This window comes from Aquisalibacillus elongatus, from assembly GCF_003843875.1.
In the GTDB taxonomy this organism is placed as follows: Bacteria; Bacillota; Bacilli; order Bacillales; family Alkalibacillaceae; genus Aquisalibacillus; species Aquisalibacillus elongatus.
The window spans coordinates 1-56,922 of record NZ_RKRF01000010.1 but is presented as its reverse complement, the minus strand read 5'-3'; the positions used below and the strand labels follow the sequence as shown (position 1 = coordinate 56,922).

The window sequence follows — 56,922 nt, the reverse complement described above, 5'->3', positions numbered from 1 at the left end:
GAAGTGTCATTCCAAGGCCGATAGCATTTGTGACATCCTTAAATGACCAAGATGTTTTAAATGCCGCTCCATTCAGCTTTTTTAACATGGTTGGATCAGAGCCTCCTCTGATCGTATTATCAATCGGAAGATCAGAAGGAAAAGTCAGCAAACATACAGCAATAAACATTTTGAACCGAAAAGAATTCGTCGTACATGTATTAGATTTGAGTTTATTAGAATCATTGAACCAAACGTCAGCACCTTATGCAGAGGATATAAGTGAAGTAGAACGAGCGGGATTCAGTACGGTTGACAGTACGGAGATTAAAACGCCTGGCGTTCAAGAAGCTAAAATCAGATTAGAGTGTGAATTATTTGAGCATCTACCATTAGGCGAACAAGGTATATACCATCACGATTTAATCATTGGTAAAGTCGTACAATACCATATTGATGAACAGGTTTATGATGATGGCAAAATCTTAGCAGAACAGCTTAATCCAATTGCTAGATTAGCAGGCCCGAATTACGCACATTTAAGTGAACAAATTTATTTAGAACGCCCGACAAAGGGTGAATGATTATATCAACGTAAAAAAAGACTCCAGAAATATTATTTCCGGAGTCTTTTTGCATATTGTTATAAGTCTTGTACAATTTTTGAAAACTTGCCGCCATAAAAACCTAATGGCTCACCTTCTAGATAATCAAAGTCATGCACTTTACCTAGGAACAATACATGATCCCCACCATCATATTCTGCCCAAGGCTCACATTCAATATATGCTAGCGAATCTTTAATGCGATAACCGAACTCTGATTGCGCCCATTCAAACGGTTGTTTATCAAATGTTTTTCCAGCAAAATGCAACGCTGTATTCTGCTGTTCCGCTGATAGTATATTAATAATAAAACGGTTGTTTTTAAGCTTATGATAGGCCTTTGTATTACGATCAATCGATACTAATACAAGCGGAGGGTCAAGTGATACAGACGTAAAAGCATTCGCCGTTAGTCCATGACATTCATCCTGATTATCACATGTTACAACAGTTACCCCTGTAGCAAAACGTCCAAGACAATTTCTAAATTCTTTATGATCCATGAAGCTCCCCCTTTTTACTTCTTACCACATTCTATCGATAAAATCTCTATAACATTACTAGAAATATCTTTCTCTCAAAAGAAAACCCGCCATATAGGCGAGTTTCTTATAAATGTTTAACAAAAAAATCTCTTAAAGCAAATTTAGCTTCTCGACTAACTTTATGATCTCGATTCGGCTCTGATATAAAGCTGTAACGGTCTTCAGGATAACCGTTCGACTTCAACATTTCAGCAAAAGAAACAGAGTGTTCGTACGGAACAACACGGTCATTCTCTCCATGCCAAATCATGAGTGGACGATGTTGTAATTTATCAATCTGAGTTGATAAATCTATGGTTTCAAGAGATTTTAATTGGTAGTCAATTTCTTCATCTGTCATCGGAAGGTCAATGCCTTGTTGCTTAATATTCTCAATTAAGTAATGACCCATATCATTAATTTTAGCTGAACCCATCATAATTCCAGCGGCTTTAATCCATTGGAATCTCGTCAATGCGGCAGCAACTGTTATGCCCCCCATGCTCGTCCCGGCAACACCAATCCGATCATCTTGAGCTAAGTCACGCTCTTTTAAGTAAAGATAAATTTGATTTAGATCTTCTAAATTTCGTAAAACAATTTTCCAAAAGTCAATTTGTATTTTTTGTTCATCCTGAGTGATCAATCTCTCTCCATGATGCATACTATCTGGTAAAAGGACGCGATATCCTTGTTCAGCTAATAAATAGGCTTGTGATAAATCCATTTCCTTAGAGCTTGTAAAACCATGGAAGTAAATCACAACCGGTAAGGATTGGTTTAATGTTGTGTCGTCTTCTACTATTAAAACTGGTATATCTTTTATAGTTGTATGATCTATGACAATCATGCCGTTTCCCCTCTCCAACACTTTATTACTATAATAAATGAAGACATAATTGGATTCAAATAATGAGAATATGACATACAACTTTACATATGGTAAAATATTTTAATTAGATATTTAACGAGAGGATAAATGAGGTGAAACTATGGAGAAACATCTAATTGCCTTAGATTTAGATGGAACATTATTAAATGATGATAAAATCATTTCAAAAAGAACTCTTCAAACACTCAAAATTGCAAAAGAAAAAGGTCACGTGGTTGTCATTGCAACCGGTCGTCCTTTTCGTGTAAGTAAGCAGTTTTATTCACAATTAGAATTAGATACACCTATCGTAAATATGAATGGGGCATTGATTCATCATCCAAGAAATAAAAATTGGGACCATTTACATTCTCCATTACCAAAAAGTGCCGCGCTTGAGATCGTCGACACATCTCAGCAGGTCGGCGTTCAAAATATTATGGCAGAAATTAGGGACCAAGTGTTCATTAACGAACATACAGAGCATATTTTTAATCAATTTTTCTTAGATGGAATAGAACAACCTGCAAAAATTGGCGATTTAAGACAAACATTATATGGTGATCCATCTTCTTTACTAATTCATCCATTTGAAGAGGGTATTGGCCAAATTCGCGGAGCTCTAGATGAGAACCACGCTAACATTGTCGATCACCGTAAATGGGGCGCACCATTTCATGTCATTGAAATCATTAGATCTGGTTTGCACAAAGCCATTGGTCTACAAAAAATTGCAAAAGATTACGGTATTCCAAAAGAACGTATTGTTGCTTTTGGAGATGAAGATAATGACTTCGAAATGATTGATTATGCCGGCGTTGGTGTTGCCATGGGTAACGGCATTCAAGAACTCAAAACGTTAGCTAATGAAATAACACTAACAAACCATGACGAAGGTGTCGCAGCATTTATTGAAGAATATTTAAATATCCCAACACCAATATTAACTAATGATTAATTAATTATATTTTTGATCATTTGGCGCAAAATATACCTGAACACGTTTTTAATGTGTTCAGGTTTTTTCTTTGATGTTAGATAGGGGGATACTGATGAAGTCACAACCGATCTACAAAAGAAAAAGACACAACAAAACAGCTTCAATCCAGCAGGAAAAATTTACAGATAAGAAACGTAAGAAGGCAGAAGCCGATCGTCATACACGAGGAGGGTTTTAACCATGGAGAATAACTTTCTCAAACAAGCAAAACAAACGATGCAAAAAATGACTCACCGTAATAATCAACAGCAAAACCAACAAAAACAACAAGTTGATGATGAATCCATCCGCAGTGTACAACAAAGCATCCAGTCAGCCTATGCGCAAGGTACACCTGAAGAACAGCAAGAGCTTAAAGAGCTCGAACAGAAAATTAACAAAAATAAGATGAAATAACATTTAATTTGCGACACAGGTAGAACTGTGTCGCATTTTTATGTAAAGATTTCGTAAAAATGAGTTATTTTCTTAATATTATGTTGTACTAAATGGACTGCTCATTTATAATAAAATTGTTTAAAAATATTAAGGGGGAATAATTTTGAAAAAATTTCTTATGCTAATGATGGCTGTGACTCTTATGATTCTTGCAGCTTGTGGATCTGGCGATGACTCGGCAAACCCTGATGAATTAGTCATGGGATTTGTTCCATCTCAGGATTCTGACACAATCGCTGAAACAGCTGAACCTTTAGCTGAACGATTAGGTGAAGAAATAGGTAAAGAAGTAACAGCAGAAACGATGACTAGCTACTCTGCACTAGTTGAGGCTTTAGGTGCTGAAACTGTACAAATTGGTTTTATTCCAGCATTCGGTTTCGTATTAGCAGATAGCATGTATGACGTTGACCCAATCCTAAAATCTGAGCGTCATGGTAGTGCTACATATGTTGCACAATATCTAGTACGTGCAGATTCACCAGTTGATAGTTTAGATGATTTAGGTGAACATGCTAGTGATATGACTTGGGCTTATGGTGATGCATCTTCTACATCAGGGTACCTTTTCCCTGCATCACAATTAATGGAGATGTACGATCTTGAATCAACGACTGAACTTCAAGAAGAATTTTTCGGAGCTACAGTAAGTTCTGGTGGCCACGATGCTTCAGCCATTGCTGTATTAGAAGGTCAAGCTGACATCGCAACAACCTTTGATGATGTACGTGACACAATGGAAGAGGACTATCCTAACATTAAAGATGATCTAAAGAGAATCGGTGAAACTGCTGAAATTCCTAACGATACCATCACCGTATACAGTGCTCTAGATGATGAGTTAACTGAAGAAATAAAACAAGCATTCCTAAGCTTCAATGATGATAAAGAAATGATTGAGATCATGAATGAAGTTTATAACTGGGATGCCATCATCGAAGCTGAGCGTTCTGACTTCGATGTTGTAAAAGAAACTTATGAAAAATTAGAACTAGACGAAAGTGTCTTAGACGACGAATAAAGAGAAAATTCTTAGTAGGGAGAGACTAACCGCTCTCCCTATTTTTTAAACAAGAAAGGAAGTCCGCGATGATTACATTTAAAAATCTATCATTAGTATACCCGAATGGTACACCAGGATTAAAAGATGTCAACGTTACGATTAATGAAGGGGAGTTTGTCGTAATTGTTGGTTTGTCCGGTGCAGGTAAGTCAACGTTTATTAGAAGTATTAATCGAATGGTTTCACCAACTGAAGGCGAACTTTACTTAGATGACGAAAATGTTTTAGAGTTAGGCTCTAAAAGTTTAAGAAAACTTCGTACAAAAGTAGGTATGATCTTCCAAAACTATAACCTAGTTAATCGTTCAAGTGTATTTAAAAATACCATTAGCGGTCGCCTAGGACATACAGGTACTTTAAGAAGTATCTTTAACTTATACCCTAAAGAAGACAAAGTTAAAGCTTATGAAAATCTAAAGCGTGTCAATATTGAAAATTACATATACCAACGTGCTGATCAATTAAGTGGTGGTCAGCAACAACGTGTTAGCATTGCTCGAGTTTTAACTCAAGACCCTAAATTAATCCTCGCAGATGAGCCTGTAGCGAGTTTAGACCCTCCTACGTCTCATCAAGTGATGCAATATTTAAAAAGAATTAACCGCGAAGACAATATTACGACTATTGTGAACCTTCACTTTATTGACATGGCTATGGAATATGCTGATCGTATTATCGGTATGCGAGATGGCGAGGTTGTGTTTGACGGCCCCGTAAGCGAAGTTTCTGAAAGCACGTTTGAACAAATTTATAACCGTCCTATTCGCGAGGACGACTTAAGAGGAAGTGAGTCTAATGACGGAGAAGAATAATAACAAAAATTCAAGTGTCTACTCGCTTTACCCTCGTAAATTAAAAATGCAAATATCTATTGTGTTTTTCATCATTATTGCATTTTATTTCTATAGCTTGAGTGAGACAGGGTCAGACTTTTTTAAACTATTCATTGATTTTCCTGATATTGTTAAGAAAATGTTGACGATGTTCCCGCCAAACTGGGATTACATCCCTGCAGCCATTGACCCACTAGTTGAAACGATTCAAATAGCTGTTGTGGCGACTACATTTTCAGTACTTATTTGTATTCCTGCTAGTTTACTAGCTGCTAACACCATTTCAACGAATAAATATATCTACCAAACGACTCGTACAGTTTTAAATATATTACGTACGATTCCTGATATTCTATTAGCAACGATTTTTGTTAGTTTATTTGGAATAGGTATTATCCCTGGTATTTTTGCCTTAACCATATTTTCATTAGGGTTATTAGCAAAATTACTTAGTGAAACAATCGAAACAATTGATACTAGACAACTAGATGCCATTAAAGCAACAGGTGGCAATATTGTTCAGGTTATTTGGTACGGTGTTGTACCTCAAGTGTTACCGCAATTTATTTCATACGGTTTATACGTATTCGAATTAAACGTTCGAGCTTCCCTAGTTCTAGGTTTCGTAGGTGCTGGTGGTATTGGAACTATTATTGATACCCAATTAAACTTCTTAAGATATCAAAACGTCATGGCAATACTAATTGTTTTATTAGTGGCTGTTATTGTGATTGAAACAATTAGTAACATGCTTAGAAGGAGAGTTGTATAATGAACGAAATTTTACCACCGAAACCAAACCAGAAGAAAAAGAGACTACGAAATTGGTTAATTTTTATTGTGATAGGGATTATATATGTTTGGGCGTTTAAAGGCGTTTACGAACGCGCTGATTGGTCAATTTTTAACAATCTAGCAGAGAAATTCGACCGTGTTATACCAAGGCTCTTTAGTCCTGACTGGGCTGAGACTGAAAAGGTTTGGGGATATATTATTGAGACAATCTTCATCGCTTATGCTGGAACTTTAATTGCTGCCATATTAGCAGTTCCATTTGGTTTCTGGGCGGCTAAAAATATGGTGAAGTCACCTATTTGGAATACATTAGGTAAATGGATTCTAATTTTAGACCGTACATTCCCAGAACTGATCTTAGCGATATTATTCGTTATTACCGTCGGACCTGGTCCATTTGCCGGTGTCTTAACGATTGGCTTAACAGCTTTCGGTATGTTAGGTAAGCTTTATGCTGAAATTATCGAAAGTATTGATATGAAAGTTGTTGAAGCTATGGAGGCGAATGGTGCTAATAAACTACAAATTTTATTTTACGCCATATTCCCTCAAGTTTTACCAGAATTTTTATCATTTGCACTGTATCGTTTCGAAATCGATATACGTGCCTCGACTATCCTTGGACTAGTTGGTGCGGGTGGTATCGGTACTTTAATCGTCATCGCCGCTGCCAACCGAAATTGGGAACAGCTAGGATTGATCTTATTTGGTATTATCATTGTTGTTTCCATTATCGACTTTGCTTCCACTAAGATTAGAAAACGTTTAGTTTAATAAGCCATACCTAACACGTGAATTCAATTGAATTCACGTGTTTTTTTGCTTAATATTCGGAATTTAATTAATAGTAATTTTTTGTTATTATAGTCTTTAGATTGATTAAGGGGGAAATTTATAATGTATCTATGCCCAGAATGTAAAAGTGATCATGTTGAAAAGACATATTCCATAGGTTTACGCGTCATTGTTTGTATCATATTATTGTTCATTCCATATGGCATTTTGATCTGTTGGGTCCCTTTCGTGTTCCCTTATAAATATATTTGCTATTTATGTGGGACTGAAACTGTTAATGATCAAATGCTACAAATAGACTGGCGTGAACGCGAAGAATTAGCTAAGGAATTTTTCCGTTTTGAAGAGAAGATTGATCCATTATTAGGAGAATGGATTGAAGACCAAGATGGGAGAATTTTTAAAGTAGCAAAAGGTAAAGGGCAGTTTTTTCTTGTTGAGGTAAAAGATATAGAAAATGTTACAACACACCGTATCGTTGATTACATAGAGGAACCTAATACATCAGAGATAAAAGCTTCCTCAAAAGTAGGAGTAAACTACAGACGTGTCTTACAAAACGATCCTGTGGATTTTTCCACAGACATATCTACCACCAAGCCCGATCTTACTGATTTAGGTAAAGAACTCCTTACAGAAGATGAGCATAAACACATTATAGACCGTGACCTTGATCTCAATAACTGGTTAAAGAATCTACCTAAAAATCAACAAGAAATTAATGTGGAATTTTTGTTAGATCAAGAGAAGACTGCATCATAGACCCTATTTATGCAGTCAAGGAGCTTAGTTTTCTAAGCTCTTTTTTATATTTCGGGTTTAGCCCTTATTCATTATTTACATATTCCATTTTTCCATATACTATTTGTATATACACCTTTAGAAAGGATGACTGCTGTGATTGTACTAATGCAAAATGAGTTCGTCGAACGAGATCAATGCTTAATTGACATAGAAGATCGGGCCAATCAATTTGGTGATGGTGTTTATGAAGTAATCCGAATCTATGATGGTGAATGTTTCTTACTCGATGATCACATGAAACGTTTAGAATACAGCCTTAGAGAAGCTCAGATTGACTACAATTTAGACCAACATCACCTAAAGGATTTATTGTTAGAATTAGCAAAGAAAAACGGTGTTCACGATGGTGGGATTTATTTACAAATTTCGCGTGGATCAGCTACACGCTCTCACCCATTCCCTAAGGAAGCAACTCCAACAGTGATAGCTTATCCACTAAATATATCGCGACCATTAGAAGCTCAAAAGAACGGTGTAAAAGCAACGTTGTATCAAGATATAAGATGGCTTCGTTGTGATATTAAAAGCCTGAATTTATTAGGAAATATTATGGCCAAACAGCATGCCTTAGATGTCGGAGCTTTTGAAGCTATTTTCTACCGTGATTATAATCATGTTACAGAAGGAAGCTCAACCAATGTATTTATTGTAAAAGATGGTGTGATCAAAACGCACCCTGCAAACAATTATATTTTAAATGGTATTACACGTTTATATATTCAATACTTAGCAGAACAATTAAATATACCGTTTGAAGAGACGGTTTTGACAGTTGAAGAAGTTAAACACGCTGATGAGGTATTTATCTCCTCTACAACATCCGAAGTGATATCCGTTGTTGAAGTGGATGAACAACCCATTGGCAATGGGCAACCGGGGCCGATTGTTACTCAACTTTTAGATGAATTCTTCAACTACCATCGAATTACCAGTCTTACTTAATACGACACAATTCTTTTTTATATTTGAATTTCATGCTACTATAATAAAGAGAATATTAGGGAGGGATCTTAAATGGGCGTAATTGCAGAAGCAACTCCTAACCCAAACGCAATGAAATTTACAGTCGATTTTGTACTATTCGAAGGTGACGACAGTATTTCGGTTATGCAAGGTGAAACAAGTGAACATGACATTTTGAATGATTTAATGAAACTTGAAGGCGTTGATAATGTATTTGGCTATCATAACTTTGTTACTGTAAACAAAACCTTTGATGCAGAATGGGATCAACTTGTCCCAAAAGTCGAAAAAGTATTTGAAGATTTCGGTTACTAAACTCTTCAAAAAAGCTATCCCCAAAAATAATTTTGGAGGATAGCTTTTTTATAATTTATAAGCGTTTTAATTTTCAATTAAAATATTTCTTATTTATATTTAAGTACTCCCTATAATCACTAAAGGAGCTTCTTACTGTCAATTAAGCGCTCCCTTCTTTCACTTATCCGATTCTTATTTATCATTAACTAATTTCTTTTTATACTTATGCGTTTTAAAAAAACACTCGACTTATAGCCGAGTGCTTTATAACCTCTAATTGTCTTTATCAGCTTGTTCATCTGAGTTAGCCACTTCAACTGTTAATTCTTCTACAAATGGACTTTTGTCAATCTCTTCTCGATTTATGGACATTGGTATTAACTGAACCGTTGCCTGATAGTCTTTTGCCTCAACCTTTTCTCCGTTTTGAGTATAGTCCCAAGCTTGTTCCCAAGTTAACGACTCGTTAGGCTCAATCGTCTTATTCTCAATTGCTTCAGTAAACATCTGTCCATCTGAATATCGATAGACTTCTTGTTTTGTGTCCGGGTCTTGTATCGTAATTTCATACTTTTGACCGGAACTGAAGGATAAATCAACTGCAGAGCCTGAGTTATTCGTTAACTCCATCTTGAATCTCAATAAATCTGCCTCTTCTTCTATCGCGACATTGAACTCTAATTGATCGATGATTTGATCAGTATCGTTACCTGATGTTTGATCCTCACTCATATCAGTATCCTCCTCTATCGGTTCACCAGTACCTTGATTTCCTTGAGAAGTTTCTTCTTCATCGTTACCACCAGAGGTTCCGCAAGCTGTTAATAGCAATATAACAAACAATAAATAAATAATTTTTTTCATTGTTCAACCCCTTTTGATCCTTTTTAAATATAGTCGCCACTTAAAGGACAAAAGTTACACCTTTTCATCATCTTTTCTGAAGAATCCAAAAATACCTGTTGTTTGAACAATATTCGTAAAGGCGTTCGGGTCAACTTCTTTCACTATGTTTTGTAAATCATATAACTCATAACGCGTAATGACCATCATCAGCATTTCACGCGGCTCATTGGTAAAAGCACCTTTTGCAGGAACACTCGTAATCCCGCGTACCATATTTGAATGAATAGCTTTTGTCACAGCGTTGCCTTTAGTTGTGATAATCATGGCCGTAAGCTTTTCATGACGTGTGTGAATAGCATCAATGACACGTGTTGTGACATATAACGTTACTAGTGTATATAACGCTTTTTCAGGCTCGTACAACCAACCTGCTAAGAAAATAATGATACTGTTTAATACTAGAAAATAAATTCCAATCGGGCGATCCCTCAGACGGCTTAATACCATAGCTACGATATCCATACCGCCAGTAGAAGCACCCCACTTCAACGTTATTCCAACTCCAAAACCAGCCAATATACCACCAAAAACTGCATTTAATAAAATATCATCAGCTAAGTTCTGTAGTGGTATCGTCTCAAGGAAAAAGGTCGTCACAACAACTGATATGGCACTATAGACTGTAAATCCTTTTCCTACTTTTAACCAACCTAAAATGGCTACAGGAATATTTAATAAAAACAGTAATATACCTGTACTAATATCAATATCTAAAAAGTCCTGAAAGATACTAGACATCATTTGGGCAACGCCGGTAAAGCCACTAGCATAGACATTGGCTTCAATTAAAAATAGATTTAAGGATACCGCGTTAAAGAAAGCCCCAACGATTACAATTAAAAATCTTTTAATTTCAAAAATAAACATAAATAACCCCCTAGACAAATACGTCATTGACGTTTTTCACATTCGCATTTAAACTTATATAAAGAATAGCCTTAAAATTGTCACATTTCACGAACCGTTTCCTATATACATCTTACTATATTTTTAAATTTTAGGAGGAAATCCATGAATGTTCAAATTGTAATTGATTCAGCCTCTGATTTACCAAAAGACATCCAAGAACAATATCAATTAGAAGCTGTACCTTTAATTGTACATCTTGACGACGAAGACTATCTAGATGGTGAAACGATTCAACCTAAGAAAGTATACGACTCAATGCGTGAAGGTAAGAGCCCGAAAACGGCTCAAGCGACACCTGATTCTTTTTATCAAGTATTTAAAAAGCATGTTGAACAAGGTAAACCTATTATTTATCTCGCATTTTCTTCCGAATTATCAGGGACTTACCAAAGTGCCACCATCGCAAGAGAACAAATCCTAGAAGAACATCCAGAAGCTGATATCTATTGTATTGATACAAGAGCTGCTTCATTAGGATGCGGCCTAATCGCCTATCATGCTGCAGAGCTAGCAAGTCAAGGTGGAGAAGTCCAGGACATACTAGATGCGACTAATCATGCCGTTAACAATATGGAACATATTTTTACCGTTGATGACCTAGAGTACTTATATCGCGGTGGCCGCGTCAGTCGGACACAGGCCTTTGTCGGTAGCCTACTTAAAATCAAGCCACTATTACACGTTGATGACGGTAAATTAATCCCACTAGAGAAAATTCGCGGTTCTAAAAAAGTTTTACGTCGAATGGTCGACCTTATGAAAGAACGTGGTGAGGACTTTCAAGAACAAACACTTGCCATTACTCATGGGGATGACGAAGAGAATGCTCAAAAATTAAAAGAAATGATTCAAGAAGAAGTTCAACCAAAAGAAATTATCGTTCATTCAATTGGTTCCGCCATTGGTGCCCATGCTGGCCCTGGAACAATTGCATTATTCTTCTTAAATCAAGTCAAAAAATAGCTGTATAGAAGGGTTATTCCCTTTTATACAGCTTTTTAATACTTAATTTTTATTTTTTCGATACATTAGAATCGAAAAGACAACAAAAATCGTCATGATTCCAACGAAAATGAAAATTAAGGGCCAATAAACACCTGTGTCATCCTGTACCATAAATATATTGGAAGATTCACGTTCTGCCGCGACTGAGTATGTCCCATCATCATTCTCACGAATCAAATCGTCTACTAATAACCCTCGTAACTCTAAGTTTGATTCAAGGTCTACATTTACCCGCTGCTGAGTTGAACTATTATTAATCGCTACAATTGTTGTTTCATCTTCATATGTTTTCTTAAACACTAAAAAGCTATCATCAGCATGTAATATGTCCATTTGTCCTTTTGATAAGGACGGTAAATCGTCATAAGCATTAGCAATCTTCTCGATATGTCGAATAAGTTGGTCTTCCCCAGCTAAAAAGTTCATCATTTGATGGTGTGAACCATCTTCAACAACTCCATCTAAAGGAATCTCAGAACCTTGATAAATCAGAGGTTCACTAGAAGTCGTCATAAGATAAGTTAAGGCTAATTTCCAATGCGTGATCTGATGACTATTAGTTTGTGAAAAAATATGCGTAAATCGATTTGAATCATAGAAATCCATTGAATAAATGATTTGCTCATTCTTCCAATCTGTTGCATCCATTAACGGTTCGAGCGGTTGGTCCATGTCTTTAAAAAATTCAACCGCTTCATCTTGCGCTGAACGATCAAAGACACGATCAAAGCCAGTTTCTAATAGTGTTTCTAATTGACCATCCCGTCTTTCCCCAATGGTGAAACCATTTACAGCTGACGTCACTTGTTCCCAGAAATCTAAAGCGTAATCATCCGTATTTGAGAAGTAATAGCCACTGATCGGCAATTCTTCTTCCCAATGCGTCATATAATCAATTAAGACGTCCTCTTCTACCTGTTGATCTATTGGGAAGTGTAATATAACTTCAATGTCATGGTCATTTAATGAATTAATGAGTTTTTCCAAATCTTTTTGACTGCCAAACGTTGGCTGTATTCCTTCATAAGTTGATACTTCAAACCCTGTATAATCATTAGATTCAAAAATCGGGGACAAAATAACATGTGATACACCTAATGTTTCTAAGTGTTCAACCCTATTTTCGATTCCAGCAAAATCTCCGCCATTAAAAGCATACGGATCATCAACATTTACCCCTTCTCCATTTTGTTCGCCACTTTCAAATCGGTCGATTAAAATATAATAATAAACATTCTGATCTTCTTCAGCTTGAGCCACTAACGGTATAAACAAAAGAAGAAACAATATCCCAACAGTCTTTAATCTCATAGCTGCTCACCTTCTTTCAATGCATATAAAAAGCCCCTGTGTTAGGGACTATTTATATTAGTATTCCTAATTGTAGTCGAGCAAATCCTAATGATAGTACTAGGATTAATGCTAGTATAAACTGTAGCCAACCAAGGAATGTTGACTTCCCTTTTTTCACCTTTACTAAAATCATTTCCATCGCAGCTACTAACCATACACCAGCCAGTGATTTAACGACGGATTCAGCAAACAAGCTTCCTCCAACATGGCTGTAATTACTAAACCATAACAGAGCACCAGTTAAAATAATAAAAATATAGAATAGGCGTAACACCATATGCGTAATTTTAGCTGGCTTCTCTTTCGACTTCTTCAATAAGCTCAACACAACAAAGAATAAGATAATTCCTACAACCCAAGTTGTAATATGTAAATGTGTATTATACAAAAATACGTCTGCCATTTTCCTACCTCCTTTACTTATATCCTACCATTTTTAGACAAGCTTGTGCGATAAAATTGTTGACAACTTTGAAACAAAACATACAAAAGGTTATAATAAATGTTAATGATTACATAGATGGAGGGATTTCATGACAAAGAATAGTCAAGCCATTATGGAACAAACGGACAAATATGGTGCTAAAAACTATGTTCCGTTACCGATTGTCGTATCAAAAGCAGAAGGTATTTGGGTTGAAGACCCAGAAGGTAACCGTTATCTCGATATGTTAAGCGCTTACTCAGCTGTTAACCAAGGTCACCGTCACCCGAAAATTATTCAAGCGTTAAATGAACAAGCTGGACGCGTGACCTTAACTTCACGTGCTTTTCATAATGACCAACTTGGTCCATGGTATGAAAAGATTTGTAAAATGACTAACAAAGAAATGGCATTACCGATGAATACAGGTGCAGAGGCTGTTGAAACAGCGATTAAAGCCGCTCGCCGTTGGGCATATGATGTAAAAGGTGTAGAAGAAAACAAGGCTGAGATCATTGCGTGTACAGGTAACTTCCATGGTCGTACAATGACCGCTGTATCACTATCCTCTGAGTCTGAATACCAACGAGGCTTTGGACCACTTTTACCTGGAATCAAAACGGTTCCATATGGTGATGTAAATGCGCTAAGAGAGGCCATTACAGAAAATACGGCTGGCTTTATTTTCGAACCGATTCAAGGTGAGGCAGGTATTGTCATGCCACCAGAAGGCTTCTTAAAAGAAGCATATGAAGTATGTAAAGAAAATAACGTCTTATACATTGCAGACGAAATTCAAGCAGGGCTCGCTCGTACAGGTAAGATGTTTGCGTGCGATTGGGAAAATGTTGAACCAGACGTACTTATTTTAGGTAAAGCTTTAGGTGGTGGCGTCTTCCCTATTTCTTGTGTCGTTGCAAACAAAGACATCTTAGGCGTTTTCAACCCTGGTTCACACGGCTCAACATTTGGTGGCAATCCACTTGCGAGCGCCGTTTCAGTAGCTGCATTAGAAGTTTTAGAAGACGAACAGTTAGCAAAACGTTCTCTTGAATTAGGCGATCACATGTTAAATGAATTAAAATCAATTGATAATCCGAAAATTAAAGAAGTACGAGGAAAGGGATTATTCATTGGTGTTGAATTAACAGAACCAGCTCGCCCATACTGCGAGCAATTAAAAGAAAAAGGATTATTATGTAAAGAAACCCATGAAAATGTCATCCGTTTCGCCCCACCACTTGTCATTGACAAGGAAGACTTAGATTGGGCAATCGAGAAGATTAAAGAAGTATTATAAAAACATAAATTTAAGCTCCGGTTATAAACTTATATTGCCGGAGCTTTTGTTTTGGAAATTATAGAATTGTTTTTTGAGCACTAACAAGAAAATATTATTCCATTTCTTCTACATCTAAAATTTTTTTCTGTCCCCATGGTGACACTGCGACTGTTACAATCATTTTGCTATTTATCTGCTCGTATTCTTCTCCTGTGCCTTCTTCAATATAATATCGATTCATGCCATAACTTACACGATGAACCTGCTCATAATCTTTGTGACGATAACGTCCACTAATAACCACCTCATCACCCTGCGCTTCGAGCTTTTTATCAGATGCAGCTTTCACTCTGTAGATATCACGTTCATCTGGTTTTAATAAAACGTAAATTACTTCATTAGGCTTTACATTTTCACTGCCAAACCAATAGGACGGGTGAATCTCATTGATTGTGTAGCTTAAGTTAATATAATCGCCATAAAAAACATCGCGCGGATCATAAGGTTCCGTTTCCAAATGTATAACATCACCAAACTCTTCAATGACATAATTTAAGCTTGCCATGACAACTAAAAATAATACTTGGAGCGTGACAATGACGATAAACAAGTGCTTTTTCAAAAACTTTAGACCAGATGTCAACTTCTTATTCATCGTCACACATCCTTTCCATGATTGCGTTCTAGAGCAAAGCCAATAACAAACAGAATGATACCACCAATTAAAAAGAATAATGACTTATCGAGAAAATCCCACGCAACTTGTATATAAACTAATAACGTACTGATCAGAAAAGCACTTGTACCAAGATGTACTTTCCGTTTGTCAATCTGTTGATAACCCTCTAAAAGCAGGCCAATTGCAAAAACATACAATACGATAAAAGAAACTAACTCTGCAAAATGTCCAGCCGCAAATACAGGTAAAAACAAAGCCAGTCGAGTTAGACTAATTCCTTTTGCATTTTGTAACGTAAATAATATAACTAGACTTGCAAGTACAATCCAAATGAAATAAAACATAAAATGTGCTTCGATTGATTCTCTGTACGGCGAGCTAAAAATAAATGATTGAACGATCGTAAAGCCAAACATAAATAATAACGGAGCCCATGTAAACGGACGACTAATCTGACGTACTTGAAAATGTGTACCAACAACATATAGCACCAGGCTAAATATAATCATCCAATAATATTGGTCTAACTGCTCAATCGAATAACCGATTAGTTGAATAATAAAGGCGATCGCGAAAAGCCAGGATAAAACTTCACTTTTCTTAATAAATACAATCGTCCCATACCCAATCATAAATAACGCAAACAGCCACCAGTCAAAAGCGTGCATATTAGCTAAACCATAAATTTCTCCAATGGTAACAATCGCAAGTCCACTAAGTAATATAAATAAGTACGGACGACTTAAATATAATAGAAATGCCGCTAATCCCCATATAATAAATGGAAAGACACTGTTCATACTGTAATGATACATCTGTCCGGTTAAGAAAATCCCAGCGCCAAACACGGCTAACGCTACAATATAACAAAAAACACTATAACCAGAGCGTCCCTTCTCTTCTAAATAGCTCCCAAAACCATAAAAACCAATCATAAAGAAAATTATTAAAAAAATTCGCCATAAATTCGGGATGACCTGCCAATTAGCCGCCACAAAAGATAAGCAAGCCAACCCAATTAAAATCGCAGAAAAAAAGAATATAAACGTTGCTTCACCTTTTTGTGAATAACGGTTTACGATTTTATCTCGCTGAGTTGAATCAATAATCCCTTCTTCAACCCATTTTTCAGACTCAGATTGTATCCACATACGTTTCATATCAGTCACCCTTTTTGGTTATCGGCTGTCTTTTTCCATAAGTTAACGTACGGTAAAACCACTCTAATGGACCGTAATGAAAGCGTTTAACATACCATGCACTAAAAATTAATTGGAATATATAAATGCCTAAGGCTATAAAGATTAATGTTGCGGCATGCAACTCCCCATATAAATTAAAACCGTAGCCGTAAAAAATCGTCATGGCAATGATCGTTTGCATTATATAGTTCGTTAGAGATAATTTACCAACATTTGATAATATTCGTGCCACGATTAAAAAATTCCTTCTTCTAAAAACAACTAATAATAACAAGAAATAGAAAATACTAGAAAAAGAACCACCAATCGCATCTTGTATTGTACTCAGCCAAACAGGCATCCCTACAAAATGCGGACTTATCTTAAATACGATAAATATAATCAATGACGACCAAAGCCAAGTCATAATGTCAGTTCGATGATGTTCTGGATGTTTTACCCACCCCCGCTGTTGAATCATCATGCCTATGAGAAACATCGGTAAAATTGTAAAGACAACACCTATCCATTGGAAAAAACCGTTCACGTACAACCAGTCTGATAGATTCTGGGTTAAATACATAATTCCTTCTCCTTTATAAGCGTTAAAGGAGTCCAGGATGCGCTGATCATTCGTAACAATTAATTCTTCACGTACGGGATAACTTAATAACGTTAAAAACACTGCTGGAATCCACAACAAGTTGATTGCCCATTTTCTCAAAGAGTTTGAATGATTATGTAAGAACCATAAACTAATAAAGCCTACAACAGCATAGGTTAATAGAATATCGCCATACCATAGCAAAACACCATGAATAAGTCCTATAAAAGCCAATACAAACATACGCCGTTTTAATACGCTCTTTGCAGAAATCCCTCTCTCATTTAGTCTCTCATACATCATGTAGATTCCTATACCAAACAATAAGGAAAATAGAGGATAAAAACTAGCTTGTACAAACAAATCTATACTTGTTATGACGACTGTGTTTAAGGTCCCCTCATAAAACTCATCCAAACCACCGTTAAGAAAATGAGGCGAATGAAAAGTTAATAGATTAACAATCAATATACCGAGTAAAGAAAAACCTCTAATAGCATCAAGTACCTCTATGCGTGATGTGGTCGGTTGGGATGGATTCATGTTTTCACCTCTTTTCTTAGTAGTATACCATCTTTATAACACATGCACACCTCCGCACATATAGTAAGATGAAAGGAGAAATCTCTATGGCTGCGTTTGTCGGAGCGGTTAAAGTTAACTCAGTATCATCATCAGCAGTTTTTCATATTGGAGATAGTTATTATATTCAACCTATAAGCTCAGCAAAAACGTATGCCGGTGGCGGCTCATTTAACACCGGTAACGGAATCAACGTATCTCTTGGACAGTCAAAAACCATTGTGTTTGACCAGGATTATATTGACTAATGAGGTGAAAGTAATGGCGTTAACGATTCACCAACAAATATATATACAGTTTTTAAAAGTGGAATCCATTTCAAATTCGTCTGTTTTACAAGTTGGGAGCTCTGGCTCCATTCAATCTGTTTCTAATATCCTTAATACAGGTGGTTATGAAGAGCCCGCTGAAGAAGCAGAACCCGCTGAAGAGCAAGATCAACCAACTTTTGAAATGCCTACAATACCCTTCACTAACTAGGCGTTAGATTCATATTTTAGACCAAAGGGGGATTTGAGGATGGAGAACAACTCAACGATATGGCAGCAACTCGCCTATCTCGAACAAAAAGTCAATCAAAATCACCAACAGTTACAAGAACTAAACCAAAAACTAGACCAACTTATAGAACACCAAAATGAATCTCCAAAGGCAGCAGTTGATACAATTGAATATAATTTTGAACAATTAAAAATTGAAACATTAGAAGGTACGTTGAATATTGGTTTGACTCCTCATCAAGATCTGCCTTTTGAACAACTAGATTTACCCGAAGAATCTGACGAAGAGGTTTTAACGCCTATGGAACAGCAGATCCATAATCAACTACTCCCCTACATTCGAAAAGACTTACCGAAACTATTTAATCAATATGTAGACGATCAAGAAATAGATATTGATTCCAAACAAAAAATCGTATTAATTCAAGAGATTCAAGACCAGCTACCTAAACGGATTAAAGAACATACCTCTAACCTGCAACAAAACGGACGAATGATCATAGATCGAGACCAAGTCCCTGCTTTGATTAACCATATCAAAAAAGAAATTAACCAAGGCGTTCAGATTTATTTAGAGAAACTTAAGGAGAATCATAATGAAAGTTAATATATATAATGATGAATTGAATGTGAATTATATTGAGGTTGATGGTGTCTCGACGTCATCACTTTTTGTGATTGGTGATGTGGAGCATTTACAGCTCGCTTCTCGATTTGATACACCACCTGAGGCTTACATTTTTGAAAATGTATTCCCATTTGGTCCTGTTTCCGGTGGTACGTAATGAGAAATTCAAACGTTCAGTCGGTGTATTGTAATTCAATAGAATTTAGTGGAACCCTTCAAATCGGTGATAGTGAAGGCGTCTACCCATTTTCGATTGCAAGAGCCGTACAAAAAGAAAATCCCGTTTTTACTGATGAATATATTACCGACGACGAGACCATTATGAGAGAACCATTGCCTAATTTTTTAGAGAAAAGTAATGTTCAATTGCATCACAAAAGTCAACACCCGATCCAAGTAGGGTCAATTAACATGATTGGTGTCACAGGAGCTTCGGTTTTCCATATTGGTTCATTTAAACACGGAAAAGCCGTAAGCATAACGAGACACAAACGAATTTTATCAAATAATGAGTAGGTGAGAACATGCCTTCGATTGTCGGACCATTAAAGATTAATAGCGTCGGTGGTGGCACTGTTAACTTTGGAGACGCTTTTTATATCGCACCCAAAAGCTCAAGCAAAACCAACTCCGGCGCTGGTTCACTTAATACCGGGGACTTTATATGTACCAATAATTTATTAAGCTCAACGAACCCTTTTGATCCCGATGTTAATGATCAAAATGTAGCAGGAAATGCATAAGCTAAAGCAGAACTTAGGTCATCTAGGTTCTGCTTTTATTTTAACCAATTTAAAATTAAAATCGACTTCTATTAATAGTAAGGAATTTCGAAATGGCGTTGCTACAACTTTACCTATCGGAACAAAATTTTATAAAGCTAGAGGAGAATTCTCAGAAAGTGTAAAATCATAATTGCAGATATTGATGGTGAAGAAATACCTTATTTATATAATATTGAAGGTTAAAAGCCAAAATAAAGACGATTAAGAAAGAACAAACACTAATTGATTGGCTCTTCAATTTCTCTAACGATCTTCCATTCTCCATTAGATCGTTGCCAATTTTCTATAGTAAATAAACGTGCTAATACTTTCTTATCTTTTTCTATCATCTGTTCATAAAATACTACAGCATGATAGTCACTCTTTAAACGAATCACTCTATTTTCAAAGTGCTTCTTAGCTCCTAGTAACTGCTTAACGGACTGTTGCATTCCACTTACTGCCTCTTCCCTATTGTATATAATAGGCTTTTCATTTGAACTTTTAAAAAAGGCAACATAGTAGTCTTCTGACATTCTTTCCAAAGCAGTTGTGTCACCTGAAATCAACGCATTGTCCCAATCCAAAATAAATTCGTCATGCATTTGAGTGAATTCTATTAATTGTTCATCGTTATTGTACAAGATCGCACTTCCCCCTTTAATAACCTCTTAGTTATTATATAGAACTATTTCTTCAGCTTTATAGTTATCTTTTGTTTTAATCTCTATGGAAGATGTTAACGTTACTTTTATATTTGAACCTTCTTGAATGTCATTTATAGTAATTTCGTTACCTTGATTATCAACTAGATTCGTATCATCTGTTACTTCAATTAAACATTCAACCCCAAAATCATTATTAGTTTTGTTTAATTCGTCTGAGCAATTAACAGCAATGACATCATCTTCTGAAACTCCATCGACTTCCCAAGTGAAAGTTTTGGTTCCCATACAACCTACCAATAACATACTAAAAATAATAACGATCCCTTTTTTCAAAGATGCAATCCTCCTCTATTGTACATTACTGTTCGATTAGCTGATTCTATATTATCATAATATTCCGAATAATTAATGATAAATAAAGACGATCAACTTATTGATCGTCTTTATATTGAGTGACTGGTTAAATTATTAAGGACAATTGAGTCTGATTGAGCAATACCTCCACTAAGCGTTCGCGCGTTTAAAACTTAATGTTGCAATGGCTATGACGAGTGCTGTGAAAGCTAAAATGAATAAAATTTCTTCAAAGACGGTCACTTGCCTACCGAAAACGGTTAAATTAAGTCCCATTGTTTCGCGCACGGTCATTGACAGTTGGTCAACGTCAATCATAATCTTCTTCATGACGTCGACGCCGTATGTGACAGGGTTTAATTTGACGATGACATCGAGCCAGCCTGGCATGCCGTTGATTGGGAATAACGCCCCTGACATGAAGACCATCGGCAAGACAATGATGTTCACAATCAGCTGAAACCCTTGTGTTGAATTAATGAAGCTTGCGAATAATAATCCAATTCCTGATAAGGCAGCTCCGAGCAGGAACATAAACGGAATGACTTGGATTAACGATATCCAGTCGTAATTTAAGCCTAGAAGTGGGATGAGTGCAAACAGCATAATCCCTTGAATTGTCGAAACCGTAGCAGCACCGGCCATTTTTCCGACAGCAATACTCACACGTGAGATCGGTGAGACGAGTATTTCTTTCATATAACCGAAGTCCTTATCTTCAATGACTGACATGGCTGAGAAGACAGATGTCATAAGCAATGTCATCGACACGATTCCTGGAAAGACGAACTCGATGTAATTAAAATCACCACCGACATCCAAGTTTTGTGTCATCATCGTTTCCATCGTGCCGCTTAATCCTCCACCGAAGATGAGTAAAAATAAAATCGGCATCGTAAATGACCCGAATAAACGGGCTTTATCTCGCAAAAACTTGATCAAATCGCGTTGCCAAATAGCGATAATACCTTCCATATGTTGTCACACTCCTATTCGTCGTTCGTTTGAATATTGCGTCCCGTATATGCTAGAAAGACGTCATTTAAGGTTGGTTTGCGTATATTGAGTGTCGTAATTGGAATGTCTAGTTTTTTAATGAAATTGGAAATAAACGCATCGCTGCTGTCGACTTTAAGGTGAATTGTATCACCATTCACCGTGACATCCGCACCTGTTACTTTGTCCTGAATTTCTTGAATCGCTTGATCGTTATCTTCAGTTGAGAGTTCAATCAAATCGCCACCTAATTCGTCTTTAAGGGCTGTTGGGGAGTCAATAGCGATAATCTCCCCTTGGTCCATAATCGCGATTCGGTCACTTACTTCAGCCTCATCGAGATAATGCGTTGTTAAAAACATCGTAATGCCTTCTTGTTCTTTAAGTTTCAAGATGTACTTCCACAAGTGAGCCCGAGTATTCGGGTCGAGCCCGACAGTCGGTTCGTCTAGAAACAAAACTTTCGGATAATGGAGTAAGCCGCGCGCAATTTCTAAACGGCGCTTCATCCCACCTGAAAATTCTTCGACACGCTGATTTTGTTCATCTATGAGATCAACGATATGTAAAACTTCTTGAATCCGCTCGTGGCGTTTATCTTTTGGTACGTTGTAAAAACGGCAATGTAGCATTAAATTTTCGTTCGCCGTTAGTTTTTCATCGAGTGTATTTTCTTGAAAAATAATCCCGATACTACCCCGGACTTTATCTTTTTGTTTCTCGACATCATAGCCATTAATCGTAATCTGACCTGATGTTGATGGTAGCATTGTACAGATCATATTAATCGTCGTACTTTTGCCTGCACCATTTGGGCCAAGGAAGCCGAAAATTTCCCCTTCTTTCACGTCAAAATTAATGCCTTTGACGGCATCGACATTTTTATATTTCTTGACGAGATTGGATACTTTAATCACTGAATTCATAGTTTACCCCCCTCAAAAGCAAATAGTTATGTTATAATAACTATTAAACATTATCTACTTAATAAATACGATTGTCAAATTGTTCAGCATAATAGAGGAGGCCATTAAAATGAGTACGCCGACGAATGACTTGGTCAATCAAGTGTTAACGGCACTTCCGTATATTCCGAAAAAAATATTCGGTCCATACCATGTACTTGAAACAGGTGACTTGCATCCATCGCATTTTCATATTTTGCATACGGTAGAACAATCAGGGCCGATTCAAATGTCAGATATAGCCCAAAGTTTATCGATTAATAAATCAAATTTGACCCCGCTCATTCAGAAATTATTAAATCACGGATACATAGAAAAAGAAAAATCAACCCATGACCGTCGCATCACATATGTATCATTAACGGAAGACGGCAATCAATTTTTATGTGAACAAAAAGAGCGACTGGAACAGGTTGTGGAAGGGCGACTGTCAACGTTGTCAAAAGATGATCAAAGGCAATTGAAAGAGGCGTTTCAATCAATTAGTACGATTTTATCTGCATTAGATTAATTATGTATTGATACTTGCTCGTTGTGTGAAGAAAAGAAGAATCACAACGCGGAGAATAAAAATTGCCTATTCAGAGCGTGAGGGGGGTGAGCTAGTGAAGTTGCAATGGTTAACCGATTTTTTAAACTTAACCGGTATTAAGCCAAACACAACTATAACAAATCCGTTGTAGGGTGATTGGCTAGCCCCTCCAAGTTGAATAAATTTGGACGTCCTGACCTTTTAATTGAATTTCTTTTTCTAAACTCATTCCTATTTTACTTGCAACTTTTCTTGATGCTATATTTTCTGGTTGAATTAGCGAGATAAATCTTTCTTTACCTAGGTTATTTTGTCCAAAATCTTTTAAAGCTTCTGCTGCTTCTGTTGCGTACCCTTTACCCCAATGTTTACGAGCAATCCAATACCCAATTTCTATTTCTGCGACTCCATTAATCGTCTGTGGAACTAAACCAGCGTGTCCTATTGGCTGATTATTTTCCTTATGTTGTAAAACCATTAACCCCAGATCGGCACTCAATCTATATGTATGGTAAATCCATTCTAGAAATTGTCGGGTTCCCTCTATGTCTCTCGTCTTCCCTTCACCTATATGCTTAACCATATCTGGGTCCGATAATAAAAGATATAGAAAATCCAAATCATCTTCATTATATTTACGAAAATTTAGTCTTTCTGATTTAATGTGCATCTTACCACCCTTTTTTAACTGCATTACAAGATAAACATGCTTATTTTACTAACGTATTCTCCAAATAGGTTTATAATGGCATCAATAAATTTCATATGTATTTTCCTAAGATAAGCCACTTTAGTTAAACAACGTTTGACTATTTGTAACAGTTTCTATTAATTCATCAATAGATCCAATACATTTCTCAACATCAGATAAATGATAAAAGGTACTCGTTGTTTCAGTATTATTCACTTCATCATTCGACGAGTATAGATAAATTCTTTTTCCTTGCCCCATTGCAATACCAAACTCGATATGACTCCCCTTACCTGCAGGTAATAAAACAATAATGAAATCTGCTTCCATAACAGCATTTTTTTCTTTCTGCCCTATTTCTTCTAAGTCTTTAATTGTTGACGCTTTATCATTTTTCGTCCAATCATATGTTTGAACAAATCCCTTGTTCTTTAACTCGTCCCCTACCAAACGAACTGTGTCTATATTTTTAAAACTTGATGCTATATAAAACTTTTGCATGACTTGATTCCCCTTTGTAATAATTATTCAAGCTCTGATAGCCACTCATCTATGTAGCTTAAAATTTCTTCATTATCCTCCCTGTTCGAGGGATTCACTCCTGTGTTCGAGAGATTTCCTCCTGCGTTCGAGAAATTATCTTCCTTGTTCGAGAGATTTCATCTACGTTCGAGAGACCTCTCAAAATTACTCTTTTTAAATCTTTAGACTATAGACACAATATTTCAATTATTTTATCAAAAAATAACAAGACGACCAAATTAAGAATCGTCTTGTTATTTTGAACATTATTCTTCTATCATTTCCTTCCAAATTCCTTGAAAGGTTTCCTGCTTCATCTCAAAATAAATTCCGGTATAGGAATAGTGAATATATCCACCCTTGATTAACGTCAAACGAACCTTAGTACCATCGTCTAGGTGAAAAATTAATTCTCTAAATTCATCATTATTACGGGATTCTCGAATTGGATTTGCTTCGTCACCACTGACTTTCATATCCATATTATATAATCCATCTACAAACGATTGAACTCTTTCTGTATCTTCAATTGCATGGTAATTGTCACGGTTATAGTTCCAATCATCAAACGTACGATACTCCGCTTCCTTTACATGACCTTGAAGCTTTAATTTTTCAAATAGATCTTGGCTATTCTGAATTGTGATGCCATTTAGTCTCTCAAAAATCTCCACTCGTCCTTGTTCCGGCCAGTCAAAAGCCATAATTCGAAAACCTTCGTCATACCCTTTCATCGTGTAGACATCGAGCCCTGATCCAATTGATGAGGCTAATTCTTCAGTATAAGCTTCATCATCACTCCACTCATCGATATTTCCTTTTGTTACACCAATCTGTTCATCTATTAAATCTTGAGCATCTTCATAATTAATTTCAGTTCGAGTCTGGGTATACACATTTCCTTGATAAACAATTAAACCAATCATATCAGCACTGCTCGGGTTATCAGGTAATTCAATGGCAGGAATATCTATACTTCCATCATCATTTTGCTGAATACCATTGGCTTTTTGATTACCTGAATTTAAGTTCAGTAAAACAAAACCAACTCCAACTACTATTAATAAACTTATAGCAATTGAGATGAACTTTCTCGAATTTGGTGTACTAACTGCACCGTCGGCCTTTGCCTTATAAATACCTTTTTTACTTCTCGAATGAAGTTCTTCCGGCAGTTCGATCTGATCCAATTCATTTTTTATATTACTCAACAAAATCACTCCCCTCTAAGTCCTTACGAAGTTTTCTAATGGCTCGATATAATAAGGATTTTGCGGATCCTAAGGGGATTTCTAATACATCTGATATCTCTTGAAAAGTATAGTCATAATAATATTTTAAGAGTACGACCGATTTTTCATTGGGTGCCAGTTGATTAATGATATCTTCTAAAGATAAAGCCAAAGACAAATCAAGATCCTGTTCATCTTCAATCAATTCCTCATAACTTGTATTTAACTGAACGACCTTCTTTCTTTTATTAAGTAAATCAACTGCACAACGAATTGTAATACGGATTAACCACGTTTTGAAATACTTTGGTTGCTTTAATGATTTAATCTTTTTAAAGGAACGATAAGCCACTTCTTGGACGACATCCAGTGCATCTTCCTGATTGTTAACGTAGACGAAAGCGGTACGATAAATATCCGCTTCAAACTGCTGAAATAATTGAATATACGCCTGTTCATCCCCTTTTTGGGCTTTTTTCACAAGTTTAATGATGGCCATCACCTCTCAATCCTCTTACCTATTAGACTATAAACCATATGATTTGGCTTCAATTTGTTAAAAAAATGGTCCGGGAAATCCCGAACCATTTTAATGTTCTAATAATAAGTCGCGTTCAAAGAAGTATAGATAAACATGCTCAAGATTCACGTCCCAAATGTTTTCAACAGCACGCTTATATAGTTCGACTTGCAACGCATAACGGTCTTCTAGTTCTGCGACCTTGTCTTCTGTTAATTCGCCAAAAATGGAGTCTGTTTTATAATCTAATAGATACCAGCCGTCTTCTGTTTTAAATAAACAGTCTATGACACCTTGAATAATGACCGATTCTTCATTAGGGTCTTGCCAGTCTGGGTAAACTTCAGAAGCTGGAAGCTCCATTGTAAACGGTAATTCTCGTTCAATGTCAGTTGCTTGAGATAGTTTTTTACCGACTGGGTGATCTAATAATCTTAATATAGCGTCATAATCAATAACTTCTGTTTCTTCTTCGCGTAACACTTCTTTTAGTACCAGGCCATCGACAAACTCTGTTAGTAGTTCTTTCGTCCATTCACGATTAAAGTATAGGTGTTGCATGACAGTGTGCATGGCGCTTCCGATTTCCGTTGGAGTTAGCTTCTTTGCATCTTTTTGCATAAAACGCGGACGTTGGAAACGCATCTTTGGTTGTTTATTCATGAGGTCCATACTACTGTAATCATCAACCGTTTGTCTGAGTCTCTTCAGTTCGGTCACCGTTTGTTTAGCACGCCGGTTGGCACTGCTATGGTGCAGATAAACGAAAGTCAAACGGCGATCAACTTCCTCGTATTGATCTGATTTTTCGCCAACCTGAGATGCATCCCAATTTCGAATCATGTCTTCTAATTTATCATTACGTTCAACCGTAATCCACTTAGGGTCCATCAGTTCACTAGCATGTTGAACGCTTATCTTCCACTTGGATTCATCCCTTTGAATCGCAGAAGGGACATTGGAAGCCACTTGATTGACCTGAATGTCTTTAGCGTGTTCGTGACGAACTAAGGCTGTTCCAATCCAGTTTAAATAGGTCGCTTGATCTGTTCTTACATGTGGTGGTAGCACCCATTCTAGATGAGATGTGACTTCATTCCATTTCGCTAGACGTTTATCAAAATCTTTTACGGTGCCGACGATTGTTAGTTTCTCTTTTGCACGAGTGAGTGCAACATAAAGGATCCGCATTTCCTCAGCTAACATTTCACGCTTTAAGGCAACCTTAATGGCCTCAAACGGGAATGTTGTAAATAACAAACGTTTATCGACATCCATATACTTCGCGCCAAAGCCTTGGTCTTTATGAAGTAAGTATTGAGCGCGGAAATCCATTTCATTAAAGTTTTTATCTGCTGCACCCAATATAACAAACGGAAATTCTAGTCCTTTACTTTTGTGAATCGTCATAATTCTAACGACATCTTCTTGCTCACCGAGTGCTCGAGCTGCCGCTAGATCTTCACCTTTTTCTTCCATCCGTTCAATGAACCTCAAGAAACGATACAAACCTCTATACGCCGTATTTTCATACGAACGTGCACGGTCATATAATGCACGGAGATTAGCCTGTCGCTGCTTTCCACCAGGGGTTCCACCTACAAACTCAAAATAACCCGTGTCACGATAGATTTGCCAAATTAATTTAGATAGTGCACCATACCGTGCTTCCTCTCGCCAATTTTCAAACATCGTCAGAAACGTTTTTAACTGACGAACGACATGCTCGTTTTCACCTTGCCTTATGTAGTTTTTCATAGCTACATAAAATGGTTGTCGTTTTCCATGAAGTCGGATGTTGGCAAGATCATCTTCGTTTAACCCGACGATTGGCGATTTCAGGACGCTAGCAAGCGGGATATCCTGTTGTGGATTATCAATTGTTTTTAATACATTAAGCATAATTTGAACTTCCATCGCTTCTAAATAACCCGATGAAATGTCTGCATATACAGGAATCCCAAGTTGTTTTAACTCCTCAACAATCACACTTGCCCAAGTCATAGAACGCATGAGAATCACGATATCGCGATACTTCAATTCACGTGGTTGTTCCGTTTCTTTATCGATAATTTTGACCGGATCGCCACTATGAGTTCCGATACAATGTTGAATCTTCTCAGCATAAGCTCTTGCCTCTAATTGTGCTTTCTCGATATATTTCCACTCATCAGATACCGATTCGTCTTCGAGTTCATCTTGTGTAATGACGTGCATCTCTGTATCTACGTCAGTCATCGTTAATTGGTCATAGACTTGGTTACTATATATTAATTCCGCATCCTCTTCGTAAGGCATTTCACCGACTTGATTATCTAGAAGCTGACGGAAAATATAGTTTGTTGAATCCAACACTTCTTTACGACTACGGAAATTACGAGCTAAATCAATTCTAAGTGCCGGATTGTCTTCTAATTTGAAGTGTTTGTATTTGTTCATAAATAAAGATGGCTCCGCATGACGGAAACGGTAAATACTTTGCTTCACATCTCCGACCATAAATAAATGACCCGCATGCTCACCTTGTGTGACTAGCTGTAAAATGGTCTCTTGTACCAAGTTTGTATCTTGATATTCGTCAATGAGCACTTCTCTAAATTGCCGTTGAAATTGCTCAGCAACCGTTGATCCGATTAAATGATCTGGGGTTGCTGATTCATCTAATAAAATCTCTAGGCAATAATGTTCTAAATCTGAAAAGTCTACGAGGGCTTGTTCTTTTTTAGCCGTTTGAAACTGCTCATGAAATTGTTTGACCAACACAACCAACTGATCAATTAATGGACTTAACTTATGTAAATCTTCCATTAACGATTCGGGCTGACGGTTAAACCAACGCTCGATCAACTTTTTCATTCTGTCTTTATAACGGTCTCGAACGTCTTTAACCGCTTCTTTTAACGCTTCGTCACATTCGACTTTTTTACGAGATAACGTTCCGAACTTCTCATTCTCTTTAAACGCTTGTCTAAGCTCATCCCAAGGGGCACCAACATAGTCCATTAATTGTTTAATTTGTTCACGATCTTGTTCAAGTGTTGGAACGTAATGATACGGACCAGAGACATCTTGCGCCATATCCAATGCCTGATTGACATCAAATAACATCGCTTCAAGATTTTCTTTTATATCGTCTCTAACGATTGGCATCCACTGGAGGTCATCTAACGTCACATCATCTGCTAACTGATACGATTGACGAATGTCCTTTAACCACTCATAAGGCCAAGGGTTTTGCATCGCAAACTCATACATTTTAAGCACTAACGTTTCAACTTTTGCATCATCACGATCATTTGAAAAACTATCCACAAAACGAAAGAACTGCTCTTGTTCTTCTCCTTCTTTTCCGTACCATTCTTCGAAAATATCTCCAATAACATCATTACGAAGCAATTCCGCTTCAATATTATCTAGTATTCGAAAGCTTGGGTCTAAATCCAGTTGATAGCTATACTTTCGTACAACTTCCATACAGAACGAGTGGAGTGTTGATATATTAGCACGCTGTAATAAAGACAGCTGCTTTTTTAAATGAAAGGAGTCTGGATTAGATTGCAGCGCTTTTTCAATTGCGCCACCAACACGTGTGCGCATCTCTTGTGCGGCTGCATTTGTAAACGTCACAACGAGCATTTCATCAATGTTATAATGGTCTTCATCTCTTAACATCTTTTGAATGATACGTTCGACTAGTACAGCAGTCTTACCAGATCCCGCAGCTGCGGCCACTAACACGTCTTTACCATCTTCGTAAATAGCTAATTCTTGTTCTTTCGTCCATTTCATTTAACGGTCCTCCTCTCGTTCTAACATCTTCTGAAGCATGATTTCATCCTTATCTTCTTTCAATCTGCGGTATTCATGTTCATCTAACGTTGGGTCAAACTGACAAACGGATTGGAACGGACAATATGTACACGCAACCATATCTTTCTTCTGAAATGGATTGAGTTTCACTTGTCCACCCACAATCTCACTGCCCGCTTGGGTCATGACATTTCTGACATAATCATTCATCCGCTCAAAAACCGTTTGATCAACGGTTTTTGACCCACTTCGGAAAGAACCATCTTTTTTCACACCAAATGGCGCAATCTTACTCGTTCCTGAGTCAATCGACTGATCCATTGCCTGTGCCACTTGTTCGTCTTCTAGTAATAAGCCATTCATCTTGAATGCTTTAACGACTTCTTCTTCTAAAGCTTTTTCATCTAAAGTTTTTGGATCTGAAATGGTTGGATTGTGAACATGGAAATACAGCACACCAGCAGGTTCAGCCTGCTTTCCAACCCAGTTAGACGAATGCGTTAATACTACATCTAGGTACGTCAACATTTGAAGGGCTAGGCCATAATAAACGTCGACTAAGCTTAAGTCTTTATTGCTAGATTTGTAATCAATAATTCTTAAATACAGCTGATCATCAATTTCTGCCTGGTCCACTCGGTCAATACGCCCACTTAGCTCAAGCTTATAACCTTGTGGCAAATTCAGCTGCAATGGTGGTAGCTTCTGTTTCTTACCGAACCCTATTTCTATGCCAGCTGGTGTAAAGTCAGAATGTCTAGCTTGATAGGCTAGAACATTGGTTGCTCGAATAATAACTTGTTCGAGCTTTCTTAAAATATATTTATAACGATTTGAACTGAATAAAATCTGATGGTTCAACACAGGTGCTAATTGCTCGACTGCACGTCTAGCATAACGTTTAATCTCTTCATCGCTTAACTCGAAGAACGCTTTACCCTCTTCGTACACCCATTCGGTAATCGCACGTAACGATTCATGGAACAATTGGCCAATATCTGGTGCCGCTAATTGGAATGTGTTTCGTTCTTGTAAGCCTAATGTATACTGAGCAAAATAATGATACGAACACTGATGATAAGTTTCTAAACGAGACACACTGGAACGAATCGTCTCGTCGTATAATTGACTGACCGTCTCTTGTTTTAGATTCTCTGGTTCTGGGCGATAGAATAAGCTTTGAAGAACACGTTGTGTGATATCGCCTTTTACTTCGTGTTCAACATACCAGTGAAGCGTATCCCAATAGACAGAAGAGACAGGATAACCACGTAAATACTTCGATAATTCAGCGGTTAAAATTGCACGAGTCTTCTCCCTGTTCGTAATAAAACGCAACGGATCATGCTCATCTTCATCATCCATTAAAAATTTCCGCTCTGCCTCAGGAAACATTGTCTGCAGACGTTTCACAATAGGCGCTGGGACTTTAGACCGCCCTTCTTCGTCACTTAATGGATAACTCACCCATAACTTCTCAGACGCGAGTGTAAAAGCAATATACATATAAAAGCGATCGTCTAATAATACGCGTTCAGCTCGATCGGCTAGTTTTACACCGTGATTTTCTAAAATTAATCGCTCATCATCCGTCACCATACCTTCATTTGGTGGCTTTTGCGGATAGACACCTTCAACAGCACCAAGGACAAAACCGACTTTGACATCGGATAGCCTCGACCTCTCGACACTACCGATAATAACGTGGTCAATGGTTGGCGGCACTTGCGCAAACGTTAACGTATCAAAGCCCGCTTCAACGATCGATAAAAACATCGGCGTGGAAACCTCATCGTCTCCAATCATCTCAACCATTTCATCTAATAGTTCCATGACAGCTTGCCAAACTTGCTCTTGTTCTCTTGCCGTTTCGACTCGACCTGCTTCATCATACTGATCTCTAAGGCGCTCTAATGACCTAGGTGCATTTATCTGTTCTAACCATTCAAAAATCGCCTGGCACTTTTCTGAGACTGTTCTTGCAGATCTCAGTCCATCATCTAAAGGTTTCAATGCCGAGGCTACTTGTTCTCGGTAAGCGTTGATTTTCTCTTCCACTTCTTTTTCATCGTCAGTTTGGCGGCGGAATTCTAAACCTGTAAACCGTTGATACGGCCAGCGTTCATTAGATATCCATTGGTCGCGTCTTCTAATTCCATATTCCAGCACGTAATTTTCTAATGTATCAATCGCTTCTTCTGTTAACGGATGTTCTTCATGACTTTTCGGAACAAAGCCCGTTTTCAATAACCGAAAGACAGCGTCATAACGCCAGTTACTATTAACAATTTCGATGCCTGTTCGAATTAATTCCACAAACGGATGGTTTAACATCGTTTTCTTTTCATCAATAAACACTGGAATTTGATAGTCTTCAAAAATCGTTTCAATTAGGTCATGATAGACTTCCGGTTGACGAATGAGTAAGGCCATATCACGATAACGGTAATCCTCATCACGCACTAATCTCGTAATCTCTTGAGCGACACCTTCAACCTCCGCACGCGGATGAACAGACTCAACTAACTTCATCGACACATCACCATCGTACTCAGGTGTTGGTTGCGTTTCAAAATAACGCTCAAGGTGCTCTAAACCACGATTCCCTTTAAACCGCTGCTGTGGCGATAAATAATATGGCTCTTCGATTTCAATTGCATTATCTTCAGCAATTTCTGTAATTGTATCAAGTGTCGTTTTCGTTTGGTAAAACAAATCTAATTCGCTGCCATCAGACACACCTGGGTTGATCATCATCGTGATGTGTACATTTTTGGCATATTTCATTAAAGCTTCAATGACGTAATATTCTTGTGGGGTGAAACGGTGGAATCCGTCAATATAAATCGTTGATTGACTTAGAATTCCTGTATCTTTAATTTTTTCAACCATTAATTCCAATTGGTCTTCACGATCGATGTAATGGCCCCTTAAATGTTGATCAAGCTCATTATAAATTAAGGAAAGGTCTGATAATTTATTTTTCAACGCGACTTCATTGGGGTGTGTATGTTGAAATTTCGCCATTTCCATAACGACACTATGTAAAGACTCAGGCGTAATTCGATAACGCTTAATCTCTGTTATCATACTTTCTAAATGCTCAATAAACCCTTGTTTATCAATCGCTTCTTGGAACGCTTGTAAGGAATCACGTTGCTCCTCAGCCAATTTTCTAAGCATCATTTGGATACCAGTTGATGAAATAAACGGCTTTGTCGCTCCGCCTACTTCATTAAAGATATACCAAGCCAACCTAGAAAAACTAAACACTTGTGCCCTAATTGAACCATTGACGCCATGCTTACGAACTAAATCATACTCTTGTTGGAAAGCCATCTGGTCGGGCACTAAATAAAAAATAGGATCACCTTGTGGATCCTGTTTAATCTCCTCGGTGATCTCATTTAACACATAATGACCAAATTCCGAACCTGATCGTCCTAATATAAACTGTAAGGCCATCCTAATCCTCCTTACGCTCGAAGTCGTACTCACTTACTTTTTCTGCTCTACTTTGAATTCGTTTCTCCATATATTTACCAATTATCCAAAACAACCCTATACATGCCCCTACAATAACGGTTTTAAAAGGGTTTTGCGCAAAAGATGCTATACTGTCTCCTACGTAGGAAACAGAAAAAATCATTGCCGCTTTCCCTAATAATACAGCTAACGCAAATTGTTGAAGGGAAATCCTTGTAAACGCAGCCACCACATTAATTAATGCTGAGGGAGAAAAAGGGAAACATAATAATAAGAATATAGGACCGAATCCATGTCGATCAAAAAATGATATAACTTTATTTACTTGCTTCTGTTCTTTTAAACGCTGGACCCAATTAAACCGTTCTAATTTGCGTATTAAAATGAAAACTAAAATGGACCCAGTTGCTGCACCAATCCAAGAAAATAAAAAACCAAAAATTAATCCATATACAATAGAGTTCGCTAATATAAAAACAATGACTGGTAGAAACGGGAAAAACGCTTCAATAAAAGGAAGTAATAACCCCGGCACCGGACCGAAACTCCCATAAAATTCGAGCAACTCTACGATATAACCACCAATAACTGAATCCGAGATCATTTCTTTGACTTCATCTATATTTGAGAAATCCTGATTCATAGCTAGACTCCTATCTCTATCTCTGATACCTCTATTTTATATTAATTTAAGACTTTTTGCATTCTGTATCTTTGTTGAATATTTTTTAACATTAGGTTATAATATAGAACATACGTTCGATTTTGTTGGAGGGATACATCATGCGTTACTTAACAAACGAAGAATTTCGAATAGCATCGCGTTACCTGTTTCTTTCAATGGCAATTATTGTACTCGAAAAAGATCTCGAACAAATAGAGAATGGAGCTTTTAAAATCAAAGAACCTTATATGAACTTGTTACGTCACATGGAACAGTTAGCGAAGAACGAACGGAAAAACTTAAGAGGCCAGATGAGGAAAGGCAATATTGACGTTGTTTTCATCCAAAAGAATGATACTTTCTCAACTTACTTATTTATGGCGCGCGGCTACGAAGAAGAACGACGGTACTTTAACCCCGCCGTTCGTAAAAAGGTTGAACAACTATATCGAGAACTTATGGTTGAAGCTCTAAAAGATCTAGCTCAATCTCTTTCTGAAGCCTACTAACACGTTTTTCTAATAAGTTTCGATATTGAGCTGTTTTTTGTAATTGGTTATTCAATGATGAGTATGAAATATTAATTAAAATACTTTCGCCACTGTTGAAGTGAACTCGCGTTAATTTTTGTTTTACTTTTTCAATAAATAAAACATGATTGTAGCAAATCCACACGCACTCATTGGACTTAGGTGATGAAGTCGGCAGGTAAAATACTTTGCTATGAGTATCAATTGCAATGGGTGCTTTTCGATTAACACCTGCAATGTGTTGAGTTCCGTTAATACGCCCTCGCAAATCGGAACCATACTCTTTACATGCCTGATCCATGAGCTGCCTAGGGTTTAAGTGAGTATGATACTCACGACCTTTCTCTAAAACATGCGACCCAATATTTTCATCACTCATCTCATAAGGCAAAATAGCTAAAGTTTTTCCTGTAACTGTAGGTGTATCGTTAAACTTCATCTTATTTCCCCCTATTGACTACTATTTATCTTTTAAGACTATATAAAAATTGCCTTTAAAAGTTAAATGTCTCCATTCAGTCTTTTTCAAGGTCTAAATGCCTAAAAATGACAAATTTCTATAGTAAAAAGACATAATTCAGCAAAAAACCGCTTCAAAGATACTTTTTTAATCAGGTAAACTCCAGTAAAAAATTTTTACCAACGAAAATAAAAACATAGTTCAACATAAGCACCATAATCGGTACTTATATTGAACTATGTTTAATCTATTTAGCTAATAACGCACGATCACTTGCCATTCGTTTGCCACGAACATTCTCAAATTCTTTTAACAGGTCTGGTACAGTGAGGTCTTGTTTATTTTCGTCGTCTGCTTCAAAAATGATTTCGCCTTCGTCCATCATCCAAAGGCGGTTGCCTAGTTCCAAGGCTTGGTCCATTTGGTGTGTGACCATGACAGTTGTAAGCTGTTGCTTTTCGACTAAATCCTTCGTTAGGTTAATAATCAGCGACTCCTTGGATGGATCGAGAGCTGCTGTATGTTCGTCTAAAAGTAAGATTTTAGGTTCTGTGAAGGTTGCCATCAGTAATGACAACGCTTGTCGTTCGCCGCCTGATAATAAGCCAACCTTTGAATTCAGGCGGTTTTCTAACCCAATCTCTAACGTTGATAAATGCTCACGGAACTGTTCACGTGTTTTTTTCGTGATGCCTTTCCAAACACTACGTCTATTCGTTCTACCGAGGGAAATCATCATGTTCTCTTCAATCGTCATGCCTGGTGCTGTTCCAGTTAACGGGTTTTGAAAGACGCGACCGATGAATTTAGCTCTTTTTTCTTCTGGTAAAGCCGTTACGTTCTTTCCGTCAATCCAAACTTCACCTTCATCAGGCAATAAAGATCCTGCTAACATGTTCAATAACGTCGATTTTCCAGCACCATTACTTCCGATAATCGTCACAAAGTCTCCAGAGTTTAGTTCTTGTGACACATTTTGAAGGGCACGACGCTCATCCGGTGTATTGGGATAGAACGTTTTATGAATGTTATTTAACTGAAGCATGTTGGACTTCCTTTCCCTGCTGACGTTTTAATGCCAATTTTTTAGACTTTTTAAATTCACGTTTGGCTTTATTTTTATCTAACCAATTTGGAACAACGAGTGCGCTAATGACAATTAATGCTGTAATTAACTTCATATCACTCGCTTCTAGAAAATCAATTTGTAGCGCTAATGAATAAATGATTCGATAAGCAATTGAGCCTAACACAACGGCTAATGTCATACGTACAATTTTGTCTTTACCGAACAGAACCTCACCTATAATCACGGACGCAAGTCCAATAATAATCATTCCGACACCTAAGTTAACATCTGCAAACCCATTGTATTGAACGACCATCGCACCACTTAAAGCGACTAACATATTAGACAGACCCATACCAAGGACAATATAAAGATTCGTATTGGTCGAAAAACTTCTAACCATCGATTGATTATCACCAGTCGCTCTTAGCGTAATACCCGCTTCCGTACGTAAAAAGAAGTCTAGTAACTTCTTGACTATTAATATAATGATAAACATTGAAGTTAGAACATAAAACGTGCTAGGGGCGTATGCCGCAATACCTAACAACTCAAAAGGTTTGATCAAAACGTTATCTAAACCAGTTAACCAGGATGATAGAGTTGTAAAGACTGTCACTTCATTTAACATCGGTATATTCGGCTGCCCCATAATTCTAAGATTAATAGAATATAAGGCAATCATCATGAGTATACCTGCCAATAGCGGATTAATATTTCCTTTCGTATGAAGAATACCAGTTAAAAAGCCTGCGATCATCCCTGCTAAAGCACCTGATAGAGTGGCTATAAGAGGATTGCTGCCGCCGACGATCATGACTGCGGCAACAGCCCCACCTGTAACAAAACTTCCGTCTACCGTTAAGTCAGGGAAATCTAGTATTCTAAATGAAATATACACCCCAAGTGCCATAATAGCGTAAATTAAGCCGGATTCAATTGCACCGTATAACGCATCAATCATAATTACTCTCCTCTATTCATCCTTCTCTGTTGTAACTAATTCAGCCTTTTCTTTTAGCTCTTCTGTTAGTTCAACACCCATCTTCTCTGCTGCTTCTGTATTAATCATAAGTTGTAAGTTTTGCGGAAATTCTGCTGGAATTTCACTAGGTGACTTTCCATCTTTTAAAATTGCGACTGCTTTTTCACCTGCATCGTAACCAATATCGAAGTAATCAAACCCAAATGCGGCAAATCCACCTCGCTCTACCGAATCATGTTCACTTACGACAACAGGCATTTGCTGATCTTGTCCGACCATTATGACAGTTTCTAATGCACTGACAACCGTATTATCTGTAATGATGAGAAACACATCTGCTTTATTAGTTAAAGATTCAGCAGCTTGTTTTACCTCAGATGACGAAGACACCGTTGCTTCTGCAGTTTCAAGCCCTTTTTCTTCCGCTAACTGATTTACAGATTCAACTTGAGACACTGAATTTTGTTCAGATGCGTTGTAAATTAGTCCAACTGACTCAGCCCCTATTTCACGAATTAAATCCATTGTGTTCGGCAATGTATCCGGGTGCATATCAGCTGTTCCTGTTACATTGCTACCAGGCTCTTCCATCGTTTCAACCAAACCAGCGCCAACTGGATCCGTTACAGATGTAAACACGATTGGAATCTCAGATGTTTCGTTTAGTGCACTTTGAGCACTTGGAGTTGAGTTACCAAAGATTAAATCGACATCATCGCCAACTAACTTTTGAGCGATCATTTGGTTATTATTGCTGTCACCCTGTGCCACTTCTTCTTCAAATTCAACATCCAAATCAGCATCAGTGATCGCTTGTTTAAAACCTTCTGTTGCTTGGTCTAATGCCGGATGCTCAACAATTTGCGAAATACCAATCGTCAATGAATCTTGATTTTCTTCTGCTCCCGAAGACGTCCCACACGCGGTTAAAACCATAGCGAGTAACCCTACAATGACTAAACTAATTAATTTTTTCATGTTCAATTCCCCTCTCAATATTTTATCACTTTTATACTTGTTTGCTTTTATGTACTAAAGCAAAAATTGATGTTGATAACTAGTATAGAGATGACGAAATAAGAAATCAACCTTTTTTTCATAAAAAAATTCCCCAGCGTTAATCACCAGGGAATACTGAAAACGGTTTCTTTATTGATTTGGTGCAAGTTGTTCTTTTAAGCTTCTTCTTAAAATTTTTCCTGTTGTATTTTTTGGTAGTTCGTCTAAGAAACGAATTTCTTTAGGGACTTTGTATTTAGCGAGTTTATCTTGAGCTAACTTATATAACTCCTCTTCTATAACGGATGAATCTGTTGCGACAACAAAAGCTATCACTGCTTCACCTAAATCCGGATCAGGTACGCCAATTACAGCTACTTCACTAATTTTATCATGGCTATATAAAACTTCTTCAACTTCACGCGGGTAAACATTGTATCCTCCGACTAGAATTAGATCTTTCTTACGATCAACGATGAAAAAGTATCCTTCTTCATCTTGGTAAGCCATATCTCCCGTATATAACCAGCCATCTTTAATTGATGCATTCGTTTCTTCCGGCAATTTGTAATAACCTTTCATCACGTTTGGTCCTCGAACAGCTAACTCACCAACGTCGCCACGTGGTAACTCATTTCCGTTCTCATTAACAACTTTATTTTCGACATTTAAGATATCCGTGCCAATTGACCCTGCTTTTCTTGGGCGGTCAAGTGGATTGAAGCAAGTAACCGGTGATGCTTCGGATAAGCCATAACCTTCTGAGACGCGTACATCAAAGTGCTGTTCAAATTTTTCTAATAAAGCCACTGGCATGGATGCGCCCCCAGAAATGCATAGTCTAATTGATGAGAAGTCTTTTTCATCTTCGTTCGGGTATTGTAATAAATAGTTATACATCGTCGGTACACCAGCAAACACAGAAGCATTAAATTGCTTCGTAATTTGGAAAACTGCTTCTGGTGAGAATTTCGGAACAATTAAGACCGTTGCGCCACTTAATAATGGAGCGTTTAAGGCCACGGTTAAACAGAACACGTGGAACATCGGTAGCGCAGCAATAACGCGATCTTCAGCTCCAATTTTTAAATACTCACCTACATCTTTTGCATTTGAATATATATTTTTATGCGTTAACATAGCACCTTTTGGTTTTCCGGTTGTGCCTGAGGTATATAAAATAACCGCTGTATCATCATCATTTAATGTTGGACGGTCGAGTTCTAAACTTCCTGCATGCACTAATTTTGTGAATGAATAGGCTTTTTCGCTTAAAGAAGATTGATTCACATCATAATCTGGTTTCGTCTCACCCACAATATAATGCTGAACATTTGAAAGCATTGAATCCATCTGTTCGAATTTTTCCATTAACACATCTAGCGTTATAATACCTTTCACATCACCGTTATTAATGATGTAACCGATTTCATCCGCGGTATAAATTGGATTAACCGGAATAACTGTTAAGCCTAGGCGCAATGCACCATATAATCCAATAATAAAATGCGGTGTATTACCGACCACTAATGCAATGTGATCGCCTTTTTGATACCCTAGCTCTTGTAAACTTGATGCAAACTTAGTCACGGAGCCTTCTAGCGTTTGATAGTTCGTCTCCTCTCCGTTAAACACATATGCCGTTTTTGACAAATTATCCTTTGCCGTAAGCGACAATTGATCACTAAGATTCATATGTAAAATCCCCCTCGAAGTCATTATGAATGAATAATCATTCATTATTTTCTGAATTCATTATAAATTAATACGGCTAAACTCGCAAATTTTTTACGTTGAATAAGCTAATGACAGTTGAGTGCTCAAAAGCCAATAGTCAAAAAGACCACGGGCGTCCCGTGGTCTTTGATCAACTAGTAAACTAACGATAAGAAATCGTCTTCTTCAATTTTACCTAAATAATGCTGGACATCTAGGTCCTTAATCGCATCTTGGATTGCTTGTCGCTCATACTTAACACCTTTAAGTGCATTTTCAAGTTCATCTACTTCACCGATACCAAAGAAGTCTCCGAAAATATGAACATCTTCAATAACACCTTTTTTCACATCGAGGCGAACGTCATATGAACCAACGCCTTCAACACGCTTAGAATGTTGGATATTGAATTTCGGCGAACGTCCGTAGTTCCAGTCCCATCTTTGATAGCGGCTTTCTGAAATCTCGTTAATTTTCTTCCAGTCCTCTTCTTTCAGTTCATAACGAGGGACATCTTTGATATCTTCTACATCAAAAATATACTTTAATAAAACTTCTTTAAACTCGTCCATTGTCATTTTGTTATCTAAAAACTCAGAGATGTTAGCTACACGGCTTCTAATTGACTTAATCCCTTTTGAACGAATTTTTTCTGATTTAACTTTTAGGGATGACACAACATTTTCAACTTCCGAGTCAAACATCAAAGTTCCATGACTGAACATGCGGCCTTTTTTCGTAAATTGGGCATTCCCTGAAATTTTTCGGCCATCAGCGGTTAAATCGTTACGACCAGAAAGTTCAGCATTAACTCCAAGTTTCTGTAGCGCGTCTACCACGGGTTGTGTAAACTTCGCAAAGTTACTGAAGCTATCCCCTTCGTCTTTTGCTAGAAAACTAAAATTAAGGTTCCCTAAATCATGATAAACTGCTCCGCCTCCTGATAGACGGCGAACCACTTTAATATTATTAGCGTCAACAAAATCCGTATTAATCTCTTCTACTGTATTCTGATTACGTCCAATGATAATTGAAGGACCATTTACATAGAACAGTAAATACTGCTGATCTTCACTAATATTTAAATGATTTAGCACGTATTCCTCAATCGCCAAATTAATATAGGGATCGGTTATATTTTCGTTATCAATAAAGTAAAGCATTGTTCTCCTCCTTATGTAGGTTTCCACATACTAATTTTATATAACTCTATTAGTATTAGCAAAGATTATGAGCGCCAGGTTAAACCTTCTTTTGCTAATTGTATCGGGCCATCGTACCCCTCTGAGACTTCATTTAACAACTGATCATGTTCACCAAAATGAGGTAAGTGTGTCAACCAAACTTCATTAACATTAGCTTTTTGTGCGAGCTTTGCGACGTCATCACTCGTCATGTGCCCCGCCTTACTACCATCCATACCTCTGTAAAAACTTGTTTCTGCAATTAATAAATCTGCATCTTTTGAGAATTCAACGAGTTCTTTAAAGTAAGACGTATCAGCCGTGTACACAACGACATCATCACCGCATTCAATTCGCATTGCATAGCAAGGTTTTGGATGTTTGGTTTCTAAAAACGAAAGATAAAAAGGACCAATTTGTTGCTTCTTTCGCTCATCAAAAGCACGAGCTTCCGTTGCCTGATGATTTAATTTTTCGAAAGGTCTAGGGTTGTCAGTTGAAGCATAAATTGGGATTTTTCCAGGTAACTGTTTCAATTGCTGTTGTACTAAACATGCGTATTGAAAAGCACCTACATCAGCTATATGGTCATTATGAAAATGGGACAGGACAACAGCGTTAATATCTTTAATATCTATATAATGCTGTAACCTCGATAATGCCCCGCTTCCAAGATCAATGACCAAATGAAAGTTATTTTTCTTTACTAAATAACAGGACGTTGCTTCACCTTTCTCAGGATAAGCACCCCAAAATCCAATCGTTTTAATTTCCATATAGGTCTAACCTCCTATTTTGTTATAAAACAGAAAAAGGTGTTAACAAAACTGTATTAATACAGTATAGTAGTATTAAAAGGACACGAGGAGGAATCTTATTTTATGTTAATGTCACCTATTCAGTTCTTTAAAAACTTGCCAAAGAAAAAGTGTGTCGCTTGTAAAAAAGAGATGGAGGAACAAGCTGATTGTTACACGAACAAATGTGAAAAGTGTTCTACTATCATTTAGTGAATAACCCCACCTCAATATAGAAAAAGCACTTAGATGATAAAATCTAGGTGCTTTTTCAATGTGTTAATCATTAATTTGTTCTACAACAGTTTTCGCTTGTCTAATACAATCTGGCAGACCAATGCCTCGGTAGGATGCTCCAGCTAACCAAACATTTGGCAAATGTTCTCGCATTTTTTGTTCCAAAGAGTCTAATCGGTCAATATGGCCAATCGTATACTGTGGCATGGCATTATACCATCTAGAGACTACTTTAAATAAAGGTGGTTTATTAATCTCCATAATCGTTTGAAGATCTTTTAATACCAAGCTTCCTATTTCTACATCTGTTTGTTCTAAAACCTCTTCATCTCCAGGTTTCCCAACATACGCTCTTACTAAAACATGCCCCTCTGGTGTTGTATGTGGCCATTTTTTATGAGTCCATGTACAAGCTGTAATTCGATATTGTTCTTTTCTGGACACAACAAAACCTGTACCATCAGGCAAATTTTCAATAGCGTCTTCTTCGAAAGCTAGAGCCACGTTAGCTACAGATGTACTTTTCGCCTGCATAAAACTTTGCATAAAGTCATAATGACTAAAAATCTTAGCCGTAACATCATGTGGTGTGGTCATGATGACGTGATCAGCCTTTAATGGCTCATCTAATTGCTCAACATGAATCTCATACTGGTCCTGCTTTTTATTAATATGTCTCACACGATGATTAAGCATCATTTCTTGGCCTTCTAATTCCTCTTGCAACCTTTGAACAATCTTCTGAAGTCCAGATTCTACAGTCAAGAACTGTCCCTGTTTTTGAGCTTTGCTCTCATTCTTCGTTGTGCGTTTTAACCCTTTAATTAACCCACCATATTTGTGCTCGAGATCTAAATATTGCGGAAAAGTTGCCTTTAGGCTTAACTGGTCAATGTCTCCAGCATAAATTCCCGATATTAGCGGATGTATTAAACGATCAACCACCTGATTCCCTAAACGTCTTCTAAAAAATTGTCCAACAGACTGGTCACCTGCTTCAGAACTACTACCTTTAATCAGGTCATTTAAAGCTTGTAATTTCCCATTCCAATTCAATAGTGATGTCTTCATAAAAGGTCTCAATTCTAAAGGAATCCCCATTTTAGACCCTTTCGGAATAGGATGAAGACGATCCTGAGATAAAATGAACGCTTGTCCAGTCGCATTACGGACTAACTCATCTTCTAAGCCTAAATCTTCTACTAACTGTTTAGCTTCTGGTTTACGCTCTAGGAAAGAGTCGGGTCCACGTTCAATCTTAAAACCATCTTTGATTAACGTATCAATTTTTCCGCCTAAACGATTGGTCGCTTCTATTAACGTAATTTGCATATTCGGTTGTGATTGTTGTAAATAATAAGCGGCGGTAAGGCCTGTAATGCCTCCGCCGATTATTACTGTATGCTTACGTTCTTCCATGAACAACGCCTAGCCTTTCATTGTGTCTAACACCACTTTAGATAAGGTTGAAATAAATTTAGGGTGTGTGTTTGGCATCTCCGGTCGGTAATAGGAAGCCTGAATGTCATCACACACATCTTTACATTCAATATCATTATCATATAGAACTTCTAAGTGATCTGATACGAATCCAACTGGAGCATAAACAAAGGCTTTATATCCATTTTGTTCAAATAGATCACGCGTTATATCCTGTACATCTGGACCTAACCAAGGCTCAGGTGTATTACCTTCACTTTGCCAGCCAATTTCGTAATCTTTAATACCAGCTTGTTCTGCAATTAAATCAGCCGTTTCTTGAAGTTGATTTGGGTAAGGGTCCCTTTCTTGAATAATTTTCTCAGGTAAACTGTGAGCTGATACAATTAGGCATGAATTTTCACGTTCGTCTTCCGGCATCGAGCCGTAAACTTTATTAATTTGCTCAACCCAGTAGTCAATAAACCCTGGTTCATTATACCAATCGACAACAGAACTCAACTGAATGCCATGTTTCTGAGCTTCTTCTTGAGCTCGGCCATTATACGATTTAATACTGAACGTTGAGTAGTGAGGTGCAAGAACAATACTTACCGCTTCTTCAATGCCATCTTTCGCCATTTGCTCAATCGCATCTTCAATAAACGGATCAATATGTTTTAATCCTAAGTAAAGTTTAAACTGAACCTCATCTTGTTCCTCATTTAACTTCGCTTCTAATGCATCACCTTGCTCACGCGTAATTCGTGCAAGTGGTGAAATACCACCGATTGCATTATAACGGCTGCGTAAATCTTCAATTTGTTCATCAGAAGGTTTACGCCCATGACGAATGTGTGTGTAATAACGTTCTAGATCTTCTTCTTTGTATGGCGTTCCGTATGCCATGACGAGTAGACCGACTTTTTTCTTAGCCATTGTAACCTTCATCTCCTTTTATCTTGCAGAATACTCATGTACAAAATGTGCAAGTTTTTTTAATGTATCCGGGTTAACTTCAGGAAAAACACCATGACCTAGGTTAAATACATAACCTCCATCTTGTGCTTTTGCTTGGTCGAGAATTTCTTTGGTTCTAGCTTCAATTACATCCCAATCTGCTAGTAAAACAGCTGGGTCTAAATTGCCTTGTAACGATTTTGAAACTCCCATTTCTCTTGCTTCAGTAATCGATGTACGCCAATCTAAGCCAACAGTTGTAACTGGTAGATCGTTAAACTCAAGCAATAAATGGTTCGCACCAATTCCAAATAAGATTGTTGGTACATTCTCTTCTTTTAACGCTGTAAAAATTTTCGTCATTACAGGTTTTATGAATGTCCGATAGTCTTGTGCGCTAACAGCTCCAACCCATGAATCAAAGATTTGAATAGCTTTAGCACCAGCTCGGATTTGAGCTTTCGTATAATCTATGACTAAATCACCTAGTTTGTCCATTAAAGCAAACCAAGTTTCCGAATCACCATACATCATGGCTTTAGTTTTATTGTATTGCTTTGAAGGTCCACCTTCAATCATATAGCTTGCTAATGTAAATGGTGCACCACTAAAGCCTACTAAGGGAACATTTAGTTTTTCTTGTGTCAAAATTTCTATTGTCTTCAAGACGTATGGAACGTCCTCTTCCGGATTTAACTGACCTAATCGCTCAATATCCGCTTTTGAACGAATCGGATTGTCTATAACCGGGCCTACACCCTTCTTAATTTCTACATCAACACCGATTGGTGGTAAGGGCGACATAATATCTTTATACAAAATTGCTGCATCTGTATTGTAGTTTTGAACAGGCAACTCTGTTACGTAAGCACAAAGCTCAGGTTGATGGGTAATTTCAAATAATGAATACTTTTCTTTTAGCTTCCGGTATTCCGGCTGGGATCTTCCCGCCTGCCTCATAAACCATAATGGAGCATAATCTGTCTTCTCACCATTATAAGCTCGCAAAATGGTATCGTTAAATTCACTCATCCTACATTTCACCTTTCATCTTCGACCATTTAATCCAATACTACTATATAAGAAAATTGGGTTATTTGTATAGCATTCCACTTGAATTGTCATGAATTTGACTAAAATGCCCGATCTCTGTTTGAAGAACTGCCGGTTTGTTCATTTAATGGATTTTCAGGGACAACAAAGTAAGTCGGATTATTCATATAATCAACTGAATGGTCGATAAATCTACCTTCCCCTGTCACTTGACCAATGCGTCTGACATCTCCATTCGTTTCTTTATATACATGATAGATAACACGCTCATCATCACTTGGTGTCCAAGTTACTTCAATAAATAACCCATCAATAAAACCAAATGAAAACTTCGCTTCTAAATTTTGAATCGTAGGTAAGCGTACAGGGGCTTCTAAGTCCTTCACATCTTCGGGCTTCTCAAACTCACCTGCAAATTGATGAACATCATCTATACGACTCATGATTTGAGATGACAAATTAGTCGCAAGCGGACTGCCTTGGATTAAATATTGCTCTTCATTACTTTGATCATAACCTATCCACGTTGCAATCGTATAAGCAGGATTAAAACCAACAAACCAGGCGTCTTTGGTTCCCGTTTCTACTTGAGGGTGCTCAGTTGAACCCGTTTTACCAGCAAAAGCCTTTGGGTAAGTGCTTTGACTTGCTGTACCGCTTTCTACTACCGCTTCTAACAAACGTGTCATATACCATGACGTTTGTTTTGAAAATAATCGTTTGGGCTTTTGTTGTGTTGTTTCAATTATGTCCCCGTGACGGTCCTTCACTTCCAGAATCGTATACGGTTCAACAAAGAACCCCTCATCGTAAAACGTTCTATATGCGGCTGCCATTTGCAGGGGCGTTAACCCTTCTTCCAGACCGCCAAGAGCCACTGAAAGTCCTTGATCTTGAATCTCATATTCAATTTTCTCTAAATACGACTTCCCTGTTTCAACACCAATTTCATTTAAAACAGCTACAGCAGTTGTATTTTTAGATTGTCTCAAAGCATCATACAGGGTGATCTCCCCATCATATACACCGTCATGATTTTTAGGATTGTACCCATCGATATCTATTTGTTCATCGTTTAAAACACTATAAGGCTCATAAAAACTCTCTTCGATTGCTGGGCCATAGACAATTAATGGCTTAATCGTTGAGCCAGGCTGTTTTTTCACCTTCACACGATTCAGATCGCCTCGATTATTATTCCTGCCACCAATTGCAGCTCGAACAACACCTGAGGCTTGATCTAACAGCACGACGGCACTTTCTACATTGTCATTTGACCCTTTAAAGTAGGTATCATTCTGCAGTTCTTCATATATGATTTTCTGGGCTTGTCGGTCTAATCCAACCTTAATTTCATAACCACCTGTATATACTTCCTGTCGACTTAAGTGATACTGATTTTCCATTTCTTCGATGACTAAATCTATGTAGCTATTTAACCAAGGGCTTTCTTCAGTTTCTCCTTGATTGAGACCGAGTGTTCTACCCGTTTGACTCTTTAATGTATCTGCATTAATCCAATCTAAGTCATGCATCCTATTTAAAACTAGATTCCGTCTTTCTAAAGCTAGGTCTTCGTTTTTTAATGGCGAATAAAGATTAGGTGCCTTAGGTAATGCAGCTAATAAAGCTGCTTCTGACAGGTTGAGTTGATCAACGGGTTTTGAGAAGAAAAATTGAGACGCTGACTCAATACCATAAACACCGTGTCCAAAATAGATTTCATTTAAATAGTATTCTAAAATTTCATCCTTGGATTTAACACGCTCTAAATAAATAGCTCCCATCACTTCTTTTGTTTTACGCATCCACGATTTTTCGTTTGTTAACTCCACGTTCTTAACCAACTGTTGCGTAATGGTACTTGCCCCTTCTGCTTTACTCCACGTCACAAGATCCACTGAAACGGCCCTCGCCACTGACCAAAAATCAACCCCGCTGTGGTCATAAAAGCGGTGGTCTTCAATGGCAATAAACGCTTCTTTAACGTGATCTGGAACTTCAGTGATGGGTACATACGTCCGATTTTCATCGTATAACTTAATAATCTCTTCCCCATCCTCGTTTAAAAGCGCTGTTGACTCAGAGAGCACAAAGTTCTCCTCATCGACAACGAAGCGACCGCCTAATATAATAAACATATATCCTAAAAAACTGATTACAATAAACCCTATAAGACTGTATACAAACCACTTTAAGCGTGGATACTTGTCATTGAACGACTTAAATCGTTTCAAGCTTTCCACCTCATCTATTAGAACTTCATTTATTTCATAGCTTTCGTAAACTTTCTACATTATATTACAACAAGTGACACACGACAAAAATCAAATCTATGAAGGATTGGTGAATTTTTAATGAAAAAATTATGGATAACGTTCGGGACGAAAGATTTTTTAAAGCAACTTCAAGAGAAAAATGAAAAATTGATTGTCATGCAGGAATTAGATGGAGATGCCATGGCTATGATGGAAGGGGAAGAACAACATGTGTTAAAAGAACCTCGGGAATTCGAAATCGTTGAAGGAATAGGAGAATTAAAACAATACGGCTATATTGTTTTAAATAACATTCCAGTAACACCAGAAGGCGGGCCTATATTAGAAGATAAATTCAGACAACGATCTGGCAGCATTGAAACTCAAGAGGGTTTTGAAGCCTTTCGAATCTTAAGACCGACTCGTAACCATACTTACGTCATCTTAACGCAATGGAAACAAGTTGACGATTTCTTACAGTGGAAAAACTCGCAAGACTTTAAACACTCCCACAAAAAACAAGAAGAGAAGCCTTCATATGTCCAAGGCCACTCTTACGTTACGCAGTTAGATGTATTAGAGCCATAACTAATAATAAATGCTGGGGCAAAAGTTAAAAAATATTAGTTTGAGTTAATAATGAGCGTAGACAAAATGCGTAGACTCCTGCAGGAACAGCACGAACTGAAAATCACCTAAAACGAACGGAAGTAAGTTTTAGGAAGTTGAAGTCGTGCCTGCGGAAAGCGAAGCATTTTGTCGGAGCGTAATCTAAACCCTTTTGTCCCAACCTTTTATTTAATTTGTCTCTTTCATCAATCCATTTCGATGAGCATAAACAGCTGCTTGTGTTCGATCTTGAACATCTAGTTTACTTAAAATGTTACTAACATGAGTTTTGACCGTTTTAATTCCAATAAATAATTTCTCACTAATTTCATTATTCGTAAGGCCATTCCCAATACAAACTAGAACTTCAAGCTCTCGTTCTGTCAATAACTCATGCGGCAATCGCTCAGAAGTACGAATCCGGTTCATCATGGCGCCTGCTACTTTCGGTTCAATCACATTTTCACCTTTCGCAGCTTTTTTGATCGCATTGGCGATTTCATCTGCAGAAGAGGTTTTTAGCATATAACTAAAAGCGCCTGCTTCTAAAGCCGGAAACACTTTCTCATCATCATAATAACTCGTCAAAATAATAATTTTGACTTCAGGTAGATCAGCCATAATTTGTTTTGTTGCATCAATCCCAGTCCCATTTTCCATAATCAAATCCATTAAAATGACATCTGGGTTTGTCTTTTTTGCGAGTGATGCTCCTTCATTACCGCTAGAAGCCTCACCCACAACATCGATGTCATCTTCTGTCATTAAGTAAGTCGTAATTCCTTTTCGAACGACATCATGATCATCAACGACTAATACTTTAATTGCGTCCAATCCATTCACCTCTATTTCGGAATTCTAATATCGATATAAGTCCCTTGACCTTCTTGAGATTTAATTTGAAATGTCCCGCCTATTTCTTCACAACGCTCTTTCATTGTTTTCAGGCCGTAAGAAGTTTTTTGTTCCATTTCTTCACTTGCATTAAATCCAATTCCGTCATCATCTATATGTATGTATATATCTTGATCGCGGTCCTTCAATTCAACTTTTACGTTTTGAGCACTAGCATGACGTAAAATATTCGACAACGCTTCTTGCACCATTCTGAAAATGTGTTCTTCTTTGGATTGAGATAAGTCAAACTCTTCGTCAATATTTAAATGAAATGTAATATTGGATTTTTTCTTTAATTCTTCAATTAATCGTACGATACCTTCGTTTAAAGGCTCACCTGATAAATATACCGGCCGAAGATGAAGCAAGAGTGCTCGCATTTCATTTTGAGCCTGAAGGGCCATTTCTGATATTTCTTTAATATGCTCTTTCGCTTGTTCTGGCTTTTTATCAATGAGCTTAACTGTCGCTTGAGACATCATAGTTAGAGCAAACAATTGCTGACTTACAGCATCGTGTAAATCTCGTGCAAGCCTTTGACGTTCTTCCATAGTCGCAGCAATATGAGCCTGCTGTGCAAATTCTGATTTTTCATCTGCCAAACGTTGCAACGTATTAACTTGATCTTTCATCTTTTTAGCTAAATCATTTAATTCTTCAGTGAACGCGTCTAATTCATCACCTGAATCCTCTAAGAATAATTCAGCACTATATTTCCCTTGCTGTAGCATTGATACAAAAATAGAAAAAGCATGAATTCGTCCTTTTATATATTTCGTTCGTTGAAACATCACGTATAAACTAACCGGAGTCATGATTAAGATAACTAGAATTAACAAGAAAAAAATAGCTTCTAAATGTAGCCATCGAGGCTGCAATACTGAATATGTAAAGAGTGCAATTAATGAAATAATGAGTAGAGAAAAATATATAATATATAATTCCGCTCTCATAAGTTGAAATCGTATTCCTTTAAGTTTCTTTAGCATGACAAACGCTCCTAAACATAATCAACTGTAATATCACCGATCTTATAATCCATATGAAGGTCAATTTTCCTCGTGGCTTCTTCATAATCATCTGATTCATACGTGATCGCATTGCCAAAACTGGATCGATGTTGGTTAAAGATTGTAGCATCACCAATGCTGACATTTGCATAGATGCGACACGAGACATCATCAGGCATTTTTATATGAACATCTCCAATATAACCTCTAAGTACAATCTTCGTTTCTTCATTTGGTATATAGGCTTTGGAAAAATCTATGTCCACATCACCAATCCCTGACCATAGATTCATATCTTTTACTTTCCAGTTATCATCAGAAAAATTAAAATCACCAATTAGATTCTTTTCTTTTTTTAAATGATATTTGTACTTCCCTTTTTGGGCTTTAGCCTTTTTGACTTGTTTGCCACCATAGCCTGAATAGTCAACATCGCCTCCAACATACACAGACATTGTTTTATTCCCAAATAAAATGTTGGCTCCAATATAAATTAAAATGAGCGGCCATAATTTCCAAATATCGATTAATTCAAATTCAATACCACCGACATTGAAGTTATCAGCCCAAAGTAAACCACCGTAAACCATTAAAAAAGACCCAAATTTCCAACCGCCTGATTTATAAGGGCTAAAGTGATTAATAAAAGATAATAAACCAATAATAACCAAGATGATAGGCCAAGATCTCCAGACAATGTTCGACATTTCCAGGGAAATAAGATTGATATTTTGTAGAATTAACACGAGACCGAAACCTATTAAAATAAACGCTATCGTCCATTTGGCTACCTTTGTAAAAAATCTAAAAAACATTTCTCTCACCTACAAATTTTATTCGCCAACTAAGGCTTTTATCCTTTTTTCTGTCTAATTTATTCTATCATACTATTGAATCACACAATCAGAAACAACCTTAAGATTGTTTCTGACTCAGACTCTAGACTGAGTGTTTTTGATTTAACAACACTATAAGTTTGATATAATAATAATAATCGAATCATGAGGAGGTCCGGAATATGTGGGAAAAAGTTTACCAAAAAATTGATGAACTATATGATCGAATGGTAGAAGATCGCCGTTATCTTCACCAATATCCTGAACTATCATTTGAGGAAAAGGAAACGTCAAATTTCATTTGTAGGAGATATGACGAATTAGGTATTCCTTATAAGAGCAATATCGGCGGTTATGGACTTGTCGCAAAGATCGAAGGTGGCAAACCAGGTAAAACTGTTGCATTAAGGGCTGATTTTGATGCATTACCGATCCAAGAAGAAAATGATGTCCCATATAAGTCAAAAGCAGATGGCGTCATGCACGCATGCGGTCATGACGGACACACCGCAACCTTACTTGCTGTTGCAGAGGCTGTAAAAGAATTTCAAGATGAACTTGAAGGAACGATGGTTTTTATCCACCAACCTGCTGAGGAGTATGCGCCAGGCGGGGCTAAACCAATGATTGAAGATGGTGCACTTGACGGAGTAGATGCTGTTTTTGGAACTCATTTATGGGCAACCACTCCGCTTCACACGATTGAAATAACGAAAGACGCATTTATGGCAGGAACCGACCGTTTTGAAATTATTTTCAAAGGAAAAGGCGGCCACGGGGCAATGCCTCACCAAACAAAGGACCCTGTTGTCATGACAGGTCAAGCCATTGTTGAATTACAACAAATCATTAGCCGCAGAATTGATCCGTTAGAGCCTGCAGTTTTAACGATTGGCGTTATTGAATCTGGTGAAGCCTTTAATGTTATTCCAGATACAGCGACTCTAAAAGGGACTGTTCGCTACTTAAATAAAGACGTTCAAGAGCAAATTATAGATGAAATGCATAAAGTTCTAAAAGGAATCACGGATAGCTACGGTGCTGAATATGAGTTGGATTATTTCAAAGGCTACCCACCAGTCATCAACCACGACCGGGAAACAGATTTCTATTTAGAAGGTGGAACAGAGATTCCAGGAATTGATACAGTAACCGACGTTCCTCCTGTAATGGGAGGCGAAGATTTCGCTTATTATTTAGAAGAACGACCTGGTACCTATTTCTTTACCGGAGCTAATATCGAAGGACATGACTATCCACACCATCACCCGAAATTTAATATTAACGAAAAAGCCCTGCCAATCGCCGCCAAAGCATTGTTGCACGGGTATAAAAAATACCAGAAAGCATAAGGAGTAGTAGTTAGAAGTTGAAACAAGAGGTATGTAAAAGAATAGATTCGAATGTATCTCAAGCGTAGTCAAAATACGTAGACTCCATTGGGAACAGCGCGAGCCGAAAATCACGCAAAACGAACGGCAGTGAGTTTTGGGAGGTTGAGGCCGTGCCCAAGGAAAACGGAGTATTTTGACGGAGCGTATATTAAAGAGCGTACAATGATTTAACAGATGAACTCATTGTACGCTCTTTATTTTAATTATTTTGATAGAATCCTCTGCCTAATACTTCAGTTGAATCCATAACAATAACAAACGCTTCAGCGTCCGCTTCTCTAATAGTCCGCTTTAGTTTTGCAATCTCTGTCTGGTTGACGACACACATGAGGACAGGCCTGTCCTGTTCGGTAAATCCACCCTGAGCTGAAATGCGGGTAACTCCCCGATCAACTTTTTCATAGATGGCTTGTTGAACGTCACGATGTTTACCAGAAACAATAAGCGTAGCTTTTGTTCGATTAAAGCCAGTTTGAACAAAATCAATCGACTTACTCGTCATAAATAAACTAATTAATGCAAATAACCCTAGCTCTACATCAAACACTACAATGGCTGTTAAAACAATTAAGCCATCAATAACTGCTAAACTAGATCCTAGCGATAAATTAGAATATTTATAAATCATCTGTGCAATTAAGGATGTTCCACCTGTTGAGGCGTCACCTAAATACACGATTCCTAAACCAATACCAACGCCAATTCCTCCGAATATAGTTGCTAGGATGACCTCTTCAGAGATCGGCTGCATATTACGCGTTAAATACACGAAAAACGGCAAAACGAGCGACCCTGCCACTGAGCGGAAAGCCGATGCTCTTCCTAGTAATAAAAACGCTAGAATTAAAACAGGAATATTAACGCTCCAAATTACATATGCTGGCTCAAGGTTAAATAAAAATTCTGTAATAGTACTAATTCCGCTAACGCCACCAGCTGCAATATAATTAGGCAGTAAAAATCCATTGTACGCGAGCGCTACAATGGCTGAACCGACGATAATATAGACCAATTGTTGCCAAATAGGAACATATCCGTTAAAACGTGTTACCATCTGTGCTCCCTCTTTCTGTCGAAAAAACTTTAACCTTGATGATTTTAACACTAGCTTTAACCTTTGTGAATAGCAACGAATAAACGCTTTAACGCACAAAAATGCATGCCCATCTTCGTGGACATGCATTTTTAATTATCCCATACGGTTCAACCTTGATTTCACATAAAAATTCTCAAAAAATAACGTAAATGCTAAACCAACACCTGCATAAATAACAGCTCCCACAATATCAGTAGCAAATACGAACAGAACACTTAACATCCCAACTTTAATCAACATAAGCAAAAATATTAACTGATGAACTGCCTTTTTTCTAATTTGTTCACTTACTGGGTAAAGTTGTACCCAATCAATCGTCTTATGATGATTATATATCGTTATAAATTGAAAGCCAGTGACAAATAAGAAAAGCATGGCAAAGATCATCTTACCCCAAAATAATGGGATCCAGAAAATAAAGAAGATCGTTAGACCAATTAAACGTAAGTACATCCCAAAGTAATCCCCACTACGAATAAATGTGATGAAATATAGATATATATAAGTATTACTTTGGTCAAACTTGATAGGCTTTTTCACTAGTCTTACTAAGCCATGTCGTTTTTTAGGCTTACGTTTTAGGTCTGGAACATCCGTCGATAAATTGGCCAAGCGATAAAACAACTGTAATCTGGCTTCTTCTTTTTCAATCAACTGATCCCAAGGCAAACTGTATTTCTGATGAACATTCCAATAATTCAAATAGACTAAAGCTAACAAAAAACCGATTGTAATAAGAGTAAAAACGACCTCCTGATTAACTAGCATAAATACCGCAATCGCATTAATAACAAACCGAACCACGACATCTAAGTATTGGATTTTACGGTCCCTCGTTTTCTCTAAAAACCAAACGGCTAATAAATTTATGACTTTTAATCCTATTAAAAAACCTAATATGACGAATAAAAATTTAGCATCCAAACCACTATATATTTTTAAATACAATGGCGTAAACACAAATAAAAATATCGCAAGCCAGTAGCCTTGAATGACTAGGCTATAAAACACGCCGTTACGTATATAAGGTTTCATTTTATTCTCAACCGCTAATAAAAACACGGTATCTGCTTCTTTAAAAAAAGTTCGTACTGGACTATGGGCTAAGAGCATACCTAGTACGATTGCCAACACCCAATCCACCGGAAACGTATCCGGAACACCTGATAACCATTCTTGGTAAAAATAAGCACCAGCCGCTACAAAAAAGATCAATGCAAACGCAAGGTGATCATTGAACATTAAGCGTAAATATCGGCTCATCATTTTTACATGATTTTGAAAACGCTCTTTCCATAAAATATTGGTATCCATTACGCATCGTCCTTTGTGAGTTGTACATAAATATCATCTAAACTAGCTTGTGGCATATTAAATTCTTGCTGCAACTCTTGTAGTGTTCCAAACGCTCTAATTTTACCGTGATGGATAATAACAAATCGATCGCAATACTTTTCTGCTGTTGCTAAAATATGCGTCGACATTAAAACGCCTGCTCCCTGCTGTTTCATTTCGTTCATCGTATCTAAATAAGATTGAATGCCTAACGGATCCAAACCAACAAAAGGCTCATCCACGATATATAACGAAGGCTTAACTAAGAACGCGCACATAATCATTACTTTCTGGCGCATACCTTTTGAAAAATGAACAGGAAACCACTTTCGTTTATTATCGAGACGAAATTCTTTAAGTAAAAATTCCGTACGTTCTTGATACGTCGCTTCATCAATCCCGTATGCCATTGCTGTTAAACGAAGGTGCTCTTCCAACGTCAATTCTTCATAAAGCATCGGCATCTCAGGTATGTAAGCAAATTCACGACGATACTGTTCTAGATCATCCGATAACAATCGACCATTAATTTTAATACTTCCTTTTTTTGGCGTCATCAAACCAATAATATGTTTAATCGTCGTACTTTTTCCAGCACCATTTAAGCCAATCATTCCGACAACTTCACCTTGATTGACCTCAAAAGAAATGCCGTGCAGTACATTTTGCTGTGTATAGCCACCGACTAAATTTTCAATCGTCAACAACTCACTCATGATATCCCTCATTTCTATCTAATCCACTACAGTTTATCATACCAAAAAATTGGATAGATTTAATAGAAATGACGTTTAATTCTGTTATTCGACAGTTCACTACGTTAGAATAAATGATAAGAATATACATAAGGAGGATTCATTCATGTCAGATTGTATCTTTTGCAAAATTATCGATGGAGAGATCCCTTCGGCTAAAATTTATGAAGACGAGCATGTTTATGCTTTCTTAGATATTAGCCAAGTAACAGAAGGACATACACTCGTTATACCAAAAAATCATAAGCAAGATGTTTTTGATCTTGATGAAGAAACTGCGTCCAATTTGTTTAAGGCTGTGCCTAAAGTTGCGAATGCGATTAAAGCAGCATATGAACCGAAAGGCATGAATTTACTTAATAATAATGGCTCATTTGCTGACCAAAGTGTATTTCACATCCATCTACATTTAATACCTCGTTACGATGAGAATGATGGTTTTAAATCTAATTGGTCAGTTGGTGAACAAGCAAGCTCAGAACAATTACAAGAAATCGCAGGAAAAATTAAGGAACATATCTAATACCTAAATAAAGCCGTTTCTAACTAATTTGCACTAAACAATTTAAGTCAAAAAGGTTATAATAGTAGTAAGAATGAAAGGAGTCGATACGATGGCAAACGGTAAATCGTTATTGCTAGGCGTCCTCTTTGGAAGTGCAGTAGGAGCATCTGTTTCACTTCTGACGACCCCTAGTTCAGGAGAAGAATTACGTTCAAAGGTAAAAGATCAAAGTGACCGCTTACGAGATATAGCCCAGCAAATTCGTGAAGATGGATTAGATCTTAAAAATCAACTAAGTAAAACGTCTAAAGAAGGTGCAGCGCTTCTTAAAGATCTTTCACAAGATATTAAAACATCTATTGAAAGCTGGAAAGAAACGATTGAACCCCATCAAGAAAACTTACAAGAACACCTTCGTCAAATAGAAGAAAGTATTAAAGAACTTGAAGATAAAATGAAAGACGATTCCAAACAGGAAGTTTAAAAACTCACCCGTAAGGGTACTGCACCCCAAAAGTTAGAGTAAAAATCTAACTTTTGGGGTGTTTTCATATGGCAAAATATAGTGATAGTTTTAAATTAAAAATTGTTAAG

63 protein-coding genes (1 of these 63 only partly in view) are annotated in these 56,922 nt (G+C 37.3%); 26 read left to right on the top strand and 37 right to left on the bottom strand.

Annotated elements, in window-relative coordinates; genetic code table 11:
* On the top strand, nt 1-563 hold the 3' portion of the coding sequence (locus tag EDC24_RS10170; RefSeq protein ID WP_124222224.1) for a flavin reductase family protein. Its footprint begins 58 nt before the window's first position; the window shows 563 of its 621 coding nt (coding positions 59-621); its start codon lies beyond the left edge, outside the window; it ends in the stop codon at nt 561-563.
* 59 nt (nt 564-622) lie between these two features.
* On the opposite strand, the gene EDC24_RS10165 is transcribed toward EDC24_RS10170, so the two are convergent.
* The gene (locus tag EDC24_RS10165; protein ID WP_124222222.1) at nt 623-1,087 is read right to left on the bottom strand and encodes a flavin reductase family protein; all 465 of its coding nucleotides are present in this window, start codon (nt 1,085-1,087) and stop codon (nt 623-625) included.
* A gap of 106 nt (nt 1,088-1,193) precedes the next feature.
* Complete coding sequence (locus EDC24_RS10160) at nt 1,194-1,958, bottom strand: alpha/beta fold hydrolase (RefSeq protein ID WP_124222220.1); 765 nt, start codon at nt 1,956-1,958, stop codon at nt 1,194-1,196.
* 142 nt (nt 1,959-2,100) lie between these two features.
* Between EDC24_RS10160 and EDC24_RS10155 the strand changes: the two genes are divergently transcribed.
* From EDC24_RS10155 to EDC24_RS10115, 10 genes are all read left to right on the top strand, one after another.
* Complete coding sequence (locus EDC24_RS10155) at nt 2,101-2,937, top strand: Cof-type HAD-IIB family hydrolase (protein WP_124222218.1); 837 nt, start codon at nt 2,101-2,103, stop codon at nt 2,935-2,937.
* A 94-nt stretch (nt 2,938-3,031) separates the two neighbouring features.
* Nucleotides 3,032-3,157, top strand: a complete 126-nt coding sequence (locus tag EDC24_RS15425) for a hypothetical protein (RefSeq protein WP_281274518.1) — start codon at nt 3,032-3,034, stop codon at nt 3,155-3,157.
* Between the two features lie 2 nt (nt 3,158-3,159).
* Entirely contained in the window at nt 3,160-3,375 is a 216-nt protein-coding gene (locus tag EDC24_RS10150; protein ID WP_124222216.1) for a DUF3813 family protein, read from the top strand.
* Between the two features lie 145 nt (nt 3,376-3,520).
* Entirely contained in the window at nt 3,521-4,438 is a 918-nt protein-coding gene (locus EDC24_RS10145) for a phosphate/phosphite/phosphonate ABC transporter substrate-binding protein (RefSeq protein WP_124222214.1), read from the top strand.
* A 68-nt stretch (nt 4,439-4,506) separates the two neighbouring features.
* Nucleotides 4,507-5,292 carry a phosphonate ABC transporter ATP-binding protein gene (phnC, locus tag EDC24_RS10140; RefSeq protein WP_124222212.1) on the top strand — a complete coding sequence of 262 codons (786 nt, stop codon included), beginning with the start codon at nt 4,507-4,509 and terminating at the stop codon, nt 5,290-5,292.
* Complete coding sequence (gene phnE / locus EDC24_RS10135; RefSeq protein ID WP_124222210.1) at nt 5,276-6,085, top strand: phosphonate ABC transporter, permease protein PhnE; 810 nt, start codon at nt 5,276-5,278, stop codon at nt 6,083-6,085. The genes phnC and phnE (EDC24_RS10135) overlap by 17 nt, the downstream gene beginning before the upstream one ends.
* A complete protein-coding gene (gene phnE, locus EDC24_RS10130) occupies nt 6,085-6,882 on the top strand; it encodes a phosphonate ABC transporter, permease protein PhnE (protein ID WP_124222208.1) in 798 nt (265 codons plus the stop codon). Before phnE (EDC24_RS10135) ends, phnE (EDC24_RS10130) begins: the two co-directional genes overlap by 1 nt.
* Before the next feature lie 123 nt (nt 6,883-7,005).
* Entirely contained in the window at nt 7,006-7,665 is a 660-nt protein-coding gene (locus tag EDC24_RS10125) for a hypothetical protein (RefSeq protein ID WP_124222206.1), read from the top strand.
* 126 nt (nt 7,666-7,791) lie between these two features.
* Nucleotides 7,792-8,649, top strand: a complete 858-nt coding sequence (dat, locus tag EDC24_RS10120) for a D-amino-acid transaminase (RefSeq protein ID WP_425455186.1) — start codon at nt 7,792-7,794, stop codon at nt 8,647-8,649.
* A 72-nt stretch (nt 8,650-8,721) separates the two neighbouring features.
* Nucleotides 8,722-8,985, top strand: coding sequence for a NifU N-terminal domain-containing protein (locus EDC24_RS10115; protein ID WP_124222202.1), 264 nt, complete (start codon nt 8,722-8,724; stop codon nt 8,983-8,985).
* Nucleotides 8,986-9,240: 255 nt separating this feature from the next.
* On the opposite strand, the gene EDC24_RS10110 is transcribed toward EDC24_RS10115, so the two are convergent.
* Nucleotides 9,241-9,831: a BsuPI-related putative proteinase inhibitor gene (locus EDC24_RS10110; protein ID WP_124222200.1), complete on the bottom strand. Its 591-nt coding sequence runs from the start codon at nt 9,829-9,831 to the stop codon at nt 9,241-9,243.
* Nucleotides 9,832-9,885: 54 nt separating this feature from the next.
* A complete protein-coding gene (locus EDC24_RS10105) occupies nt 9,886-10,740 on the bottom strand; it encodes a YitT family protein (RefSeq protein ID WP_124222198.1) in 855 nt (284 codons plus the stop codon).
* Between the two features lie 144 nt (nt 10,741-10,884).
* Between EDC24_RS10105 and EDC24_RS10100 the strand changes: the two genes are divergently transcribed.
* Nucleotides 10,885-11,745, top strand: a complete 861-nt coding sequence (locus EDC24_RS10100) for a DegV family protein (RefSeq protein WP_124222196.1) — start codon at nt 10,885-10,887, stop codon at nt 11,743-11,745.
* Between the two features lie 42 nt (nt 11,746-11,787).
* Here the strand turns inward: EDC24_RS10100 and EDC24_RS10095 are convergent, their stop codons facing one another.
* The gene (locus tag EDC24_RS10095; protein WP_124222194.1) at nt 11,788-13,098 is read right to left on the bottom strand and encodes an alpha-amylase family glycosyl hydrolase; all 1,311 of its coding nucleotides are present in this window, start codon (nt 13,096-13,098) and stop codon (nt 11,788-11,790) included.
* A gap of 52 nt (nt 13,099-13,150) precedes the next feature.
* A complete protein-coding gene (locus tag EDC24_RS10090) occupies nt 13,151-13,543 on the bottom strand; it encodes a YisL family protein (RefSeq protein ID WP_124222192.1) in 393 nt (130 codons plus the stop codon).
* Between the two features lie 130 nt (nt 13,544-13,673).
* On the opposite strand from EDC24_RS10090, the gene EDC24_RS10085 reads away from it, so the two are divergent.
* The gene (locus EDC24_RS10085) at nt 13,674-14,864 is read left to right on the top strand and encodes an ornithine--oxo-acid transaminase (RefSeq protein ID WP_124222190.1); all 1,191 of its coding nucleotides are present in this window, start codon (nt 13,674-13,676) and stop codon (nt 14,862-14,864) included.
* 94 nt (nt 14,865-14,958) lie between these two features.
* Here the strand turns inward: EDC24_RS10085 and EDC24_RS10080 are convergent, their stop codons facing one another.
* From EDC24_RS10080 to EDC24_RS10070, 3 genes are read right to left on the bottom strand one after another with little or no spacing between them, the layout of a single operon-like run.
* A complete protein-coding gene (locus EDC24_RS10080; protein ID WP_124222188.1) occupies nt 14,959-15,501 on the bottom strand; it encodes a GDYXXLXY domain-containing protein in 543 nt (180 codons plus the stop codon).
* 2 nt (nt 15,502-15,503) lie between these two features.
* Nucleotides 15,504-16,685, bottom strand: a complete 1,182-nt coding sequence (locus EDC24_RS10075) for a DUF2157 domain-containing protein (protein WP_124222186.1) — start codon at nt 16,683-16,685, stop codon at nt 15,504-15,506.
* Between the two features lies 1 nt (nt 16,686).
* Nucleotides 16,687-17,853: a DUF418 domain-containing protein gene (locus tag EDC24_RS10070; protein ID WP_124222184.1), complete on the bottom strand. Its 1,167-nt coding sequence runs from the start codon at nt 17,851-17,853 to the stop codon at nt 16,687-16,689.
* Nucleotides 17,854-17,939: 86 nt separating this feature from the next.
* On the opposite strand from EDC24_RS10070, the gene EDC24_RS10065 reads away from it, so the two are divergent.
* From EDC24_RS10065 to EDC24_RS10040, 6 genes are read left to right on the top strand one after another with little or no spacing between them, the layout of a single operon-like run.
* On the top strand, nt 17,940-18,140 hold the full coding sequence (locus tag EDC24_RS10065; RefSeq protein ID WP_124222182.1) for a spore germination protein: 201 nt from the start codon (nt 17,940-17,942) through the stop codon (nt 18,138-18,140).
* Between the two features lie 13 nt (nt 18,141-18,153).
* Nucleotides 18,154-18,372, top strand: coding sequence for a spore germination protein GerPB (locus EDC24_RS10060; protein ID WP_124222180.1), 219 nt, complete (start codon nt 18,154-18,156; stop codon nt 18,370-18,372).
* Between the two features lie 39 nt (nt 18,373-18,411).
* The gene (gene gerPC / locus EDC24_RS10055) at nt 18,412-18,999 is read left to right on the top strand and encodes a spore germination protein GerPC (RefSeq protein ID WP_124222178.1); all 588 of its coding nucleotides are present in this window, start codon (nt 18,412-18,414) and stop codon (nt 18,997-18,999) included.
* The gene (locus tag EDC24_RS10050; protein ID WP_124222176.1) at nt 18,989-19,177 is read left to right on the top strand and encodes a spore gernimation protein GerPD; all 189 of its coding nucleotides are present in this window, start codon (nt 18,989-18,991) and stop codon (nt 19,175-19,177) included. Before gerPC ends, EDC24_RS10050 begins: the two co-directional genes overlap by 11 nt.
* On the top strand, nt 19,177-19,536 hold the full coding sequence (locus EDC24_RS10045) for a spore germination protein GerPE (RefSeq protein ID WP_124222174.1): 360 nt from the start codon (nt 19,177-19,179) through the stop codon (nt 19,534-19,536). Before EDC24_RS10050 ends, EDC24_RS10045 begins: the two co-directional genes overlap by 1 nt.
* Before the next feature lie 8 nt (nt 19,537-19,544).
* On the top strand, nt 19,545-19,763 hold the full coding sequence (locus EDC24_RS10040; RefSeq protein ID WP_124222172.1) for a spore germination protein: 219 nt from the start codon (nt 19,545-19,547) through the stop codon (nt 19,761-19,763).
* Between the two features lie 260 nt (nt 19,764-20,023).
* Here EDC24_RS10040 and EDC24_RS10035 read toward each other — a convergent pair whose 3' ends face one another.
* The 4 genes from EDC24_RS10035 to EDC24_RS10020 all read right to left on the bottom strand — a co-directional run bounded on the left by EDC24_RS10035 (nt 20,024) and on the right by EDC24_RS10020 (nt 22,728).
* Nucleotides 20,024-20,428: a nuclear transport factor 2 family protein gene (locus EDC24_RS10035; RefSeq protein WP_124222170.1), complete on the bottom strand. Its 405-nt coding sequence runs from the start codon at nt 20,426-20,428 to the stop codon at nt 20,024-20,026.
* A gap of 27 nt (nt 20,429-20,455) precedes the next feature.
* Nucleotides 20,456-20,737, bottom strand: coding sequence for a hypothetical protein (locus EDC24_RS10030; protein WP_124222168.1), 282 nt, complete (start codon nt 20,735-20,737; stop codon nt 20,456-20,458).
* A gap of 219 nt (nt 20,738-20,956) precedes the next feature.
* Nucleotides 20,957-21,781 carry an ABC transporter permease gene (locus EDC24_RS10025; RefSeq protein WP_124222166.1) on the bottom strand — a complete coding sequence of 275 codons (825 nt, stop codon included), beginning with the start codon at nt 21,779-21,781 and terminating at the stop codon, nt 20,957-20,959.
* A gap of 14 nt (nt 21,782-21,795) precedes the next feature.
* Nucleotides 21,796-22,728 carry an ATP-binding cassette domain-containing protein gene (locus EDC24_RS10020; protein WP_124222164.1) on the bottom strand — a complete coding sequence of 311 codons (933 nt, stop codon included), beginning with the start codon at nt 22,726-22,728 and terminating at the stop codon, nt 21,796-21,798.
* Between the two features lie 109 nt (nt 22,729-22,837).
* On the opposite strand from EDC24_RS10020, the gene EDC24_RS10015 reads away from it, so the two are divergent.
* Nucleotides 22,838-23,278, top strand: coding sequence for a MarR family winged helix-turn-helix transcriptional regulator (locus EDC24_RS10015; protein ID WP_124222162.1), 441 nt, complete (start codon nt 22,838-22,840; stop codon nt 23,276-23,278).
* A gap of 181 nt (nt 23,279-23,459) precedes the next feature.
* Here EDC24_RS10015 and EDC24_RS10010 read toward each other — a convergent pair whose 3' ends face one another.
* The 7 genes from EDC24_RS10010 to EDC24_RS09980 all read right to left on the bottom strand — a co-directional run bounded on the left by EDC24_RS10010 (nt 23,460) and on the right by EDC24_RS09980 (nt 34,203).
* Entirely contained in the window at nt 23,460-23,993 is a 534-nt protein-coding gene (locus EDC24_RS10010) for a GNAT family N-acetyltransferase (RefSeq protein ID WP_245998108.1), read from the bottom strand.
* 96 nt (nt 23,994-24,089) lie between these two features.
* Nucleotides 24,090-24,491: a group-specific protein gene (locus EDC24_RS10005; RefSeq protein ID WP_124222158.1), complete on the bottom strand. Its 402-nt coding sequence runs from the start codon at nt 24,489-24,491 to the stop codon at nt 24,090-24,092.
* A gap of 287 nt (nt 24,492-24,778) precedes the next feature.
* Nucleotides 24,779-25,723 carry a hypothetical protein gene (locus tag EDC24_RS10000; RefSeq protein ID WP_124222156.1) on the bottom strand — a complete coding sequence of 315 codons (945 nt, stop codon included), beginning with the start codon at nt 25,721-25,723 and terminating at the stop codon, nt 24,779-24,781.
* On the bottom strand, nt 25,716-26,243 hold the full coding sequence (locus EDC24_RS09995) for a sigma-70 family RNA polymerase sigma factor (RefSeq protein ID WP_124222581.1): 528 nt from the start codon (nt 26,241-26,243) through the stop codon (nt 25,716-25,718). Before EDC24_RS09995 ends, EDC24_RS10000 begins: the two co-directional genes overlap by 8 nt.
* A gap of 90 nt (nt 26,244-26,333) precedes the next feature.
* A complete protein-coding gene (gene addA, locus EDC24_RS09990) occupies nt 26,334-30,053 on the bottom strand; it encodes a helicase-exonuclease AddAB subunit AddA (RefSeq protein WP_124222154.1) in 3,720 nt (1,239 codons plus the stop codon).
* Entirely contained in the window at nt 30,054-33,539 is a 3,486-nt protein-coding gene (gene addB, locus EDC24_RS09985; RefSeq protein ID WP_124222152.1) for a helicase-exonuclease AddAB subunit AddB, read from the bottom strand.
* 1 nt (nt 33,540) lies between these two features.
* Nucleotides 33,541-34,203 carry a TVP38/TMEM64 family protein gene (locus EDC24_RS09980; RefSeq protein WP_124222150.1) on the bottom strand — a complete coding sequence of 221 codons (663 nt, stop codon included), beginning with the start codon at nt 34,201-34,203 and terminating at the stop codon, nt 33,541-33,543.
* A 140-nt stretch (nt 34,204-34,343) separates the two neighbouring features.
* Between EDC24_RS09980 and EDC24_RS09975 the strand changes: the two genes are divergently transcribed.
* Nucleotides 34,344-34,733, top strand: a complete 390-nt coding sequence (locus EDC24_RS09975; protein ID WP_124222148.1) for a YhjD family protein — start codon at nt 34,344-34,346, stop codon at nt 34,731-34,733.
* Here EDC24_RS09975 and EDC24_RS09970 read toward each other — a convergent pair.
* From EDC24_RS09970 to EDC24_RS09940, 7 genes are all read right to left on the bottom strand, one after another.
* On the bottom strand, nt 34,681-35,193 hold the full coding sequence (locus EDC24_RS09970; protein WP_124222146.1) for a competence protein ComK: 513 nt from the start codon (nt 35,191-35,193) through the stop codon (nt 34,681-34,683). The two genes, EDC24_RS09975 and EDC24_RS09970, sit on opposite strands and share 53 nt — an antisense overlap.
* Before the next feature lie 268 nt (nt 35,194-35,461).
* Nucleotides 35,462-36,259: an ABC transporter ATP-binding protein gene (locus EDC24_RS09965; protein ID WP_124222144.1), complete on the bottom strand. Its 798-nt coding sequence runs from the start codon at nt 36,257-36,259 to the stop codon at nt 35,462-35,464.
* Nucleotides 36,243-37,247 carry an ABC transporter permease gene (locus tag EDC24_RS09960; protein WP_124222142.1) on the bottom strand — a complete coding sequence of 335 codons (1,005 nt, stop codon included), beginning with the start codon at nt 37,245-37,247 and terminating at the stop codon, nt 36,243-36,245. Before EDC24_RS09960 ends, EDC24_RS09965 begins: the two co-directional genes overlap by 17 nt.
* Before the next feature lie 12 nt (nt 37,248-37,259).
* Entirely contained in the window at nt 37,260-38,246 is a 987-nt protein-coding gene (locus EDC24_RS09955) for an ABC transporter substrate-binding protein (protein WP_124222140.1), read from the bottom strand.
* 171 nt (nt 38,247-38,417) lie between these two features.
* Entirely contained in the window at nt 38,418-39,962 is a 1,545-nt protein-coding gene (locus EDC24_RS09950; protein ID WP_124222138.1) for a fatty acid--CoA ligase family protein, read from the bottom strand.
* A gap of 176 nt (nt 39,963-40,138) precedes the next feature.
* Nucleotides 40,139-41,146 carry a lipoate--protein ligase gene (gene lplA, locus EDC24_RS09945; protein WP_124222136.1) on the bottom strand — a complete coding sequence of 336 codons (1,008 nt, stop codon included), beginning with the start codon at nt 41,144-41,146 and terminating at the stop codon, nt 40,139-40,141.
* 65 nt (nt 41,147-41,211) lie between these two features.
* Complete coding sequence (locus tag EDC24_RS09940; protein WP_124222134.1) at nt 41,212-41,943, bottom strand: MBL fold metallo-hydrolase; 732 nt, start codon at nt 41,941-41,943, stop codon at nt 41,212-41,214.
* Nucleotides 41,944-42,048: 105 nt separating this feature from the next.
* Here EDC24_RS09940 and yhfH point away from each other — a divergent pair, with 105 nt between their 5' ends.
* The gene (gene yhfH, locus EDC24_RS09935; protein WP_124222132.1) at nt 42,049-42,177 is read left to right on the top strand and encodes a protein YhfH; all 129 of its coding nucleotides are present in this window, start codon (nt 42,049-42,051) and stop codon (nt 42,175-42,177) included.
* A 66-nt stretch (nt 42,178-42,243) separates the two neighbouring features.
* Here yhfH and hemY read toward each other — a convergent pair whose 3' ends face one another.
* The 4 genes from hemY to EDC24_RS09915 form a co-directional block, all read right to left on the bottom strand.
* Complete coding sequence (gene hemY, locus EDC24_RS09930) at nt 42,244-43,620, bottom strand: protoporphyrinogen oxidase (protein ID WP_124222130.1); 1,377 nt, start codon at nt 43,618-43,620, stop codon at nt 42,244-42,246.
* A gap of 9 nt (nt 43,621-43,629) precedes the next feature.
* Nucleotides 43,630-44,559 carry a ferrochelatase gene (hemH, locus tag EDC24_RS09925; protein WP_124222128.1) on the bottom strand — a complete coding sequence of 310 codons (930 nt, stop codon included), beginning with the start codon at nt 44,557-44,559 and terminating at the stop codon, nt 43,630-43,632.
* An 18-nt stretch (nt 44,560-44,577) separates the two neighbouring features.
* A complete protein-coding gene (hemE, locus tag EDC24_RS09920) occupies nt 44,578-45,612 on the bottom strand; it encodes a uroporphyrinogen decarboxylase (RefSeq protein WP_124222126.1) in 1,035 nt (344 codons plus the stop codon).
* A 101-nt stretch (nt 45,613-45,713) separates the two neighbouring features.
* Nucleotides 45,714-47,870: a transglycosylase domain-containing protein gene (locus EDC24_RS09915; RefSeq protein WP_124222124.1), complete on the bottom strand. Its 2,157-nt coding sequence runs from the start codon at nt 47,868-47,870 to the stop codon at nt 45,714-45,716.
* A 120-nt stretch (nt 47,871-47,990) separates the two neighbouring features.
* Here EDC24_RS09915 and EDC24_RS09910 point away from each other — a divergent pair, with 120 nt between their 5' ends.
* The gene (locus tag EDC24_RS09910; protein WP_124222122.1) at nt 47,991-48,479 is read left to right on the top strand and encodes an antibiotic biosynthesis monooxygenase family protein; all 489 of its coding nucleotides are present in this window, start codon (nt 47,991-47,993) and stop codon (nt 48,477-48,479) included.
* Between the two features lie 210 nt (nt 48,480-48,689).
* Here EDC24_RS09910 and EDC24_RS09905 read toward each other — a convergent pair whose 3' ends face one another.
* From EDC24_RS09905 to liaF, 3 genes are read right to left on the bottom strand one after another with little or no spacing between them, the layout of a single operon-like run.
* Nucleotides 48,690-49,334 carry a response regulator gene (locus EDC24_RS09905; protein WP_124222120.1) on the bottom strand — a complete coding sequence of 215 codons (645 nt, stop codon included), beginning with the start codon at nt 49,332-49,334 and terminating at the stop codon, nt 48,690-48,692.
* Nucleotides 49,335-49,345: 11 nt separating this feature from the next.
* Nucleotides 49,346-50,386, bottom strand: a complete 1,041-nt coding sequence (locus EDC24_RS09900; protein WP_124222118.1) for a sensor histidine kinase — start codon at nt 50,384-50,386, stop codon at nt 49,346-49,348.
* Between the two features lie 11 nt (nt 50,387-50,397).
* Nucleotides 50,398-51,222 carry a cell wall-active antibiotics response protein LiaF gene (gene liaF, locus EDC24_RS09895; protein WP_124222116.1) on the bottom strand — a complete coding sequence of 275 codons (825 nt, stop codon included), beginning with the start codon at nt 51,220-51,222 and terminating at the stop codon, nt 50,398-50,400.
* A gap of 203 nt (nt 51,223-51,425) precedes the next feature.
* Here liaF and EDC24_RS09890 point away from each other — a divergent pair, with 203 nt between their 5' ends.
* On the top strand, nt 51,426-52,595 hold the full coding sequence (locus EDC24_RS09890; RefSeq protein WP_124222114.1) for a M20 metallopeptidase family protein: 1,170 nt from the start codon (nt 51,426-51,428) through the stop codon (nt 52,593-52,595).
* A gap of 241 nt (nt 52,596-52,836) precedes the next feature.
* On the opposite strand, the gene EDC24_RS09885 is transcribed toward EDC24_RS09890, so the two are convergent.
* From EDC24_RS09885 to EDC24_RS09875, 3 genes are all read right to left on the bottom strand, one after another.
* Nucleotides 52,837-53,691, bottom strand: coding sequence for a YitT family protein (locus EDC24_RS09885; protein WP_124222112.1), 855 nt, complete (start codon nt 53,689-53,691; stop codon nt 52,837-52,839).
* A 135-nt stretch (nt 53,692-53,826) separates the two neighbouring features.
* Complete coding sequence (locus EDC24_RS09880) at nt 53,827-55,047, bottom strand: ABC transporter permease (RefSeq protein ID WP_124222110.1); 1,221 nt, start codon at nt 55,045-55,047, stop codon at nt 53,827-53,829.
* On the bottom strand, nt 55,047-55,784 hold the full coding sequence (locus EDC24_RS09875) for an ABC transporter ATP-binding protein (RefSeq protein ID WP_124222109.1): 738 nt from the start codon (nt 55,782-55,784) through the stop codon (nt 55,047-55,049). The genes EDC24_RS09880 and EDC24_RS09875 overlap by 1 nt, the downstream gene beginning before the upstream one ends.
* Nucleotides 55,785-55,929: 145 nt before the next feature.
* Here EDC24_RS09875 and EDC24_RS09870 point away from each other — a divergent pair, with 145 nt between their 5' ends.
* Together EDC24_RS09870 and EDC24_RS09865 are read left to right on the top strand one after the other, a co-directional pair.
* A complete protein-coding gene (locus EDC24_RS09870; RefSeq protein ID WP_124222107.1) occupies nt 55,930-56,346 on the top strand; it encodes an HIT family protein in 417 nt (138 codons plus the stop codon).
* Between the two features lie 91 nt (nt 56,347-56,437).
* A complete protein-coding gene (locus EDC24_RS09865; protein ID WP_124222105.1) occupies nt 56,438-56,812 on the top strand; it encodes a YtxH domain-containing protein in 375 nt (124 codons plus the stop codon).
* Nucleotides 56,813-56,922: the final 110 nt, after the last annotated feature.

Excerpts from the sequence above, each read along its gene's own strand:
- EDC24_RS10060 (WP_124222180.1), top strand. The coding sequence starts at position 18,154 with ATGGCGTTAACGATTCACCAACAAATATATATACAGTTTTTAAAAGTG.
- EDC24_RS10080 (WP_124222188.1), bottom strand. The coding sequence starts at position 15,501 with ATGAATAAGAAGTTGACATCTGGTCTAAAGTTTTTGAAAAAGCACTTG.
- EDC24_RS10115 (WP_124222202.1), top strand. The coding sequence starts at position 8,722 with ATGGGCGTAATTGCAGAAGCAACTCCTAACCCAAACGCAATGAAATTT.
- EDC24_RS10020 (WP_124222164.1), bottom strand. The coding sequence starts at position 22,728 with ATGAATTCAGTGATTAAAGTATCCAATCTCGTCAAGAAATATAAAAAT.
- EDC24_RS09890 (WP_124222114.1), top strand. The coding sequence starts at position 51,426 with ATGTGGGAAAAAGTTTACCAAAAAATTGATGAACTATATGATCGAATG.
- EDC24_RS10025 (WP_124222166.1), bottom strand. The coding sequence starts at position 21,781 with ATGGAAGGTATTATCGCTATTTGGCAACGCGATTTGATCAAGTTTTTG.
- EDC24_RS09980 (WP_124222150.1), bottom strand. The coding sequence starts at position 34,203 with ATGAATCAGGATTTCTCAAATATAGATGAAGTCAAAGAAATGATCTCG.
- EDC24_RS10105 (WP_124222198.1), bottom strand. The coding sequence starts at position 10,740 with ATGTTTATTTTTGAAATTAAAAGATTTTTAATTGTAATCGTTGGGGCT.
- EDC24_RS10050 (WP_124222176.1), top strand. The coding sequence starts at position 18,989 with ATGAAAGTTAATATATATAATGATGAATTGAATGTGAATTATATTGAG.
- EDC24_RS09875 (WP_124222109.1), bottom strand. The coding sequence starts at position 55,784 with ATGAGTGAGTTGTTGACGATTGAAAATTTAGTCGGTGGCTATACACAG.
- EDC24_RS09955 (WP_124222140.1), bottom strand. The coding sequence starts at position 38,246 with ATGAAAAAATTAATTAGTTTAGTCATTGTAGGGTTACTCGCTATGGTT.
- EDC24_RS10125 (WP_124222206.1), top strand. The coding sequence starts at position 7,006 with ATGTATCTATGCCCAGAATGTAAAAGTGATCATGTTGAAAAGACATAT.
- EDC24_RS09970 (WP_124222146.1), bottom strand. The coding sequence starts at position 35,193 with ATGAAGTTTAACGATACACCTACAGTTACAGGAAAAACTTTAGCTATT.
- EDC24_RS10040 (WP_124222172.1), top strand. The coding sequence starts at position 19,545 with ATGCCTTCGATTGTCGGACCATTAAAGATTAATAGCGTCGGTGGTGGC.
- EDC24_RS09870 (WP_124222107.1), top strand. The coding sequence starts at position 55,930 with ATGTCAGATTGTATCTTTTGCAAAATTATCGATGGAGAGATCCCTTCG.
- yhfH (WP_124222132.1), top strand. The coding sequence starts at position 42,049 with ATGTTAATGTCACCTATTCAGTTCTTTAAAAACTTGCCAAAGAAAAAG.
- hemE (WP_124222126.1), bottom strand. The coding sequence starts at position 45,612 with ATGAGTGAATTTAACGATACCATTTTGCGAGCTTATAATGGTGAGAAG.
- EDC24_RS15425 (WP_281274518.1), top strand. The coding sequence starts at position 3,032 with ATGAAGTCACAACCGATCTACAAAAGAAAAAGACACAACAAAACAGCT.
- EDC24_RS10085 (WP_124222190.1), top strand. The coding sequence starts at position 13,674 with ATGACAAAGAATAGTCAAGCCATTATGGAACAAACGGACAAATATGGT.
- hemY (WP_124222130.1), bottom strand. The coding sequence starts at position 43,620 with ATGGAAGAACGTAAGCATACAGTAATAATCGGCGGAGGCATTACAGGC.
- EDC24_RS10015 (WP_124222162.1), top strand. The coding sequence starts at position 22,838 with ATGAGTACGCCGACGAATGACTTGGTCAATCAAGTGTTAACGGCACTT.
- EDC24_RS10065 (WP_124222182.1), top strand. The coding sequence starts at position 17,940 with ATGGCTGCGTTTGTCGGAGCGGTTAAAGTTAACTCAGTATCATCATCA.
- phnC (WP_124222212.1), top strand. The coding sequence starts at position 4,507 with ATGATTACATTTAAAAATCTATCATTAGTATACCCGAATGGTACACCA.
- EDC24_RS10075 (WP_124222186.1), bottom strand. The coding sequence starts at position 16,685 with ATGAAACGTATGTGGATACAATCTGAGTCTGAAAAATGGGTTGAAGAA.
- phnE (WP_124222208.1), top strand. The coding sequence starts at position 6,085 with ATGAACGAAATTTTACCACCGAAACCAAACCAGAAGAAAAAGAGACTA.
- EDC24_RS09885 (WP_124222112.1), bottom strand. The coding sequence starts at position 53,691 with ATGGTAACACGTTTTAACGGATATGTTCCTATTTGGCAACAATTGGTC.
- EDC24_RS10160 (WP_124222220.1), bottom strand. The coding sequence starts at position 1,958 with ATGATTGTCATAGATCATACAACTATAAAAGATATACCAGTTTTAATA.
- addB (WP_124222152.1), bottom strand. The coding sequence starts at position 33,539 with ATGGCCTTACAGTTTATATTAGGACGATCAGGTTCGGAATTTGGTCAT.
- EDC24_RS10005 (WP_124222158.1), bottom strand. The coding sequence starts at position 24,491 with ATGCAAAAGTTTTATATAGCATCAAGTTTTAAAAATATAGACACAGTT.
- phnE (WP_124222210.1), top strand. The coding sequence starts at position 5,276 with ATGACGGAGAAGAATAATAACAAAAATTCAAGTGTCTACTCGCTTTAC.
- EDC24_RS09940 (WP_124222134.1), bottom strand. The coding sequence starts at position 41,943 with ATGGAAATTAAAACGATTGGATTTTGGGGTGCTTATCCTGAGAAAGGT.
- lplA (WP_124222136.1), bottom strand. The coding sequence starts at position 41,146 with ATGCTTTACTTTATTGATAACGAAAATATAACCGATCCCTATATTAAT.
- EDC24_RS10070 (WP_124222184.1), bottom strand. The coding sequence starts at position 17,853 with ATGAATCCATCCCAACCGACCACATCACGCATAGAGGTACTTGATGCT.
- EDC24_RS10110 (WP_124222200.1), bottom strand. The coding sequence starts at position 9,831 with ATGAAAAAAATTATTTATTTATTGTTTGTTATATTGCTATTAACAGCT.
- EDC24_RS10165 (WP_124222222.1), bottom strand. The coding sequence starts at position 1,087 with ATGGATCATAAAGAATTTAGAAATTGTCTTGGACGTTTTGCTACAGGG.
- dat (WP_425455186.1), top strand. The coding sequence starts at position 7,792 with ATGACTGCTGTGATTGTACTAATGCAAAATGAGTTCGTCGAACGAGAT.
- EDC24_RS09880 (WP_124222110.1), bottom strand. The coding sequence starts at position 55,047 with ATGGATACCAATATTTTATGGAAAGAGCGTTTTCAAAATCATGTAAAA.
- EDC24_RS10150 (WP_124222216.1), top strand. The coding sequence starts at position 3,160 with ATGGAGAATAACTTTCTCAAACAAGCAAAACAAACGATGCAAAAAATG.
- EDC24_RS09960 (WP_124222142.1), bottom strand. The coding sequence starts at position 37,247 with ATGATTGATGCGTTATACGGTGCAATTGAATCCGGCTTAATTTACGCT.
- EDC24_RS09865 (WP_124222105.1), top strand. The coding sequence starts at position 56,438 with ATGGCAAACGGTAAATCGTTATTGCTAGGCGTCCTCTTTGGAAGTGCA.
- EDC24_RS09995 (WP_124222581.1), bottom strand. The coding sequence starts at position 26,243 with ATGGCCATCATTAAACTTGTGAAAAAAGCCCAAAAAGGGGATGAACAG.
- EDC24_RS10010 (WP_245998108.1), bottom strand. The coding sequence starts at position 23,993 with ATGCAGTTAAAAAAGGGTGGTAAGATGCACATTAAATCAGAAAGACTA.
- addA (WP_124222154.1), bottom strand. The coding sequence starts at position 30,053 with ATGAAATGGACGAAAGAACAAGAATTAGCTATTTACGAAGATGGTAAA.
- EDC24_RS09910 (WP_124222122.1), top strand. The coding sequence starts at position 47,991 with ATGAAAAAATTATGGATAACGTTCGGGACGAAAGATTTTTTAAAGCAA.
- EDC24_RS09965 (WP_124222144.1), bottom strand. The coding sequence starts at position 36,259 with ATGCTTCAGTTAAATAACATTCATAAAACGTTCTATCCCAATACACCG.
- EDC24_RS10090 (WP_124222192.1), bottom strand. The coding sequence starts at position 13,543 with ATGGCAGACGTATTTTTGTATAATACACATTTACATATTACAACTTGG.
- EDC24_RS10045 (WP_124222174.1), top strand. The coding sequence starts at position 19,177 with ATGAGAAATTCAAACGTTCAGTCGGTGTATTGTAATTCAATAGAATTT.
- liaF (WP_124222116.1), bottom strand. The coding sequence starts at position 51,222 with ATGTTTTTTAGATTTTTTACAAAGGTAGCCAAATGGACGATAGCGTTT.
- EDC24_RS10030 (WP_124222168.1), bottom strand. The coding sequence starts at position 20,737 with ATGGGAACCAAAACTTTCACTTGGGAAGTCGATGGAGTTTCAGAAGAT.
- EDC24_RS09900 (WP_124222118.1), bottom strand. The coding sequence starts at position 50,386 with ATGCTAAAGAAACTTAAAGGAATACGATTTCAACTTATGAGAGCGGAA.
- EDC24_RS10095 (WP_124222194.1), bottom strand. The coding sequence starts at position 13,098 with ATGAGATTAAAGACTGTTGGGATATTGTTTCTTCTTTTGTTTATACCG.
- gerPC (WP_124222178.1), top strand. The coding sequence starts at position 18,412 with ATGGAGAACAACTCAACGATATGGCAGCAACTCGCCTATCTCGAACAA.
- EDC24_RS10155 (WP_124222218.1), top strand. The coding sequence starts at position 2,101 with ATGGAGAAACATCTAATTGCCTTAGATTTAGATGGAACATTATTAAAT.
- EDC24_RS09975 (WP_124222148.1), top strand. The coding sequence starts at position 34,344 with ATGCGTTACTTAACAAACGAAGAATTTCGAATAGCATCGCGTTACCTG.
- EDC24_RS10100 (WP_124222196.1), top strand. The coding sequence starts at position 10,885 with ATGAATGTTCAAATTGTAATTGATTCAGCCTCTGATTTACCAAAAGAC.
- EDC24_RS09950 (WP_124222138.1), bottom strand. The coding sequence starts at position 39,962 with ATGAATCTTAGTGATCAATTGTCGCTTACGGCAAAGGATAATTTGTCA.
- hemH (WP_124222128.1), bottom strand. The coding sequence starts at position 44,559 with ATGGCTAAGAAAAAAGTCGGTCTACTCGTCATGGCATACGGAACGCCA.